Below are 50,525 nucleotides of genomic sequence, written 5' to 3' on the forward strand. Positions count from 1 at the left end.
CCTGTAAACAATTTCTGAAAAACAGGCTCACTTCTTCTAAGTTGAAAACTTACATAGAAAGACATTTATCAATCATTCGTCCAGGTCGGACGTTTGAAAGGCGACTGAAAAATCAATCAGTAGTAAGTTTCACCTATAGAGTATCATAATTTTTAAAAAAGGTCACAAAAACCTTTATTTGGCGTGCACAAAAAGACCACATTTGAAAGTCTGATGTAATTATGAGCTTTCAAATGTGGTCTTATTTTAAATTCTAGGTCTTAACTTAATGACATTGGGCCCGAAGGTCAACCTTTTTTCGCTGCTTGACGCATGGATTCAATTTTTTCAGGATCTGGAGTGACGCGAAGGGTGGTTTGTCCGGTATAGGTGACAAAACCTGGGCGGCCACCTTTGGGTTTGTGAAGTTTTTTAACCGGCAGCATGTCGACTTGGATTAGGTTGGAATGACGAGCTTTAGAATAATAAGCCGCTAGTTCGGCAGCATCTGTCTTAACTTCATCGGACGGGGCTGTGTTATTGGTGATGACCACGTGGCTGCCAGGGATGTCCTTGGCGTGGAACCAGAGTTGGTCTTTCTTAGCCAGTTTGAAGGTCAGTTCATCATTTTGCAGGTTGTTGCGACCAACCAAAATCAGGGTTTCCTGATCACTAGCCAAGTAAGCTTCCGGCTTTTGCCGGCGAGCACGTTTGTCTTGACGACTTCGTTTGAAGAGGCCAGCAGTTACTAGCTCTTCCCGCAGTTCGGGGATGTCTTCCAGTCGCGCTTCACCGAGTAAAAATTGGACGCCTTCCAGGTAGTTGGCCCATTCTTGGCTCTCTTCAATTTGTTGGTTGAGATGGCGAATGGCTTCCTTAAATTTCTGATAGCGCTTGAAGTAGCGTTGAGCATTTTGATTAGGCGTTAGGGCTTTGTCCAAGGAAATAGTGATTGGCTCGTCGGTATAGTAGTTGTGCAAGGTTACTTGGTCTTGGTCATTTGGAACTTGACTGAGATAGGTGGTCAAGAGCTCTCCTTTTTGGCGATAGGATTCCGCCTTATCGGTGTCTGCCAATTCCTTTTCCAATTTTTCCAATTTGTCCAGAGTCTTTTTCAATTCTGAATCCACCCGACGAATAAGTTCGCCAGCCTGTTGTTGAACCCGATCTTTTTCGGCTTTTTCGGCAAAAAAGAAATCCAAGGTTTCAGATAAGGAGGAGAAGGACTGGTCTAAAGAGTCTGGAAAGGGAATTGGGGAGAAGGATTTGGTTGTCAAGCGTCCCTGACTTGGAGTCTGAAAGAAATGGCGGAAAGCATCGAGACGGGTCGAAGGAGAATCCTCCAACAGACTTTCTAGAGCTTGTGCGGTGTCCCGCCCCAATCCTTGAAATTGACCTTGTAGGGTCTTAGACTTGAGGTCAGTAGTCTGTAAAAAGGCGAAGAGTTCTTGGTCCTCAATGGTAAATGGATTGGCCCGCTCATCTGCTGGGGGTTGAATTGCCTGAGCGCCAGGGAGGATGGTTCGATAGGAGTTTTGACCAAAGCCAACGTGTTTAATAGCTTCTAAAATTTTGTTCTGGGATTGGTCCATTAATAAGATATTGCTGTGTTTTCCCATGAGCTCAATTTGCAAGATGGCCGCTTGACTGTCTCCAATCTCATCTTTATTTTGAGTGGTGATTCGGAGAACTCGATCGTTTTCAACTTGTTGGATATCTTGGATAATGGCCCCTTGCAGATGCTTACGGAGCACCATGATAAAGGTAGAAGGGTTGCTTGGGTTTTCAAAGGTCTGCTGGGTGAGTTGAATTCGGTTCATTGTCGGATGGACCGAAATCAGTAGGCGATGGTTCTTACCCTGGGACCGGATTTGGAGTAGAAGCTCTTGGGCAAAGGGTTGATTAATTTTTTGAATACGTCCGCCAATTAATTGAGTTGCTAATTCTTGTCTCATATGGTGGAGAAAAAATCCGTCAAAAGACATAGGAACCTCCTTGATTCTAGTCTTTTGATTATAGCAAAAAAAGTACCAATAGAAAAAACTCTGACTTGACTTTTGCGTTATTCTTGCATAAACTGGGAGTAATTGATGCTGCTTGCACTTCGAATGAATGTTACTTATTTTTGAGATGTGTAAGTCTATGTTTAACGGAGATGAGAAGGAGAATCTATGAAAAATAAAGCCTTATTGACGACCTTGTTGGCCTTTTTTGTACTCCTCGGAGTAGGAGTAGGGCAAGAACTAGGATGGTTCTCCTCTACAGGTCAGAGCCAAGCTGCCAAGGCAAAATTGGGAGTTCTTCAATTTGTTAGCCACCCTTCCTTGGACGAAATTTACCAAGGAATTCAGGCTGGATTGGAGGAAGAAGACTATGGAGAGGAGAAGTTGGATATCCAATTTCTCAACGGCCAAGCTGACCAGAGTAAACTGACCTTGATGAGCCAACAATTGATTGAGGGAGGAAATCAGGTTCTCTTGGGAATTGCGACACCGGCGGTCCAATCCTTGGCCAATGCGAGTAAAGATTTGCCAATTATCATGGGAGCTGTTTCGGATCCAGTTGGTGCTAAATTAGTAGAAGATCCAGAACATCCAGGTGGCCTAGTGACAGGGGTTTCAGACCAAAACCCAGCAGTCCAACAGGTGGCTCTCATAAAGGAGCTAACACCAAATGTAAAAAAAGTTGGAGCCCTCTACTCTAGTGGCGAAGACAATTCTAAGTCGCAAGTTGCGGAGTTTAAAGAAGCTGCTGAAAAAGCAGGTTTAGAAGTCGTGGAACAGGCTGTTCCCTCGACCAATGAGCTCAATCAAGCTGTTGGAGTTTTAACCAGTAAAGTCGATGCCATTTGGGTTCCAATTGATAACACCATCGCCTCAGCCTTCTCCACGGTTGTAGCCGCAAACCAATCAGCTAAACTCCCTCTCTATCCAAGTGCAGGCGCAATGGTTGAAGCGGGTGGACTAGCTTCGGTTGTAGTGGATCAATTTGAACTTGGTCGAGCTACTGGAAAAATGACAGCTCGTGTTCTCAAGGGAGAAAAACCAGGGGACATTCCAGTTGAATTTTTCTCTCAAGGGAAACCAGTCCTTAATACCCAAGTCGCTCAAGAACTTGGGATTCGTATCCCAGAAGATATTAAAAAGGATGCTCAATTAGTGGAGATGAGTCAAACAGCAGAGTGATTCTTTTGTTGGGACTGGACAAATAATACTCGAAATAGTTCGAAATCTGAAAAGGCAATCCGATGAAGACAGAACTGAGGGTTCGGCGAAGAGGATTAACACATTCAGATTTTGAAATGTAATGAGTATAGTCTTTTAGTTTGCTTTTAGTACAAGGCAGCGAGTCGCAGGCAGTACTAAAGTACGGCAAGACGAGCTAACACAGTAATAAAAGATAAACTAAAAGAGTATATCATTTATTTGCAGAGGTTGGTACTATCTAGTCCAGCCTCTTTTTTCAACCAAAAAACCCAGCCTGTCATGGTACGACGGGCTGAGTTTTGAGGGATGCACATGTTATCCAAGGTTAATAGCATTGGGAAATTTAGATGATTTCTGCCTGTGTTTTTTATTAGGGAAGTAAGTTATAAGGAAACACAGGTAGAGAGGCGGGATAACATGTAACACCAGGTTAGCTATTATTGAAAGTAACGCTTGTTCATTGGAATCATTCCCTTCAATAAGCTATATTCAGTATACTATATTTTTCAAAAACCTACAATGATTTTAGGGGTGAATTTTTTAATCAAAGAATTGATAATAATCTTGAAGGCTTAGTTGAGCCTTTTCTTCTTGATTGAGGTCTTTGATGATGCATCCGTTTTCAAGGATGAGCAGTCGGTTACCGTAGTGGAAAGCATCTTCCATACTATGTGTAATCATAAGGCTAGTCAGATGCATTTCCTCCACAAATTGTTGGGTCAATTTCATCAAGTCCTTACTGGTCTTAGGATCCAGGGCAGCCGTATGCTCGTCCAGCAAAAGGAGGTCCGGTTTTTTCAAGGTAGCCATTAGCAGGCTGAGGGCCTGCCGTTGGCCGCCAGATAAGCTCTGGACTTCGGTGTCCAGGTGTTGGTCCAGACCGTTGGGAATTTTTTTCAGCAACTCCTTGAAATAATTCAATTTTTCCTTGAGTTTCCGAGGGCTGAGGTTACGGTTTTCCCCTCGGTAGTAAGCAATCAACATGTTTTCAGCCAGGGTCATCCGCGGCGCTGTCCCCATTTTGGGATCTTGAAAGACCCGAGAAATGTATTGGGCCCGTTTAGCCGGACTCCAGTTGGTGACATCTGTATCGTGGATGAGAATTTTTCCACTGGTCAGGGGCAGAGTTCCTGCGATAACATTGAAGAGGGTTGATTTTCCAGCACCATTTCCCCCTAAAACTGTTATGAAATCTCCTTCATAGATGCTTAAAGAGACCTGGTCGAGGATGACGCGCTCCTCTTCCAGTCCATTTTGAATGACCTTAGTGGCATCCTGTAGTTCAATAATTTTTTTCATGCGTTCAATCGAACTCCTTTCAAAATGGATTTTCGAAGTTGAGGGACAATAAGGCAGAAAGCCAAAATAAGGGCATTGTAAAGGCGAAGATAGTTGGTGTTAAAGCCAAGCGCTAGTACCACCCAAATGAGGATTTGGTAAATAACAGCCCCCAGACCAATCGAAAGGAGGCGTTCCGGGAGGGTCACATTCTTAAAGAGGACTTCTCCGATAATAATGCTCGCCAAACCAATTACGATGATCCCGATTCCACGAGAAATATCTGCATACCCTTCCTGTTGCGCAACCAAGGCTCCTGCAAGACCAATCATGGCATTGGAAAGAATCAAGCCCATGACCTCCATCCGAGGTGTCTCAATCCCAAAACTCTGGGCCATGTCGGGATTATCTCCCGTAGCAATAAAAGCCTGACCTAGGCGGGTATTGAGAAAATAAATGATGGCAACTAAGAGCAGACTGAAAACCACAAGTCCCAGTACCACATTATTGATTCGATCTGTAAAGGGGAGCCAGGACTGGAGTAGGGATTGATTGAGCAGGCCTAGATTAGAACGCCCCATGACCATAAGCATGATGGAATGACAGGAAGTCATGACTAAAATTCCTGCCAAAATAATGGGAATCCGCCCCTTGGTATAGAGCATACCTGTGATAAAGCCAGCCAAAGCTCCAGCTCCGGCAGCGGCTAGAGTGGCCAATAAAGGATTAACCCCCGCAGTGATCAGACTGACTGCGACCGCTCCTCCTAGTGGAAAGCTTCCCTCCGTTGTCATATCCGGGAATTTGAGAATCCGAAATGTGAGGTAGAGGCCCATTCCTAAAACGGCCCATAACAAGCCTTGTGAGATAACAGATAGAATCATAGACTCCAACCTTTCTTTTTTAATCTGCTTCCATTGTACCAAAAAGTATACAGCGAGAGTGGACGGTCTATCTAATACTCATTAAATTTCAAAATCTGACCTTGTCAAGCCTGACGATGAACTTATTGATTGCGTGCTTTGAATAATCTACACCGGTTTTCCTAGCCATCTCTTTGAAAGATTCGAGACTTCCGATTTTGAAGGAAGTTAAGTATAAATCATCTACTTTTACGGATTGGGCAAGGAATGGAATAGAAAAAAAGGGCAAAATATAGTATAATGGGGAGGTTCATCACAGGGTGAAATAACTACAATTTATGAAAAATCTATTTAAAGGAGGATTTATGTCAGACATTAAAATTACGGCTCTTGGCGGAGTTCGTGAGAACGGAAAAAACTTTTATTGGGCAGAAATTGATGAAGCCATTTTCATTTTAGATGCCGGCCTTAAATATCCAGAGAATGAGCAGCTTGGAGTGGATGTGGTCATTCCCAACCTAGATTATTTAATTGATAACAGCGATCGGATTGCTGGGGTCTTCCTAACCCACGGACACGCCGATGCCATTGGGGCTCTTCCCTACCTCTTAGCGGAAGTTCAGGTTCCTGTTTTTGGATCCGAGTTGACTATCGAATTGGCCAAGCTTTTTGTCAAGCGCAACGACCGAGTGAAGAAATTCAATGATTACCATGTCATTGATGAAGATACCGAGATTGATTTTGGGCAAGCAACAGTATCCTTCTTCCGGACCACCCACTCCATTCCAGAGAGCTTAGGAATTGTCTTGAAGACGGACCAGGGTCAGATTGTTTATACTGGTGACTTTAAATTTGATCAAGCCGCTAGCCCAGCCTATGCTACTGATTTTGGTCGTTTGGCGGAAATTGGCAAAGAAGGGGTTTTGGCTCTCTTAAGTGATTCTGCTAACGCGGATTCCAGTATCCAAGTGGCTAGTTACAGTGAGGTGGGCGAGGAAATTTCACAAACCATCGCGGATTGGGAAGGTCGGATTATTGTCGCAGCTGTTGCCAGCAACCTTTCCCGCATCCAGCAGGTGTTTGATGCCGCTGTTGAAACGGACCGCAAGGTGGTCTTGACTGGTTTTGACATTGAAAACATTGTCCGGACAGCTATCCGCTTGAAAAAATTGACCTTAGAAGACGACAAGGTTTTGGTTAAGCCTAAGGATATGGGTCAGTATGCTCCAGAAGAATTGATTATTCTGGAGACAGGACGGATGGGAGAGCCCATCAATGGACTTCAGAAAATGGCTCAGGGACGACACCGTTATGTTGAGATTACAGATGGCGATTTGGTCTATATTGTAACCACTCCTTCTGTGGCCAAGGAAGCAGTTGTAGCCCGTGTTGAGAATATGATTTACCAAGCGGGTGGTGTAGTTCGTTTGATTACCCAGAACTTGCGCGTGTCTGGTCATGGGAATTCTCGCGACCTACAACTCATGCTTAGCCTCTTGAAACCCCGCTACCTCTTCCCTGTTCAAGGAGAATACCGCGATTTGGTTGCCCACGCCAAAGCAGCCATGGAGTTGGGAATGTCCTCCAATCATATTTTCCTTATGAAAAAAGGGGATCAATTGGAATGGGACGGACAAGACTTTGTCTTTGCAGGATCTGTTCCAGCTGCGGATGTCTTGATTGATGGAAACGCCATTGGGGATGTTGGCAATGTGGTTCTTCGGGATCGCAAGGTCTTGTCAGAAGATGGCATCTTTATTGTTGCCATTACTGTAAACCGCAAGCAGAAGAAGATTGTGGCAAAGGCCAAGGTTCATACACGAGGCTTTGTCTATGTCAAGAAGAGTCGAGATATCTTGCGTGAGTCAGCAGAATTGGTCAATCAAACGGTTGAAGAATATTTGAACCAACCAAACTTTGATTGGGCTGAACTAAAAGGAGCGGTTCGGGATAATCTATCCAAGTACCTCTTTGAACAAAGCAAGCGTCGTCCAGCGGTCTTGCCTGTTGTGATGGAAGTGAAATAGGAGAACATACGTGGCACTATTGCATTTTCAATATAAATCTGAAGTCTTGTCTATGAGCGTGGCAGTCAATTTGCTTTATCCAGACACTGCTTTGTATAACACTGAGATAGAGGACATTCCAGCCCTCTATCTTTTACATGGAATGAGTGGTGACGAGAACACTTGGCTACGCCGAACTAGTATTGAGCGCTATGTCCGGAATACCAATTTAATTGTAGTCTTTCCGGATACCCATGATGGTTGGTACACCAACACCCCCTATGGCTATGACTATTTTGACGCCATCGCACTTGAATTGCCACAAGTCCTAGCCAACCTCATTCCGAAAATGACTCGCAAGCGGGAGAAAACTTTTGTTGCAGGTTTGTCTATGGGGGGCTATGGAGCTATGAAACTGGCTTTGCAGACCAATCGTTTTTCCTATGCGGCCAGTCTATCAGGAGCTTTAGATTTTCAAGATCTTGAGTCCCTAGTAGACGACTTCAGAGGGAGGACCTACTGGCAAGGAGTGTTTGGTCATCAAGTTTTTGACCAGGAGCACCCTGCCAATCTTCTGACCTGGTTAGAAGAAGCCGACCGAAAAACTAAACTCTTTATCTGGTGTGGTGAACAGGATTTTCTCTTCCCTGCTAACCAGCGAACCAAGCAAATTCTTGAGAAGGCAGGATTTGATTTAAGGTATAGCTCAAGCCCTGGGAAACACGAATGGTATTACTGGGATCAACAAATTCAAGAAGTCTTGAAATGGTTGCCAATCGATTATCAAGAAGAAGAGCGGTTGAGTTAAGTTATTTTTTAGCCTCCTGGTTTATACTATAGGGTCTAAGGAGGTGGAAATTTGTTTCTTATTCGTTTTATTTGGAGAATTATCTCCACAATCTTCCACTTGATTTTTAGCCTGGTTCGATTGGTGGTATGGACTATCTGTCTGGCTCTCATTCTTCTTTTTGTGGGACAATGGGTTACAGGTGGGCAATTACCTGTTTCGAGTTATGTGACAGAACTTCCCCAGCGATTTTTGAACAATCCAACTCAAATTCCTACGGATTTCACAACATCCAATTCGGATGAGCGTCATCGTTGGGATCAAAATCAGGCCTTGGTTTATATTTCCACTGAAGATAGCACCATGGTGTCTGCCTACCGCGATGCCATGCGCCAATGGAACCAAACGGGAGTCTTTCAATTTATTGAGACGGACGATGCTAGTCAGGCTCAAATCGAAGCCGGTGTCTATAACGATTCTCAGGTTTCAGCAGCAGGAGAAACGGAATCTCAAACCAATGTCTTGACCAATCGTTTGAACAAGGCCAAGGTGGGTCTCAATGCTCATTACCTATCCAATCCCTATTATGGTTATAGCTATGAACGGGTGGTTAATACAGCTGCCCATGAATTAGGTCACGCCATTGGCTTGGACCATACTGACGAAGAATCCGTCATGCAACCAGCCGGTTCCTTCTATTCCATTCAAGACAGGGATATTGAAGTGGTTCGTCAGCTTTATCAAGATTAAGATACATTGACCTGGGAAAAGCTCCCAGGTTTTTTGGCTTTTTTTGCTATAATGGTTTTATGATTATTATGCAAGCGAGTAAGGTGGAACGTTCCTTTGCGGGAGATGTTCTCTTTCAAAATATTACTTTTCAGATTGGTGATCGTGACCGGATTGCCCTTGTGGGCCGTAATGGTGCCGGTAAGTCCACCTTGTTAAAAATTTTAGTAGGGGTGGAGGAAGCGACCTCAGGAGAGATTAGTCGCAAAAAGGACTTGTCCCTATCCTACTTGTCTCAGGCATCTTCCTTGGATTCCAACTTATCTATTTACGAGGAAATGCTCAAGGTTTTTGAAGACCTACGACAGGATGAGCAAACGCTGCGAGAACTGGAAGCAGAGATGGGGCAGGTGACAGGAGCGGAGCTAACTTCGTTAATGAGCCGCTATGATCAGTTGTCTGAGAATTTTCGGCAGGCGGGTGGTTTTCAGTATGAGGCCAAGATTCGCTCCATCCTGAATGGTTTTCAATTTGATGAGAGCATGTGGTCCATGCCTATTTCGGATTTATCGGGTGGACAGAAGACACGTTTAGCTTTGGCGAAAATGCTTTTGGAAGAGCCGCAGCTCTTGGTCTTGGACGAACCAACCAACCACTTAGACATTGAGACCATTGCCTGGCTGGAAAATTACTTGACCAATTACCAAGGGGCTCTCTTGATTGTCAGTCATGACCGTTATTTCTTGGATAAGGTGGCGAATATCACTTGGGATTTGCGACCGAATTCCTTAGATCGTTATGTGGGAAATTACACTAAGTTTGTACAAGAAAAAGCCCAAAGGTTGGAATCTCAACGCAAGGAATACGAGAAGCAGCAGAAGGAAATTGCTGCTCTGGAAGATTTTGTAGCCAAAAATCTGGTGCGAGCTTCGACTACCAAACGGGCCCAGTCTCGTCGGAAAAAATTAGAAAAAATGGATCGGCTGGAAAAACCAGGAGGTCAGGAAAAAGCTGCTCATATCGCCTTTCCAATTGAACGTCCATCCGGGAATGTGGTCTTGACACTGGAAGAAGCGGCCATTGGTTATGAGGGTCAAGTGCTGTCTCAGCCAATTTCACTGGATTTACGGAAATACACAGCGGTCGCTGTTGTTGGTCCCAATGGAGTTGGGAAGACGACCCTCTTAAAATCCTTAAAAGGAGATTTGCCATTTATTCAGGGACAAGCACGCCTGGGGACGAATGTTGATTTTGGTTACTACGATCAGAATCAGGAGACCTTAAGTACACGCAATACTGTTTTAGAGGAACTTTGGAATGATTTTCCGCAGAGTCCGGAGTTGGAGATTCGCAACCGTCTTGGTTCCTTCCTCTTTTCCGGGGATGATGTTCAAAAAACGGTGGGCATGCTTTCAGGTGGAGAGCGCTCACGTCTGCTGTTGGCCAAACTCTCCATGGAAAAAAATAATTTCCTAGTCCTGGATGAACCGACCAACCATTTGGACATCGAGAGCAAAGAGGCTTTGGAACAGGCATTGATTGATTTTGAGGGAACCTTGCTCTTCGTGAGTCATGACCGTTACTTCATCAATCGCATTGCTGACCAAGTGCTGGAGTTAAGTCCGGAAGGTTCCCGACTTTTCCTTGGAGATTATGATTACTATCTTGAAAAGAAAAAGGAATTGGAGGAGCTAGCACAAGAAGCAGAGCCGGAATTTGTTGAGGCTAAGGAGGCCAACAATCTCTCCTATGAGGAGCAAAAAGAGAGTCAAAAGGAGATTCGCCGACGCCAGCGGCGTATTGAAGAATTGGAGCGGCGAATGGAAGAGCTGAGCCGTATCCAAGCGGAGATTCAAGCAAGCATGCTGGAGAGCAATGACCCGGACCAGCTCATTCAGTTGCAGGCCGAATTAGAACAAGCCCAGGTCGAGGAAGAAGCGGCATTGGAAGAGTGGGCAGAGTTGGGAGAATAAAAGTCAACATCAAAATAGAGCTGATGAATTTATACTCGAAACAGTTCGAAATCTGAAACGGATTGTACTCCAGGAATTGGATTACAATTTATAGGTAATGAAGAGAGTGAGACAGAACGATTTTTACAAATTGGGAAATAAAATCGTTCGTTACAAGTCTTTGTTTCAAGTTGTAAGCTGAAACGGTTTCTCCCCAAACCGACCTCGCTCTTTTATTGTTAGGCTCGGATTCAAACAGTCTCTTCCTAGACTGTTTGAATCCCACCTCCGGTCTACAGGCATGTTGAATGCCTTTAGAGTTTCTAAATGACATGAACGAAGTTCATGTTAATGTTGATTCGGTTACTTTCGGAGGTCAAAGAGTCAGGAATTGACTCTTTGAGTATCTGGATAAGAGAACATGAGATGTTCTAGCACTAAAAGCGAACAATTGGTATTTGCTTCGCTCTCCTATCTGCTACCTCAAACAGCCTTTTAGCTGTTTGACCAATCAACCACTGCGCCAAAGTGAATTCACTAAGTAAAATAGGAAGGTTGAGACTTTTGTCCCAACCTCCATCAATCCGATGAAGATCATTCAACAGGTCTGGGAGACCTGTTGAATATGATCAATAAGGTGTGCAAGGTCTGCGATCAATCAGTTCGGCGAAGAGGCTTGACAAAGTCGGATTTTAGTATAAAGATAAGAAATAAGCCAGTCGCATCGACTGGCTTATTTCTTATCTTCAAGTTTTGGAGTTTCTTCTCTGTTTTTCTTCATTTCTTTGGCCGTTTTTTTACTTGGGCGGCTATAAAGCAGGGTGACGAGAGCACCGAGGATGAAGGAGAAGAGGATCACTAAAATCAAGGGGAGTTGGACTTTGGTGATGAGGAAGGAAACTTCCACCTCTTGAATATTACTGATGGAGAGCAGGGCAATCAAGAGGACGGAAAGTAGGGATAGATAGTAACGAAATTTCTGATTCATAAAATCTCCTAGTTGCTAAATTCAGCTTTGGATTTGGTATCGCTGAATTCTTGCGAGACTTCAAGGCCGAGAATGTCTTCAAAGTCGGCCAGTTGAATGTCGGGGTATTTCTGTTTGAGGGCCGTTGTAATCATACGATAAGCTAGATTAGCATTCCGAGAGAGGATAGGGCCATGGAAATAAGAACCGTAGACATTTCGATAGTGGACGCCTTCGCCTTCCTTGGTTTCATTATTGCCATTTCCATAAATGACCTTGCCTAGTGGCTTTTCATCATCTGCCAAGAAGGTTCGTCCCTGATGGTTTTCAAATCCGTAATAGGTTTCATTAAATTCCTCGTTATGGATTTTGATATCTCCGATAAAGCGATTGTTTTCTTGGTTCAAAGTATAATGGCCCATAACTCCGATCCCTTCGATCCGCCGCCCAGAGGCTTCGATGTAATATTGGCCGAGGAGTTGGAAACCGCCACAGATAGCTAAGACCACTCCGTCTTTGTCGTGGATGAAACGGTCAATACCATCTCTCTTGAGGGGGAGATCCTTGGATACAATCGCTTGTTCATAGTCCTGACCGCCTCCAAAGAAAACGATATCGTAGTCTTCAGGATTAAAGGGATCATCCAATGAAACAATTTCTACGGTTGCGGCAGCACCTAATTTTTCTGCCACATACTTAAGCATGAGAACATTGCCGTTATCCCCATAGGTATTCATCAAGTCTCCATAGAGGTGAGCGATGCGAATTTGGTAGGGATAGTCTTGGGGATTGGCACTTTGCAAAGAAACATAGGTCATTAGTTCATCTCCTTGGAAACAAGATGTTGGCTAGCCAAAAGTTCACGCATTTCTAGCATAGCGGTATAGGTTGCAAGAATGTAGGCGCGTGGGGCTTCTTGTTGTTTGATAGCTTCTACTAAATCTTTGAGTTGGTCTAGCTCTGTCATCTGACTTTCAGGATAGCCAGCAACCCGAATACGGCGGCTAATCTCAGCGTGGCGGACACCACCCGTGAAGACATGTGGAACATCCATCTCTTGAATCCGTTCGAACTCGGCATCCCAGATCCAGCTAGTATCAATGCCATCAGCGTAGTTGGCATTGAGTAGGAAGGACATGGTGAAGGGCCCCGGTGCTAATTGAATCATTTCCAGAGCTTGTGTCGCACCAACAGGGTTTTTAATCAGCACAAGCGTACATTCCTTGTCCCCAATCTTAAAGGTTTCCTGCCGGCCAAAAACAGCTTTACTCTTGTCGAAACCTGCACGAATGGTGTCTGCAGGAATTTTGTAAAACTCCGCAACGGCTACGGCAGCTAAGGCATTATAAATATTGTAGAGACCACCAATGTTGATGCTGTACTCCTGGTCATCAATTTTAAAGCGGGAAGATTTCTCGGTTAGCTCCACCAACTCTGTTAAACGATAGTCTAAAGGTTTACGCGCAAAGGAACAGTTGGGACAGAAATAGTTCCCCAAGTTGGCGTAGGTAATCATCTTGTACTGTAAGATGTGCTGACACTTGGGACAGAGAATTCCTTCCGTATTGTAGTGAGCCAGATGAGCCTCTTCTTCCAAGTGGTCAAAACCAAAAGAGAGAATCGGGTTTGGTAAGTCCACAGATTGAAAAATAGGGCTATCTCCGTTGACCAAGACAGTAGCCTCAGGCGCTTTTTTGATACCATCTAAAATGAATTGGTAAGTGGTGTAGATTTCTCCAAACCGGTCCATCTGATCTCGAAAAATATTACTGAGGACAAACAGGGTCGGTTGGATATAATCACAGATTTTCGGAACACTGGCTTCATCAACTTCCAAAACAGCAATTTTCTGTCCATTTTTCTTAGGACTTTTGAGGAAAGTTGTGGTAATCCCGGTAATCATATTGGCTCCACTGGTGTTGGTCAGCACTTGGCCAAAGGCTTCTGATAGGATTCCAACAATCAGCGAAGTGGTTAGTGTTTTTCCGTTGGTTCCGGTTACCAAGACAATCTCATAGTCCTTGGCTAGTTGGTCCAAAATATGGGGATCAAATTTAAGGGCTAGTTTTCCTGGCAGGGTGGAACCCCGACCAAGCATTTTTAAGGCAGTCGCACTCGTTTTTCCTGCTGCCATTCCAAGTAGTGTATTTAGTTTCATGAGATTATTTTATCATAAAAATCAGGAGATGAAGCGGCTTGCGGTCTTGGTTCGCATGGCAAATCATGGTATAATTGTAAAGTTAATGTCGATCGATGAAAGGGAATGGAGGCTCAGGGCATGAATTTTAGGTATTTGGTAGATCCCCAATATTGGCAAAGCTTTTTCTCCAGCCCGTGGACCATTTTTGTACAACTTCTGGATATTGCTTTGGTGGCAGTGGCTCTCTATTTTGCCATTAAAGCTTTAGCAGGAACCAAAATCATGACCTTGGTTCGGGGGGTGCTTCTCTTTGTGGCCTTGCAGATCCTAGCCAATTTAGTTGGTTTGACAACAGTTGCTTGGTTGATGAATCAGGTCGTCACTTATGGAGTTATTGCTGCTGTCGTTATTTTTGTTCCTGAAATCCGGACAGGTTTGGAACGTCTAGGTCGCACCTTGGATTTATTCAACATGCGGACCCATACATCGGAGGAAAAAGCGATTGATGCCTTGATGAAGGCGGTAACCTATATGTGCCCTCGGAAGATTGGGGCTTTAATTGCCCTAGAAGGGGCTCAAACCCTACAGGCTTACACGGCAACCGGAATTCCATTGGGATCGGAAATCAGTGGGGAGCTCCTGATTAACATCTTTATCCCCAATACCCCTTTGCATGATGGAGCCGTTATTATCTCGGAAAATAAAATTGCAGCGGCTTCTGCCTATTTACCTTTGTCCGAATCAGGCAAAATTCCAAAGAACTTTGGAACCCGACATCGGGCAGCCGTGGGGCTTTCAGAGGTAAGCGACGCCTTAACAGTGATTGTATCGGAAGAAACGGGGGAAATTTCTTATACACGGAATGGAACCTTGGTTCATGATGTTAGTCCAGCAGAATTACGAGCGGTCCTGGAAGATTTTTACACTGTAGAGGAAGAAGGGAAGGATGGCCTGTCACAATGGTTAGGGAGGAAAAAAGATGAAGCTTAATCGATCTTTCTTATATGCCTTACTTGCGACGTTCTTGTCATTGATTCTCTTTTTTTACGCGTCGTCCAGTCAGTATCAGACCCAGGCTAAAACCAGCGGAGATATTGCGACAGAGACCTATACCAATACCATCAAAGGGGTGCCCTTGGTCCTTCGCTATGACTCGGACAAGTACTTTGTATCTGGCTTTGCATCTGAGGTTACAGTGGACTTATCGTCCTCTAACCGGGTGCTCTTGTCGACAGAAACACAAGAATCCTCGCGGACCTTCCGGGTGGTGGCTGATCTAACCAATGAGTCGCCTGGTTTGGTTGAAGTCCCTGTTACGATTGAGCACCTGACCAGTGGAGTAACTGCAAAGGTTGAACCAGAATCCATCAGCGGGACTATCGGTTTAAAAAAATCCAAGACTTTTAAGGTGGATTTAGCCAGCTTCTTAAGTCAAATTCCAGATGGTGCTAGCTTGATGGTTGCAGATGATGACAAAGAAGTATCTGTGACAAGTAATGAAGAGCTATTAGCTCAAATTTCCGCTGTTCAAATGGTATTACCAGAAGACTGGGATCAAACCAAGAACTATAATGGTGAAGTGAGTTTACAAGCAGTAGATGCCAATGGGGAAATTGTCCCAAGTGTGATTGAGCCAGAGACAATTTCCATTCGCATTCAATTAAAAACTGAGGAGAAAAAATAAATCATGGGAAAATACTTTGGAACAGATGGTGTTCGTGGAGAAGCCAATATTGAACTAACGCCAGAATTAGCCTTTCGCTTAGGCCGCTTTGGTGGTTATGTTTTGAGCCAGCATGAAGAAGCGATCCCTCGTGTCTTTGTGGGACGGGATACTCGCATCTCTGGTGAAATGTTAGAGAATGCTTTAATTGCAGGGCTTCTCTCAGTTGGCATCCAAGTTTATAAACTCGGTGTGATTGCTACACCTGGGATTGCCTACTTGGTTCGGACAGAGAAGGCAAGTGCCGGAGTTATGATTTCTGCTAGCCACAACCCTGCCCAAGACAACGGAATTAAATTCTTTGGGGGCGATGGCTTTAAGTTGGATGATGAACGAGAATTGGAAATCGAGGCTCTCTTGGATGCTCCAGAAGATAAACTTCCACGACCAAGTGCCCAAGGTTTGGGACATGTGATGGATTACCCAGAAGGTCTCCGGAAATACCAAGAGTTTCTCGTTTCCACAGGAACTCAATTGGAGGGTCTGCATGTAGCCTTGGATACAGCTAATGGAGCTGCTTCTACTAGTGCTCGTCAAGTCTTTGCAGATCTTGGAGCCCAACTAAGTGTGATCGGCGAAAAACCAGATGGTCTGAATATCAATGACCATATTGGTTCTACCCATCCTGAAAAACTGCAAGAACTGGTTGTGGAAAAAGGAGCCGATCTTGGCCTGGCCTTTGATGGTGACTCCGATCGTTTGATTGCCGTTGATGAAAAAGGTCAAATTGTGGATGGTGATAAAATCATGTTTATCCTTGGTCAAGCTCTAGCTCAAGAAGGCAAGTTGGCTAAGAATAACATTGTGACCACTGTTATGTCTAATCTTGGCTTCCATAAGGCTCTTGAAGCCCATGGAATTGACAAGGCTGTGACCGCTGTAGGGGACCGCTATGTCGTTGAAGAAATGCGCCGCTCCGGCTTAAACCTTGGTGGGGAGCAATCAGGGCATGTCATTTTGATGGACTATAACACGACAGGTGATGGCCAATTGACAGGGGTACAATTAACTAAGATTCTCAAAGAATCCGGTAAGACCTTGTCCGAATTAGCTGAACAAGTAACCATCTATCCACAAAAACTAGTGAACATTCGTGTGGATAACAAAATGAAAGATCAGGCAATGGAAGTTCCAGCTATTGCGGCCATTATTGCGAAGATGGAAGAGGAAATGGCTGGCAATGGCCGCATCTTGGTTCGCCCAAGTGGAACAGAGCCGCTTCTTCGGGTTATGGCAGAAGCGCCAACAGATGCAGAGGTTGACTATTACGTGGATACCATTGCAGCGGTTGTGCAAGAGGAAATTGGTATAGAAGCCTAGTTTCTCCTTGTTTTGCTAGGGGAAGCGTGATAGAATGAAACTAATAATACTCATTAAATTTTAAATTTTGACGTTGTCAAGCCTCCTTGATGAACTTATTGATTGCGTACTTTGCATGCTTTATCAATAATGTTCAACAGGTCTCCCAGACCTGTTGAACGACCTTCATCGGCTTTCCTAGTCATTTCTTTGAAGTTTTTCGAGTATTCTGATTTTGAAGATAGATAAGCAAGTATTTAAGTAGAAGAAGGAGTTATCATGGCGTTTGGTGACACAGGGAAACGGAAAAAATCTGCCTTTGAAAAATTAACCATGTTGGTTGTGATTATTATGGTTCTCGTAACAGTTGGAGCTATTTTCATGACGGCTATCTCTGCAATTATCTAGGAGTCAAAGACCGTGGAAGCCTAGGGGCAACCGTGGTCTTTTTTACCATGTAGGAGGAATTGGAAGATGAGTATGTTTTTAGATACTGCCAAAATTAAGGTGAAGGCAGGAAAAGGTGGCGATGGCATGGTAGCCTTCCGTCGCGAAAAATATGTCCCTAATGGAGGTCCTTGGGGCGGCGACGGAGGTCGCGGTGGCGATGTTGTCTTTAAAGTAGATGAGGGTCTGCGGACCTTGATGGACTTCCGCTACAATCGTCATTTCAAAGCCCAAGCGGGTGAGAAAGGGATGAACAAAGGGATGCATGGTCGTGGAGCCGAGGACTTGTATGTTGCAGTACCTCCAGGGACAACTGTGCGAGATTTGGAATCTGGAAAGGTTTTGGCGGATTTGATTGAACAAGACCAAGAGTTCATCGTGGCGAAAGGTGGTCGAGGTGGTCGAGGGAATATCCGTTTTGCGACCCCTCGGAATCCAGCTCCAGAAATTTCTGAGAACGGGGAGCCTGGCCAAGAGCGAGAGTTATTGCTGGAATTGAAAATTTTGGCAGATGTCGGTTTGGTCGGTTTTCCATCTGTAGGAAAATCCACCTTGCTCTCAGTCATTACTGCTGCCAAACCTAAGATTGGTGCCTATCACTTTACGACCATTGTTCCAAATCTAGGGATGGTTCAGACCCCAAGTGGGGATTCTTATGCAGTAGCGGATCTTCCTGGATTGATTGAAGGGGCTAGTCAAGGAGTTGGGCTCGGAACCCAGTTCCTGCGTCACATTGAACGGACGCGCGTGATTTGGCATGTCATTGACATGAGTGCGAGCGAAGGACGAGACCCTTACGAAGACTATTTGGCTATCAACAAGGAGTTGGAGTCTTACAATCTTCGTCTGATGGAACGGCCTCAGATTATTGTTGCTAATAAGATGGATATGCCAGACAGTGAGGACAACCTTAGAACCTTTAAGAAAAAATTGGCGGCCAACTATGATGAATTTGATGAATTACCAATGATTTTCCCCATTTCCGGAATTAGTAAAAAAGGATTAGGTCCACTATTGGATGCCAGTGCAGATCTCTTGGCTAAAACTCCAGAGTTTCTTCTATATGATAGTGATGACATGTATCAAGAAGAAGCTTATTATGGATTTGACCAAGAAGAAGCGGCCTTTGAAATTTCACGGGATGATGATGCCACATGGGTCTTGTCTGGAGCTAAGTTAGAAAAACTCTTTACCATGACTAACTTTGATCGAGACGAAGCGGTTATGAAGTTTGCTCGTCAATTGCGTGGTATGGGTGTTGATGAGGCCCTTCGCGAACGCGGGGCCCGCGATGGTGACTTGGTCCGCATCGGGAACTTTGAGTTTGAGTTTGTGGACTAGGAGGTTCTTGTGGGAGATAAGCCGATATCTTTTAAGGACGCTGATGGGAACTTTGTTTCAGCGGCAGATGTCTGGAACGAAGAGAAGTTGGAAGCCCTTTTTAATACGCTGAATCCCAATCGGAAACTCCGATTGGAGCGACAAGAGAAGAATGAATAATCATTTTGAGGCCCGAAAGGGTCTTTTTTTTTGAAAAAATATTTCAAAAAACACATAATTAGGTGACAAAATTGTAAAACTTTGTTACAATTAACATACAAGGTAACAAAAATGTAATATTTGTTACAAAAAAGATTCCTTGAGATCAAGCGGGAGGTTCATAATGAAAGTCAAAGATTTGTGGAACCCAGTTCAACGTTATTCTATTCGTAAATACAGTGTTGGTGTTGCTTCGATTGCGATTGGGACTATGCTTTTAGGAGCGGGTTCTACAGTCGCGGCTGACCAAGTTTCTGTGGAAGCACCTCTCGCTGTCACTCCGCAAGAGGTAGAGGGGGAACAAACTCAATCTCCAGTAGATGCGGTCTATGCTGCACCAGCTCAGCTTCAACCTCGTGCGATGCTTTTGACTGCGGACCAGGTGCAGGAATTTCCTGAACAGCCTGCTCAAGACTTGGCTCCAACTGGTTCCTATACCTTTGCGGAAACTGTTGGGGTAAAAAATGAATTGTCCGCTAAAGCTGAAACAGAATTTTACTTCCAAGCAGGAGACCAAGTTCACTATGACCAGTTGCATAACCAAGAAGGCTATCAATGGTTGTCCTATAAATCCTATAGTGGACAACGGCGCTATGCTCCGATTGGTGTTCTCAATGCAGCACCTGTTGCTCCTCAAGTAGAAGAAAAACCAGAAGTAGAGACAACTGCACCTTTAGCTGCTTCTGGTACTTATAAATTTGATGGCCGCTATGGTATCAAAAAAGAAGCACGAGTAGCCAGCCTGGATGTTGCCTACTACGACAAAGGTGGCTCAGTAAACTACGACAAGGTCTTAGAAGCAGATGGTCACCGTTGGCTTAGCTACCTCAGCTACAGCGGCAACCGCTATTACATCGCGATTGAAAAGCTAGCGGCAGCACCAAAGGCTGAAGTCAAACCAGAAGAACCAAGCACATCTGCAGTGGGTATCCCCTCTTCTGGAACTTTCCGTTTCGATGGTCGCTTCGGTATCAAAAAAGAAGCACGAGTAGCCAGCCCGGATGTTGCCTACTATGACAAAGGTGGTTCTGTAAACTACGACAAGGTCTTAGAAGCAGATGGTCACCGTTGGCTTAGCTATCTCAGCTACAGCGGTTACCGCCATTACATCGCGATTGAAAAGCTAGCGGCAGCACCAAAGGCTGAAGTCAAACCAGAATCCAAACCAGAAGAACCAAGCACATCTCCAGTGGGTATCCCTTCTACTGGAAATTTCCGATTCGATGGTCGCTTCGGCATTAAAAAAGAAGCACGAGTAGCAAGTCCTGATGTTGCCTACTACGACAAAGGTAGCTCTGTAAACTACGACAAGGTCTTAGAAGCAGATGGCCACCGTTGGCTTAGCTATCTCAGCTACAGCGGCAACCGCTATTACATCGCGATTGAAAAGCTAGCGGCAGCACCAAAGGCGGAAGTAAAACCAGAAACCAAGCTAGAAGTTCCAAGCACATCTGCAGTGGGTATCCCCTCTTCTGGAACTTTCCGTTTCGAAGGTCGCTTCGGTATCAAAAAAGAAGCACGAGTAGCCAGCCCGGATGTTGCCTACTATGACAAAGGTGGCTCAGTAAACTATGACAAGGTCTTAGAAGCAGATGGCCACCGTTGGCTTAGCTACCTCAGCTACAGTGGCAACCGCCATTACATCGCGATTGAAAAGCTAGCGGCAGCACCAAAGGCGGAAGTAAAACCAGAAACCAAGCTAGAAGTTCCAAGCACATCTCCAGTGGGTATCCCCTCTTCTGGAACTTTCCGTTTCGAAGGTCGCTTCGGTATCAAAAAAGAAGCACGAGTAGCTAGCCCGGATGTTGCCTACTACGACACAGGTAGCTCAGTAAACTACGATAAAGTCTTAGAAGCAGATGGCCACCGTTGGCTTAGCTACCTCAGTTACAGCGGCAACCGCCATTACATCGCGATTGAAAAGCTGGTGGCAGCACCAAAGGCTGAAGTCAAACCAGAAACCAAACCAGAAGTACCAAGCACATCTCCAGTGGGTATCCCCTCTTCTGGAACTTTCCGATTCGATGGTCGCTTCGGCATTAAAAAAGAAGCACGAGTAGCAAGTCCTGATGTTGCCTACTACGACACAGGTAGTTCTGTAAACTACGATAAGGTCTTAGAAGCGGATGGTCACCGTTGGCTTAGCTATCTCAGCTACAGCGGCAACCGCTATTACATTGCGATTGAAAAGCTAGCGGCAGTACCAAAAGCTGAAGTCAAACCAACCCTGCATCAAGGTCTTCCATCAGCCGGTACTTATACCTTTGGAGCAGAAGCATTGGTTAAAAATCAAGCTCAAATGTCTGCCCCAGCCGTAGCTCTTTATGAAAAAGGGATGTCTGTGAACTATGACAAGATTGTTCAAGCTGAAGGCCGCAACTGGATCAGCTACATCTCAGGCTCAGGCATTCGTCGCTATGTTGTCCTTCCTTAGTAAAAATTTGATATACCAAAATCCCCATGGAATTAGCGATTCCATGGGGGTTTTGGTATTAATATACTTTGAAAATCAATCTTAAACCCATTACATTTCAAAATCTGAATGTGTTAATCTTCTTCGCCGAACTATAGTTCAGCCTTCATCAGATTGATGGCAAGCGATGCTTGCTTCATTACCTATAAATTTTAATCCAATTCCTGGATTAAAATTCGTTTCAGATTTCGAACTGTTTCGAGTATTAAACGTTCAAGACTTTATCAAGGAAGTCTTTCAAACGTGGGTGTTGGGGGTTATCAAAGATTTCGTCTGGTCGTCCATCTTCGAGGAATTCACCGTCAGCGGTGAAGATAACCCGGTTGGCAACTTGGCGGGCAAATCCCATCTCGTGGGTAACAATAATCATGGTCATTCCTTGCTCTGCCAGGTCTTTCATAACATTCAATACGTCTCCGACCATCTCTGGGTCAAGAGCGGAGGTTGGTTCGTCAAAGAGCATGATTTCTGGTTTCATAGCCAAACCACGCGCAATGGCCACCCGTTGTTTCTGCCCTCCGGAAAGGCTATCTGGCATGGCATCGGCTTTTTCAGCCAACCCAACTTTTTCCAAGAGTTCCATTCCCAAGCTTTTTGCTTCTTCAAGAGACATGCGATTGTGCTCAACAGGTGCAAAGGTAATATTTTCAAGAACAGTCATATGTGGGAAGAGGTTGAAGTGCTGGAAGACCATACCGATGTCTTCCCGGACTTTATCCACATCTGTTGTCGGAAGCGTGAGGTCCTCACCGTTTACAGTGATGTGCCCGCTGGTTGCTTCCTCCAGCAGGTTGAGGCTGCGGAGGAAGGTTGACTTACCAGAACCAGAAGGGCCGATGATGCAGACTACATCTCCTTCATAGAATTGAGTGGTGATGCCTTTTAGAACCTCATTTTTGCCGTAGTACTTGTGAAGATCATTTACATCTATTTTCAATTGTTTACTCATTTACTGGTCCTCTTTTCTAGATGTTTCGCTAGGCGAGTGAGAGAAGTAATCAAGATGAGGTAAATCACAGCTAGGATTGCGTACATCCGGAAGCTTTGGTAGTTCCGCGCGATGATAATTTTACCTGTTTGGAAGAGCTCAACCAATCCAATTGCGGATACGATGGTTGTATCTTTTAGGGCAATAACAAACTGGTTGATGAAGTTTGGAAGCATAATCTTAGCAGCTTGGGGAAGAATGATCTTCCGCATAGTCTTGCTGTAAGAGATACCCAAACTGCGGCTGGCTTCCATCTGACCGGCAGGAACGGCTTGAATACCACCCCGTACAATCTCGGCGATATAAGCACCAGAGTTTAGTGACAAAGCAATCACACCGGCGACAAAGTCATTGATTGGAGATTGTTGACCCGTCATGCTTTCAATCAAGTTGGGGATACCCCAGAAGATGAAAGCAGCAAGGATCATCAATGGAATTCCACGAATGACATCCACGAAAATGGAAGCAGCAGTGCGCAAAGCAGGAACTGGGCTAACACTAAACATTCCGAAGATGATACCGATGACCATAGCAATGGCAAAGGAAATCAAAGTCAAGGAAATGGTAATCCATAGACCGTTTAGCAATTGCTTGTAGTTGTTTTGGAGCAAGCCCCAGATAGTTGTTTCGTCAACCGTAGAAGATTGATTGCTGCTTGCAGTTGACTCACCTAGGTATTTATCGAGGAGTTTTTCATATTCCCCATTTGCTTTCAAGTTGGCCAAACCATTGTTGAACATCTCGATCAATTCAGGGTTGGTTCCTTTTTTAACGGCGAAGCCGTATTGACCCACTGGGATTCCAGCGATTGGAGTAGCCAAGTCTTGGCCTTGGTTGATCGCATATTTGATGATGGGTTCATCATCCATGATGGCATCTACGGAGCCAGCATTTAAACTATCGTACATAGATGCAGCTTCTGAGAAGACTTTAATGTCGTAGCCGTATTTATCTTTGTTTTCGGTCAAGAAGTCGTGAGAAGCGGTACCGTTTTTCACCCCAACGGTTTTTCCTTTGAGGTCTTCATAGGAAGCGATGTCGCTGTTTTTCTTAACCCCGATAATGGCATTGGCAATGTAGTAAGGGTCGGAGAAGTCAAAAGTCTTCTTCCGTTCATCCGTAATGGACATTCCAGCTTCGATTCCGTCTGCTTGTCCTGCTTGAACTGCGTTTACCGCTGCATCAAATCCAGGGTTGGTGACAGAAATAGTGAAGCCTTGATCTTTAGCGATTGCTTGAATCAACTCCATATCGATTCCAGTGTACTCGTTGGAATCATTTTGGAAAACAAATGGCGCGAAGGAAGAGTCGCTGACAATCTTGTATTCGCTCTTGACCGGAGTTGTAGTTTGGCCGGCAGGTGTAGAGGTTTCAGGGATATTGGCAGCTACAGAGTTGTTTGAACCACCAGTCCATGTGTTGATGATTTGTTCTAGGCTACCATCTTCTTTCATTTCAGCTAGTGCTTCATTGAATTCCTCAACAAGGTATTCCTTATCGCTGCCTTTTTTAACACCGAAGGCAAAGCTTCCAACGGGTTCTCCGTCCATTAGAATTTCCAAGTTTTGACCTTGGTCGATGGCGTATTGGAGAACAGGTTTGTCATCCATGATGGCGTCAACAGCACCAGCCTGGAGGCTGTTGTTCATCAAATCTCCAGTGTCGAAGGTTTTGATTTCGTAGCCATACTTGTCCTTGTTGTCCTCAAGGAAGCGTTGAGCGGCGGTACCGTTTTTGACTCCAACGGTTTTGCCTTTGAGTTGGCTATAGTCTGAAATTCCTTTTCCCTTTAGGGTTGCGATAACCACCTTGGTATCGTAATAGGTGTCAGACATGGTGAACACTTTTTTACGTTCTTCGGTTGCGGTCATCCCTGCCATGATGGCATCGGCTTGGCCGGCTTGAACCGCATTAACAGCCGCATCGAAGCCAGGATAACTTTGTTCGTAGTTCCATCCTTTTTTCTCTGCGACTGCCTTGATGATATCGACGTCGATTCCTTTATAGACTTGATCTGAATCTTTAAATTCAAATGGTGCATAAGCGGTATCTGATACAATCTTAATGGTATCAGCTGCCTGCACGCCGCTTGTTACAAATAGTGGAAACAGAAGTAACAAGAGACTTAGAAGTTTTTTCTTCATTTCGGCATCTCCTTTTAGAATATTTTCAAATTATACCAAAAAGGACCAGAGGATGCAAATTGAGCGGGTTTTATGTCAGAACTTCTGACATATCAAAGTCAAGATTTCCCTGCCAAAAGATGGTAAAATAGAAGATGAGGTGTACTATGATTGAAAGAATAGAAGATAATCAATTTAAGCTGGTATCTAAGTACCAACCGTCTGGGGATCAACCCCAGGCAATCGAAGAACTTGTTGACAACATTGAAGGTGGAGAGAAGGCTCAAATCCTAATGGGAGCCACTGGTACGGGGAAAACCTACACCATGAGTCAGGTAATTGCCAAGGTCAATAAACCGACTCTGGTGATCGCCCACAATAAAACCTTGGCCGGTCAGCTTTATGGGGAGTTCAAGGAATTCTTCCCAGAGAATGCAGTCGAGTACTTTGTTTCTTACTATGATTACTACCAACCTGAAGCCTATGTGCCATCCAGCGATACCTATATCGAGAAAGATAGTTCCGTCAATGATGAGATTGACAAGCTTCGCCACTCAGCTACTTCGGCTCTATTGGAGCGGAACGATGTCATTGTCGTAGCCTCTGTTTCCTGTATCTATGGTTTGGGTTCACCCAAAGAATATGCGGACAAGGTTGTCAGTTTACGGCCAGGTCAACTCATTTCACGAGATCAACTTCTCAATGATTTGGTAGAGATTCAGTTTGAACGCAATGACATTGATTTTCAACGGGGCCGTTTCCGGGTACGGGGGGACGTGGTTGAAGTCTTCCCTGCCAGTCGAGACGAGCATGCCTTTCGGATTGAATTTTTTGGCGATGAAATCGACCGGATTCGTGAAATTGAAGCTCTTACCGGTCAGGTTTTGGGGGAGGTTGATCATCTAGCCATTTATCCCGCGACTCACTTCGTGACCAACGACCAGCATTTGGAGATGGCTATCGCCAAGATTCAGGCAGAGTTAGAAGAGCAGCTAGCCCTATTTGAGAAGGAAGGTAAGCTTCTTGAAGCGCAGCGTTTGAAACAAAGAACGGATTATGACATTGAAATGTTGCGTGAAATGGGCTACACCAATGGGGTGGAGAACTATTCGCGGCATATGGATGGTCGTTCGGAAGGGGAGCCGCCTTATACCCTCTTGGATTTCTTCCCGGAAGACTTCCTGATCATGATTGATGAGTCGCACATGACTATGGGGCAAATTAAGGGGATGTACAATGGGGACCGCTCACGCAAGGAGATGTTGGTGAACCATGGCTTCCGTCTGCCAAGTGCCCTTGATAACCGTCCGCTGCGGCGGGAAGAATTTGAGCAGCACGTTCATCAAATTGTCTATGTCTCTGCAACCCCGGGAGATTACGAGATGGAGGAGACTGAAACAATTGTCGAGCAAATCATTCGGCCAACGGGACTATTGGACCCAGAAGTTGAGGTGCGTCCAACTCATGGGCAAATGGAGGATCTCCTAGGAGAAATTCATGAACGCGTTGCTAAGAACGAACGGGTCTTCATTACCACACTTACCAAGAAAATGGCGGAAGATTTGACGGACTACCTCAAGGAAATGGGAGTCAAAGTCAAGTATATGCACTCGGATATCAAGACTTTGGAACGGACGGAGATTATCCGCGACCTGCGATTGGGAGTGTTTGATGTTCTGATAGGAATCAACTTGCTTCGGGAAGGGATTGACGTTCCGGAGGTTAGCTTGGTGGCTATTTTGGATGCCGACAAAGAAGGGTTTCTTCGCAATGAACGGGGGCTTATCCAGACTATCGGTCGGGCTGCTCGTAATAGCGAGGGACACGTGATTATGTATGCCGACACCGAAACGGAATCCATGAAAAAAGCCATGAAAGAAACCGCTCGCCGTCGGGCCATCCAGATGGAATACAATGAAAAACATGGCATTGTTCCACAAACCATCAAGAAAGAAATTCGCGATCTGATCAGTGTCACCAAGGCCGCTCTACCAGAGCAAGAGGAGACACCAGATTTCGAAAGCATGAACAAAAAAGAACGCAAAGAAGCGATCAAGAAATTGGAAGAACAGATGCAGGAAGCAGCTGGTATTCTTGATTTCGAGTTGGCGGCACAAATTCGTGATATGATTCTGGAAATCAAGGCTCTGGATTAAGCCGAGTGAAATCTAAGTGTGATAAAACTAGGGATTGTCAATTTTGGAAGATTAGCAGTATCTGAGCTTATTAAATAGGAAGAAAAAGAAAGGGAGGAAGCCGGTGTACCAAGCCCTCTATCGTAAATATCGTAGCCAGACTTTCTCAGAAATGGTGGGACAACCTGTTGTCTCTCAAAGCTTACGGCAGGCAGTGGCAACAGGGAAAATCAGCCATGCCTATCTGTTTTCAGGTCCCAGAGGAACGGGGAAAACCTCTGCTGCCAAGATTTTTGCCAAGGCCATGAATTGTCCCAATCAAACCGATGGGGAACCCTGTAACCATTGTGACATGTGTCAGGCAATTACCCAGGGCAGCTTAGAGGATGTCATTGAAATTGACGCGGCCAGTAATAACGGGGTAGATGAGATTCGGGATATTCGAGACAAGTCTACCTATGCGGCTAGTCTAGCTCAATATAAGGTTTACATTATTGATGAGGTCCACATGCTGTCGACCGGAGCTTTTAATGCTCTCCTCAAGACCTTGGAAGAGCCCAGTCCTGGCTTGGTCTTTATCCTTGCGACGACAGAATTGCATAAAATCCCAGCGACTATCCTCTCTCGGGTTCAGCGTTTTGAATTCAAGGCCATCAAAGAAGCTGATATCGTGGGACACCTTGATTGGATTCTCGATCAAGAAGGTATTGGCGCCGAACAAGGAGCCCTTAGCCTCATTGCGCGCCGAGCTGAGGGAGGCATGCGGGATGCCCTTTCATTATTGGATCAAGCCTTGAGTCTTCTGGATGGTTCGGTCTTGAGTTTAGACTTGGTTGAAGAAGTCACGGGCTCCGTCAGTCTCCGGGCTCTGGATTCTTATGTAGCAGCTCTCCGCTTCCAAAGCCTGGAAGAGGCTATGGATCATTTGAATACCATCCTTGATAGTGGGAAACAGCCAGCTCGCTTCCTCGATGACCTCTTAGCGTATCTGCGCGACCTTCTTTTAAGTCAATCAGGCCTTAGCTTTGCGGATCGCTCTCCCCTGTTTTTGGACAATCAAGAGTTGGAGCGCCCCCGCCTTTTGGATATGCTGGGGACCCTTCTCCAGGCAAACCAGACCTTGCGTCAGCTGAGCCAAGCTCGCTTAGCCCTGGAGATGATCACCGTTCAGTTGATTGACGGTCCAGCGGAAGAAAAGGAAGCCGGTCCCCAAGTGGCCCGGCTCCAAGCAGAGCTCGTGACCCTAAAAGAAGAAGTGATCCAGCTCAAAAGGATGGGAATCAGTCAATCTCAACCAGCAAAGGTTCCTCAAAGCGCGGCCCGCCCAGAAGCCAAGGTGAAAATTGATAAGACTCGCTTCACGAAAATTCTGGAAGAGGCTGTCGAAAATCCAGTTTTGGCTCGTGCCAATCTGACCAAATTGCAAGAGGCCTGGGGAGAAATCATCGAACGTCTATCAGGGGCTGACAAGGCCTTGTTAGAAGGTTCACAGCCTGTGGCAGCCAATGAACATCATGCCATCCTGGCCTTTGAATCAGCCTTCAATGCTGAACAGACCATGAAACGGGATAATCTCAATGTGACCTTCGGCAATATTCTCAGTCAGGCTGCTGGCTTCTCACCAGAAATTCTAGCGATTTCAATGGAAGATTGGCAGCAGCTCCGGCAGGATTTTGCAGCGAAGAACCGCCAACAAAAGCAAGAAGAGAAGGAAGAATCTCCAATTCCGGAACAATTTTCTTTTCTAGCGTCACAAGTTGTGATTAAAGATGATTAATACTCGAAATAGTTTGAAATCTGAAATGAATATTAGACTTCCTGCAAAACAGTGACGGAACTTGAGATTCATCGGAGTTATCATTTGAAAAAAGACTGAGTCGCAAGATATACTCTTTTAGTTTATCTTTTATTACTGTGTTAGCTCGTCTTGCCGTACTTCAGTACTGTCTGCGACTCGCTGTCTTGTACTAAAAGCAAACTAAAAGACTATATTTCAGTGTAGTTATGCGATATTTCCTGCTATGAAATTGGATCAAATACATTAGTTCCGCAAGAAGTCTATGAATCCAAGAGTTGGATTCATATTTATAGGGAATAAAGCAAACATCGCTTGCCTTCAATCCGATGAAGATCGTCCAACAGGTCTGGGAGAGCTGTTGAATCTTATCAATAAGGCAAGCAAGGTAGGCAATCAATTAGTTCTCAGTTAATAGAGTCTGAAAGAATAGGTATAAAAATCAAGATAGGCTGGGGCAAAGTCTCAACCTTTCTATTTTAGTTAGTGAAGTCACTTTGACGCAGTGGAGCATAAATGAGAAAGAAAGCTCCGATGAGCTTGGTCAGGTCTCGGTTTTTGAAGAGTATGCATGGAGGAGTCTATGATCCAGTTAGATACACGATCGGTATATAGTTTTTTAGAAAGTAATCTGACCTTGAGCTCCTATGTAGTCAGAGCTAGGGATTTGGGTTACCAGAGTCTTGGTTTAATGGATCAGGACAATCTGTATGGGGTGTATGGCTTTTTAGAAATCGCTGAGCAAGCTGGTCTTCAAGCCTTAATAGGGATGAGTCTGACGACACGTGTGGCCGAGCAAATGGTAGACTTGCGCCTACTGGCTCTTTCTACAAAGGGCTATCAGAATTTGCTCAAATTAGCGACTCAACGGAATCTAGGAAAAACAGCTTGGGAAGACTTGGTGGAGTATACCCAAGATCTTGCCATTATTCGTCCCTACCAGCCAGGTCAAGAGGACCTAGATCTTGGTCTTCCCTACTTTTTAGGTCTAGCTTTGGATAGTCCCCTCCCTGAAAGTGACCGCCCCTTGCTTCCACTTCCTAGCGTTCGGTATTTGGACTCTCAGGATTTGGAAGTTTTGCAGGTTATGGAGGCTATCAAGGCCAATCAAACATTGGTGGGAACCCCAGTTCCTTATCGCGGTCAAGGGTTGCTTCCAGCTCGCGAAGTTCAAGAAGCCTTCCAAACACGTTTTCCTGGTGCCTGGGAGAATCTAGAGCAGCTGGTTGATGGAATCCACTATGATTTGGATCGGAGTCTGAAATTGCCTCGCTTTAATCCCCAAAGACCTGCTGTGGAGGAATTGCGAGAGCGAGCGATGGCAGGTTTAGAAGCTAAGGGATTAGTGGAAACAGCCTATTTACAACGCTTGGATGAGGAATTAGCCGTTATCCATGAAATGGGCTTTGACGATTATTTCTTGATCGTCTGGGATCTGTTGGCTTTTGGCCGACGGCAAGGCTATTACATGGGGATGGGGCGTGGATCCGCAGTAGGAAGTTTAGTTGCCTATGCCTTGGACATCACGGGAATTGATCCGGTTGCCAAAAACTTGATCTTCGAGCGTTTTTTGAACCGAGAACGTTTCAGTATGCCGGATATTGATATTGATATCCCCGATATTCACCGGCCGGATTTTCTTCGCTATGTGCGGGATCGATACGGAAGCATGCACGCGGCACAGATTGTGACCTATTCTACCTTCGGAGCCAAGCAGGCTTTACGGGATGTTTTGAAACGGATTGGTGTGCCAGAATTTGAGATTTCGGGCCTGACCAAGCAAATTCGTTTTGGAGAAAGTTTGCGCCAGGTGTCAGAACGGAGTCTGTCTTTCCGTAGACAATTTCAGGAACGGCCAGAGTTGGGCCGAGCGCTGCAACTGGCTATGCGACTAGAAGGCTTACCTCGGCAGACTTCGGTTCACGCGGCTGGGGTGGTGATGAGTGACGCAGATTTAACGGACTTTATCCCCCTAAAATTTGCGGAGGATATCTACATTACCCAGTATGATGCGGGAGCCATTGAGGATAATGGCTTGCTCAAGATGGATTTCTTGGGTCTACGAAATCTTACTTATGTCGAACGCATGCGGGATTTACTACTCAAGCTAGAGGGAATTGCATTAGAGCCAGCTCAGATTCCACTGGAGGATCCGGAAACCCTCAACTTGTTTGCGGCTGGGCGTACCAAGGGGATTTTCCAGTTTGAACAACCAGGTGCGATAAATCTTTTACGCCGGGTGCAACCTCAATCCTTTGAAGAAGTGGTTGCGACCACCAGCCTGAACCGACCGGGTGCCAGTGATTATATTGATAATTTTGTGGCTCGGAAACATGGTCGGGAAGCGGTGGCCTCGGTGGATCCAGCAGTGGCGGATATTCTAGCCCCGACCTACGGTATTATGCTTTACCAGGAACAGGTGATGCAGGTGGCCCAACGCTTTGCGGGTTTTAGTCTCGGGAAAGCCGATTTGTTGCGGCGCGCCATGGGGAAAAAGAAACCGGAAGAAATGCACGCCATGGAGGCTGATTTTGTTGAAGGCGCCCTGCAGCAAGGCTATGACCGGGAGCGGGCCAAAGCTCTATTTGCGGTCATGGAGAAGTTTGCCGGTTATGGCTTTAACCGCAGTCACGCCTATGCTTACTCCGCCCTGGCCTTTCAGTTGGCCTATTTTAAAACCCATTATCCCCATATCTTTTTCCAGGTTCTTTTAAGTTCTGGCAACCAAACCTATCTGGAGGATGCTTTGGATGCTGGCTTCCAGATGCAGCCCTTAACCATCAATAGCATTTCACGCCGAGATCGGTTCCAGCATGGAGCTATTTACTTGGGGTTGGACCGCATCAAGGGTCTTCCAAGAGATTTCCAGAATTGGATTTTGGAGCAACAACCTTTTGCCGATTTGGAGGACTTTTTTCTCCGTCTACCCTACAATTACCAGAAAATCGATTTTCTAAAGCCTTTGATTCAGATTGGCCTTTTTGATCAGATGGCTCCCAACCGGGCCACCCTCTTGACCAACCTGGATCGCCTCCTTTTCTTCTACCAAGAGTTGGGTAGCCTTTTTGCAGATTCTAGCTATTCTTGGGAGGAAGTTGCTGATTTTTCTTCTTTAGAAAAATATCGAATGGAAGTGGAATTGTTAGGCGTGGGTCTGAGCCCTCATCCCTTAAAGGACTATCTTCAGGAAGCGGGGGCCGGGATAGATCGCATCGCCGACCTGCAAGTTGGGCGTACGGTAGAAATTCTGGCGGAGGTTTTGAATATCAGGGTTATTCGCACCAAAAAAGGCGAGCAGATGGCCTTTGTCCAAGTCACCGATACCCGCAATAAAATAGAAGTCATTGTCTTCCCAGAGGCTTTTCGAAAATTCAAGGACCTCTTACAAGAAGGAAACTTGCTAAGGATTCGCGGGAAAGTGCAGGATAAGGATGGACGGAAGCAGATTCTCCTAAATCAGGCTGAAATACTGACCAAGGAGCAATTCTGGATCCTACTCCAAGATCATGAGCTGGATAAAGAAGTTGCCCAAATTTTGAAGGGACACCCAGGTTCCATACCGGTTATTTTACGTTATCAGCAAGGGAAGGAAACCTTGCAATTGGAAGGAGGCGTTTCCAAATCAGATCAACTGGTAAATGCCCTCGCTCCCTATGCTCTGAAAACGGTTTTTCTAGAAAAACGCTAGAATTTTAAAGTTCCCTGTGCTATAATGCTTACGAATGTAAATATAAGAGAAGGAGCTCAAGCAGAATGAAACGTATTGCTGTTTTGACCAGTGGTGGTGACGCCCCTGGTATGAATGCTGCTATTCGTGCAGTGGTTCGTCAAGCAATCTCTGAAGGAATGGAAGTTTACGGTATCCAGGAAGGTTATGCTGGAATGGTTGCTGGAAAATTCATCGAATTGGATGCAGCTTCTGTAGGAAACATTGTTGGTCGTGGTGGTACCTTCCTAGGATCAGCTCGTTACCCAGAATTTGCTCAGGTTGAAGGGCAACTAAAAGGAATTGAGCAATTGAAAGCTCATGGAATTGAAGGAGTTGTTGTTATCGGTGGTGACGGTTCCTATCACGGTGCCATGCGTTTGACAGAACATGGCTTCCCAGCTGTTGGTGTACCTGGAACAATCGATAACGATATCGTTGGCACAGACTTCACCATTGGATTTGACACCGCTGTTACAACTGCCATGGATGCGATTGATAAAATCCGTGATACTTCAGCAAGTCACCGTCGTACCTTTGTTGTTGAGGTTATGGGACGTAATGCCGGAGATATCGCGCTTTGGGCTGGTATCGCTTCTGGTGCGGACAACATCGTTATTCCAGAAGAAGATTTTGATATGAAGACTGTCGCAGCAACAATCAAAGAAAGCTACGAAAGTGGTAAGAAGCACAACATCATCATCCTTGCTGAAGGTGTGATGTCAGCGGATGAGTTTGGTGCTAAATTGCGTGAAGCAGCTGATGAGAAAGACCTTCGTGACCTTCGTGTGACTGAATTGGGACACATCCAACGGGGTGGTGCTCCAACTGCGCGTGACCGTGTCCTAGCTTCTCGTATGGGAGCACACGCGGTGAAATTGTTGAAAGAAGGCCGTGGTGGACTTGCGGTTGGTATCCGCAATGAGCAAATGGTTGAAAGCCCAATCCTTGGAACTGCGGAAGAAGGAGCCCTCTTCAGTCTTGCTGCAGATGGCAAAATCATTGTTAATAATCCACACAAAGCTGACCTTGAGTTGGCAGAATTGAACCGTCATTTGGCGACTTTCTAAGATAATAGCTTTATAAAATAAAAAGGAGTTCACAGATAAAATGAACAAACGTGTTAAAATTGTTGCAACCTTAGGACCAGCGGTTGAAATCCGTGGTGGAAAACGTTTTGGTGAAGATGGCTACTGGGGTGAAAAACTTGATGTTGAAGCATCTGCACAAAACATTGCGAAATTGATCGAAGCTGGAGCAAACACTTTCCGTTTCAACTTCTCACATGGTGACCACCAAGAGCAAGGTGAGCGTATGGCAACTGTTAAACGTGCCGAAGAAATCGCTGGCCAACGTGTTGGTTTCCTTTTGGATACAAAAGGTCCTGAAATCCGTACTGAATTGTTCGAAGGCGATGCCAAAGAATATTCATACGTAACAGGTGAAAAAATCCGTGTTGCAACAAAACAAGGAATCCAATCTACTCGTGAAGTGATTGCCTTGAACGTTGCTGGTGGTTTGGACATTTACGATGACGTTGAAGTTGGTCGCCAAGTCTTGGTTGACGATGGTAAATTGGGACTTCGCGTTGTTGGTAAAGATGACGCTACTCGTGAATTCGAAGTTGAAGTTGAAAACGATGGTATCATCGCTAAACAAAAAGGTGTAAACATCCCTAACACCAAGATTCCTTTCCCTGCCCTAGCAGACCGTGATAACGCAGACATCCGTTTTGGTCTTGAACAAGGAATCAACTTCATCGCTATTTCTTTCGTTCGTACAGCTAAAGACGTGAACGAAGTTCGCGCAATCTGTGAAGAAACTGGAAACAGCCATGTGAAGTTGTTTGCTAAAATCGAAAACCAACAAGGTATCGATAACCTTGATGAAATCATCGAAGCAGCAGACGGTATCATGATTGCACGTGGTGACATGGGTATCGAAGTACCATTCGAAATGGTTCCAGTTTATCAAAAAATGATCATCACTAAAGTGAACGCTGCTGGTAAAGTGGTTATCACTGCTACAAACATGTTGGAAACCATGACTGAAAAACCACGTGCAACTCGTTCAGAAGTATCTGACGTCTTCAACGCGGTTATCGATGGTACTGACGCAACAATGCTTTCAGGTGAGTCTGCAAACGGTAAATACCCACTTGAGTCTGTAACAGCTATGGCAACAATTGATAAAAACGCTCAAACTCTCTTGAACGAGTATGGTCGTTTGTCAACTGTAAACTTCAGCCGTACTTCTAAGACTGAAGTTGTGGCTTCAGCCGTTAAAGATGCAACCAACTCAATGGACATCAAATTGGTTGTTGCTCTTACTGAATCAGGTAACACAGCTCGTTTGATTTCTAAATACCGTCCAGATGCTGACATCTTGGCTGTTACTTTTGATGAGTTGACACAACGTTCCTTGACTTTGAACTGGGGTGTTATCCCAGTGGTTACTGAAAAACCAGCTTCTACAGACGATATGTTTGAAATTGCTGAAAAAGTTGCCCTTTCAACAGGTCTTGTTGAATCAGGCGACAACATCATCATCGTTGCAGGTGTTCCAGTCGGAACAGGTGGAACTAACACCATGCGTATCCGCACTGTACGTTAATTTATAATTAAAAACCCTTTAGGAACAGGCTTTCGGGCTTATCCTAAAGGGTTTTGTTATACCCGAGGGGCAAATAGGGGGCAAAACTTTTATGAGTGAATCCTATCCAAAGCGATTTTATCCAGTACATCAGCTATGTCGTTTTTCATACCTTGGGTTACGTGAGTATATATTTCACTGGTTGTTTTTGAATCTCTGTGTCCTACTCTAGCCATTATTGCTTTTACGGGGATTCTTTTTTCGGCTAACATACTAATTAAGGTGTGTCGAAATATATGAGAACTTAGTTGTTTAGGAATGGGTGGATTTAATTTTTTATTTGCGTTTTTTAAGCTAGAATTAAACGAATTGCGTTGAATTGGGTAACCTCTATTGTTCAAAAAAATAAAATCAGTTTTTGGCCAGTTAGGGTTGGTGGATGCCTCTAAACGGTTTAACTTTATTATTTTATCTAGAATCTGAATTTCTCTTTCACTCAAAAACACAGTTCTGTAGCTTGAATTTGTTTTTGTCATTTCTTTTTCTGCATCTTTGATCATACTATCCAAAGTACCGTGTATGTGGATTTCTCGTTTTTCTTTGTCGTAATTACCCATCTGCAGTGCAACAGCTTCTCCGATTCGGCATCCGTTTAAAGACATGAATTCAGCAAGCAAGCCTGCTCTATATGTATTTTTGTTGCTATATAATTTTTGAAGAAGCAGTTCTAGTTCTACAGGTTCGAGAAATTTTTCTGTCACAGGTTTTATTTCGCCAATTTTCGTTGATTTTCTAGGTAGTTCAATCCCTTTCGAGGGATTGCTTGAAATCATTTTCAACTCCTCAGCATGGTCAAAAACTCCGTTTAATACTGCTTTGATGTGAACAAGTTGAGCTTTTGTATAACCACTATTAACTAGAAATTTTTTGACATATGCTTTGTCAATGTTCCGGATTGGGGTTTCAGGAGCAAAATTTTCTAAAAGTCGTCGATAAGCAGGAGTTCTAGCAGTTACACTAGCTCTCCTTACTTGAGTTCGATATATTTCCCACCATTCCTCTAAAACAGAATTAAATGTTCTATCTGTAGATTTCAATTTATCTAGTGCTTGAAAAATCTTATCATCTAATAATTTTTGAGCCTCCTTCTTAGCCCGATTTGATCCCGAATCCAAAGTTATAGATACTCTTTTCCATTTTTCTGTATAGGGATCTTTGTATCTTTCGAAGTATTTATATTTACCATTTGATAGCTTTTCAATCCACATTGTTTCTTACCTCACTTTTTGATAAAATGGGTATAGTAAAATGACCGGAAAAACCGGAGTTTTACTATACTAGGTCGTTCCCGTACACAATGCTTGGCTAGGCGCGTGTGCGGGAGTTTTTTTGTTATCTATTTTCTGATGACCATGTTGCGTCAGCAAAACTTATTTGATACGGCCCTTGTGCTTTCGCACCAAAAACAAGCTCTGTCGTGTAAGTTTGGCCAGCGTTTATGTAATCAGGGAAATCGTTGCTGTAGTTAGAAAGGTCAAAATTAGCTGATTGATTTGCACCATCTAGCACGGAAAAACGTAACGGACTCCAATCATACTGTTCGCTTCCATTGTTTTTGATAGTAATTTTGAAAACAACTGGGATTCCACCTTTTTCAGATTCATCTAAAACTCTATTAGAATCGAGAGTCATATCATCAATAGTTACATCTATATCTTTAGTGAAAGAAACGGTATCCCCAATCTTATAAAACGAAGAAGTCGAACTACTGGATGATGAAGAGTTGGAACTAGAAGGAGTAGACGGTAAGCTAGAATCGGAAACCTCACTTGAAGTCCCAGAATAAAAATATCCAGTTTCATAATCAAATCTCATCCCCTGAGATTCAACCGCCTTCTCAAACATATCAACTTTAATTGCCAAATCCGCAGTTGTCGCTGTCAGTAAAATTGTAGTTCCACCTAGAATCACTGTAGACCAGAACAATGGCATTTTTAAGTATTTTTTCATAATAACCTCCTTACAAAATTACTGTTCCCACAACGTCAACATCATCGTACTCAGTCAAGATAATGTCGTCATATTCTGAATTAAGAGAAATAAGTCGGACTTCCTGATTGTGTTTGTACAACTTTTTGATGTACGCTTCGTTGTTTACAATGATAATAATAATCTGCCCATGATTAACATTTTTGGTTTTACGAACAAAGACAATTTCACCATCTTGGAAAAGTGGCTCCATTGAATTTCCACGAACCCTTAAAGCTATATCGTGATCTGGTACAGGTTTAGGATACATGATGGATTCTATCGATTCATCGGATAACCAAGTTCCTCTACCAGCTGAAGGTTCCCCGTAGATAAGAACCTCTTCATATTCATCTTCTTCATATTGCTTGTAAAGAGGAATAACTTTATTACTGTCGTATTGCACGGGTTGTTCTTGGACTGTATTCTGCTCCTCCAACTGTTTTTCAGCGATATCTAAAACCACTAACTGACGTTCTGGTACGAGTTTACTAGAAGTATCTGTGATTTGTTGGAGGGTGGAAGACTCAATTTCATTTGTTTGATGCTTTTCGATTGAAGGTTCTTTATCTTCAATTAAGTCTGATTTTTGAATACCAAAGTAATTTGCAAGAAGTTCAACTTTCCCGATCCTCGGATACGTAATTCCTTTTGTCCAATCTCTCACAGTAGTGTACTTTAAATCTAAATCGGCACATAATTGGTTTCTATCCACACCTTTTTTCTCCATATAGTAAACAAGGTTGCGAGCAAATATTTCTTTATTCCCAGACATATAAAACACCTCTTTCTAAGTAATATTTTACGGTAAAAACGCAAAAAAATCAAGAAAAACGAAAAAAGTTCTTGACATTGCGGTTTAACCGCAGTATACTATAGTCAAGGTCAAGGAAGGCCTATTGAAAAGAAAGGAGGTGTCGGCGATGCAGTGGACTCTAAAAATGTTGCGAGTTAAAGAAAACTTGTCACAAAAACAAGCAGGAGATATTTTTAGTGTTAGTCCAGAAACTTGGTCTAATTGGGAACGAGGGAAAACAACTCCCGACGTAAAGACAGCATATAAAATCGCAGAGCATTTCAATGTATCACTTGATGATATTATTTTTTTAGATACTTTTGCGGTTTAACCGCACTAGCATCCCCGAGCGAACACATTCATTCTGCGGGTGATTGAAGATTTTGGTATTAAGTGAGGAGGGTGCACAATGAGACCTAAAAGATACCCCTATTCAAGACCAAGATATCAAAAAATTGTTATTAACGAGGAGTACCTTACGTTTTCAGATAGGACTTTTCAAGTAATTGAGTTAAAAAATGCTTGGACCGGAAAAATCGTAGACTATCGTCATGAAGTGAGAGGAGGGTAAGGGATCAGCTAAAGGTTCAAAATAAAAAAAAGCCTGCTCAATGGCAGGTGGAAAAGATGTTAGGTATCAATTGTGAATATTGATGGAGTAATTTGATGAGGAGGAAGTCATGGAGCTGCTATTTTATGGGATATTAATCGGATTACTTGTTGTCGTTCTGATCGGTCATTTCGTGATTATCGCTGTAGACCGAGAGTTTAAAGAACGAGAAGACAAGGACGATAAAGGCAATCCACCCAGTTAAGATTGATAATTGCAATTCGGATAGTACCAAAGTGGCGGTTAGAATAAGCCATGTAGATATCCCCATTGAAACTGTTATCTTGGAATAGTTTTTGTAATTTTCTTTTGTAAAAAGTTTTCTTTGTAGACCGATGTTCAGACAGTAACGAATGGGGCCGAAGAACAGCAAGCAAATAAAAGAAATGATAGATATATTCTGAATCTTTATGACGGTGAAATCTTTAATAAATTCACCTAAAACCGTATTATCGATTATTAGAATTTTGTTCTCAATAGTTTTTGTAAAAAGAAGTATGGAAGCTAAGGGAGGGATTACTCCGAACAGTACAATGTCGAAGAAATAATGGAATTTTGATTGTTTCATGATACTTGTTTCCTTATCTCGTAATGATTTTATTATATCAGATGGAGAGAGGAGTATGAATAACGATGTTAAAAAGCCCTAGCGACGGCAATCGCTAAGGGGCTGATGAAAAATATTCACGTTAATTATACCACAGAAAGGAGAGACTATGAGTCAGCAACATCAAAAGTGGCTTGAGCTAGTTAAACAAAAGATGGAGCAGAAATCTTGGTCAAAAAGTGACTTAGCTCAGGTTTGTGGAGTGACACTGGCAATGATTACTCGTTTGCTTAATGAAGGTCATGGTAGTGATAATTTTAAACTACTAGTATCTAAGAAGCTCAATATTCGAGAAAGTTGGACAACTTTGGAGGAAAATTAATGAATGAAGAACAAAAAAAAGTCCGCACTATTATTAACGGACGATAATGAAGTAAATGTGAAGTATAGGATTGGGACTGATGGGAAAGAGGGAAGTGAATGGAAAATCAATTTTTATTAGCTTTAATTTTAGGGTTAGTTTTATCTATTATTTTTTCGGTAGGTGCATTTCTTTTGTCAAGCTACCTATCTAAAAAAGAACTTTACAAAATGTATAAAGAGATTTGGGACTATAAAAAGAAGTAGGTGATACTACTTCTTCCTGGAAAGTTTTCTATTATGGATTGCGTTGTTTTTTCACCTCATCGCTAATTGCTTCTTGTAAAGCAGGTGCCGCAGCATTCATCACCATACCAAACATTTCTTTGGTCATGTCAAGTTCAGATTGTTTTTGGATATTTTCTAATTCTAACTTATGAGCTTCTTTCATTTTTTCAAGTTCATTTTTATGACTCTTTTCTAGAGTTTCCATATCATGTTTGAATTGTTCCCTAAGAGATTTGATATCGGACTGATTTTTTAACCAAGATGCACAAAAACTTAACAAACCGGTGATGGCAGCAGGAATTGTAGCAGTAGTGAGTGTTAGCCAAAATTGAAAATTTTCCATAAACGCCTCCAATCATTTTATTTTAATTATACCACTGAAAGGTGAAGTTATGTCAAAAGTTGAAATTACATATCGCGCCGTTGGCGAAAAAGAAGAAGCAACCTACGGAGACTATGCTCATCTAATGGAGCGTTGGGAAGGTTTGACAGAAGGTACTGCCAAGAATTGGGCTACTGAGATGCGGAACCATCCAGACTTTGCTCAGTTTGTTTATAACCCTACGCACAAGCTATTCTTTGTGGATTATGAAGGTTTCCGACTGTTTGTCAAATGGAAATCTAGAAACCGATTTAAGACTAAAAAAGAAACTCTTGCTGAAATGCTGGAGAATATCAAAATCGAAGAACAAATTCGAAAGGGATTATCATGCTAGAAACAATCAAAAACTTATCAATTATTTTCGCACTAAATGTCGCATCAGTATCCGCAGTTCATCTCATGATCAAAGCGGCACGCTTGAAGCGTAAGCAAAAACGAGATGCTGAACTTGCAGCAGTCAAAGCTCAGGCTTACGAACAGGCTAAGTTTGACCTGGAGCAGAAATACGACCAGGAACGTGAAGAGTATAAGCGAAACTATAAAATGCTTGATGTAGACTATGATCGTGCTGCTATGGCTAAGCCAGCTAATGTGATTGAGATGTATTAAGGAGATAAAGAATGACTGTTGGAAAAATTCTCCCAAAAGATAAACTTCTTATAACCTTTCATCAAGCTTCTACAAAACACCCTGAGAATGGTGAAGAGATTGATATTTCTATATCTGGAGCTTCTCCCGTGATCACTTATAAAGGAAAGAGAGTTTATTGGGATATTCAAGAAATGATTCGAGAAGCAGTGGATTTAATCGATATGGAGGAAAAAGAAAGTGGATCAAGTAGAGATTTTTGAACGTGATCTAGCGCTTCTAGGCGTTAATCAAATCCGAACAGTGGTACTGAACGACATGACTTGTGTTATCCGCCGAGTTGATACTCTTCATCTGCGCGGATATGTAGAAGTAGACGATGATGTAGATCCAGAGATTATTGATTGTCACGGGGGGATTACCTTTGATCGTAAAGAGGTTCACGGTTTCCCGACCGATAGTCGCTATATTGGATTTGACTGTGCCCATGCGGGAGATTGGGTTCCAGGTCTCTGGTCTTCTGGTGTTTATCGTGATGTTGGCTTTGTATTGGGAGAGCTATATAGAATGACAGCTCAACTGAAAGGAGAGATAGTATGACACAAGCTGAACGAGTTAGAGAATTTTATCGGGATAATCCAACGGTGAAAGCTAAGGAAGCTGCTGAGAAATTAGATATCCTCTACAGTTCTGTAAAGGCCTATATCGCTAAGGATATAAAAGCGGGGCGGTGTTTGAGATTATCGGATGGTTCTCTTGATTATAGTAATTATTTCAAGGTATCAGAAGAAGTCGGAAGTTTGAGAGAGTGGCAGAACGAGGTTAGACGTGAGCTAATCGAACAGCTACTTGAAGCGAATCGACATGAGACGGCTAGCGACCAAATCAGATTAAATGCCAAGGAAATCAATAAGCTACTGAATGAGGTGACTCGGCTATGAATGATTTATTAGAGTATGCTCTACTTTATTTGGAAGAAGAATTGTCTGTTTGTGACAACGAATATTTAGAGTTGGATATAGATCTTTCTGAACATCCACAAGCTGAGCTCATTCGAGACTGGGTAGTGGTAGATAACCCAAGGTTCAAAAAAGGATTACATGATTCCCCTCATTACCGGGCTCAGATTTCCTATGATTTGAACCGAGTTAGAGAGCTGTTAGGGAGGTGATGACTTATGGAGAATTAAAAAAGACGGCATAAGGAATGCCGTCACCAATAACACACACAAATTATACCACAAAGGAGAGAAATGATGATTGAACTAACATTTAAAGGCTCTAGCTTAGAAGAAGTTTTTGAGAATATGCGCCAAGCTTTGGGAGAATCAGCTACGAAAGCACCTAAAGCTGTAAAAGAAGAAGTCCAGGAAGATGAAACTCCGAATCAAGATGAGAAGATTATAACTTTGGATGAAATTAAGGCTCTGACCAAGGCTAAGATGGAGGAGAAGAAAACCAAGGCTATTAAGGTGCTGTTAGCTGACTTCGGCGCGGAAAGGATAGACGGGCTTGAGGAAGAGGATTATGCAGCCTTCTATGAAAAACTGGAGGAACTATAATGCCAGTAGAAACCCATGCCCTTTTGTCAGCTTCTAGCTCACATCGGTGGCTACACTGTCCAATGCTACCGAGACTAGAAGCAGAGATACCAAGTAAGAACACGGTCTATACTCAAGAAGGAACCTGTGCTCATGAACTATCAGAAATTAAGCTCATGTATAAATCAGGCAAGATTAAGAAACGTGAGTTCAATAAGAAGCTTAAGGATTTCAAAGCGAGTGCAGCTTTTTATGACGAAGAGATGGAGGAAATGACAGAGCTCTACACCGACATTGTCATGGAACATTTTAATGCTTATGAGAAGGCTAGCATGGAACTAGAGAAACGGGTTGATTTCTCTGACTGGGTGCCTAACGGATTTGGGACCTCTGACGTGGTAATCTTGGCTGACAACACTCTTGAGATTATCGATTTGAAATACGGTAAAGGGGTTCCGGTATCCGCTAAGTTGAATCCACAAATGAGTCTCTACGCTTTAGGAGCTTACGCTGCCTATGACCTACTCTATAGCTTTGACAAGATAAAGATGACAATCGTTCAGCCCCGTTTGGATTCAGTCAGTTCAGTTGAAATTTTCGTAGACGAGTTGCTCTATTGGGCGGATAACTATGTTTTGCCTAGAGCGTCTCAGGCTGAAATTGGAATTGGAGATTGGGACTTAAATGAGGAAGTCTTAAAATGGTCTCCCGTGGCAGCTAAGCTAGTACCTTGGGCTCAGAAGAACTGGGAGATTATTGACCGCTACGATTTTGAGGAGCCTGTCTATCTTTCTGATGAGGCCCTGAAAGAGATTCTGGATCGAGCCAGCGAGATAAAGAAGTGGGTCGAGTCTGTGGAAGCTTATGCTCTTAAACAAGCCCTGGACGGTAAGGAAGTCCCTGGCTATAAATTAGTAGAAGGTCGAAGTAATCGGGTTATCACAGACAAAACTAAGGCAATCGACATCCTACATGACAATGGTTTTGATGATGAAATCTATAAACCTAAAGAGCTTCTAGCTATGGGGGCTTTAGAGAAATTGATTGGCAAGTCTACTTTCGCTGAACTTTTAGCGGAAGTCATTGAAAAGCCACAAGGTAAACCAGTCCTTGTCCAGGAAAGTGACAAGCGACCAGCATTAAACAGTTTAGAACAAGCAATTAAAGATTTTGAAGGAGAATAATTATGGCAGTAACAACACAAGCAACAACTAAAATCATCACAGGTAAAGTACGTCTTAGCTATGTAGCACTACTTGAACCGAAAGCTTTCGAAGGTCAGGAAGCTAAATACTCTACCGTGATTCTCATTCCTAAAGAAGATAAAGAAACTATCAATCGCATTAAAAAGGCTCAAAAAGCCGCCTATGAAGCTGCTAAAAACGACAAGTTGAAGGGCATTAAGTGGGAACGAGTTAAAACCACTTTGCGTGATGGTGACGAGGAAATAGATACGGAAGAACATCCAGAATATGCAGGGCATATGTTTATGTCAGTATCTAGCAAGACCAAACCACAGATCATTGATAAGTACAAGAATCCAGTTGATTCTCCGGATGAGGTCTATTCTGGAGTCTACGCCCGAGTATCTCTTAATGCTTATGCCTATAACACAGCAGGGAATAAAGGGATCTCTTGCGGTCTGAATAATGTACAGATTTTGGCCAAAGGAGATTATCTCGGAGGACGTTCTTCAGCGGATGCGGACTTCGATGAGTGGACAGAGGATGAAGAAGACGATGACGATATCTTATAAGGAATAGGCTTATGCACTACCTCAACATAGATATTGAAACTTACTCCTCGAATAACATCAAGGATGGCGTCTACAAGTATGTGGACGCCCCTGATTTCGAGGTATTGTTGTTTGCCTATTCTTTGGATGGCTCTCCTGTCAAGTGTCTTGACTTGACCAAGGAGGCTTTGCCAAAGGAAATTCAAGAGGCTATTTTCTCAAATGATGTTCAGAAATCAGCCTTTAATGCTCAATTTGAACGGGTTTGTCTGAGTAAGCACCTAGGTGTTCCTTACTATTTAGACCCTAGCCAATGGCGGTGCACAATGGTGCATGCCCAGGAATTAGGCTTGCCTGCGAGCCTCGAGAGGTGTGCGAGCTATCTTAATTTAGCTCAAGAGAAAGATACGGCAGGTAAGAACCTGATTAAGTATTTCTCGGTTCCCTGTAAGCCTACTAAAGCCAATGGTGGCAGAACCCGAAACTTACCCAAGCATGATCCTGAAAAATGGCAGAAGTTCATTGAATATTGTATCCAGGACGTTGTTGTTGAAATGGCTATCGCTGAAAGATTATCTGTCTTGCCTGTTGCTGAAAGGGAGTGGGATTATTATTCTGCAGATCAACGAATCAATGACAGAGGTGTAGCCCTAGATAGTGAGTTGGTAGAGTCGGCTTTATATTGTAAGGATGTCAAGATGGAGATGCTCTTTGATGAGTTGAAATCCACAACAGGACTTGATAATCCCAACAGTAGAGCCCAGCTACTACCTTGGCTAAAGAACAACGGCTATTCGGCAGAAGGTCTGACTAAGGCAGATGTTCAAAAGGAGCTAAAGACAGCGACTGGAGATTTAAAACGTGTTCTGGAACTTAAGCTACAGACTGCCATGTCAAGCCTTAAAAAGTACGAAGCCATGGAACGGGCAATGTGCACAGATGGACGTGTTCATGGACTCCTCCAGTTCTACGGTGCAAGCAGAACAGGTCGTTGGGCTGGTCGTGTGGTGCAGGTTCAAAATCTTGCTAGGAACTATCTCAAGGATCTAGATGATGCTAGAAATTTTGTTAAAGCTAGGGACATCGATGCGGTTGAAATTTTATACGATAGCCTGAATGACACCTTGAAGCAGCTAGTGAGAACAGCTCTTGTGGCAGGAGGAGAAAAGGAATTTTATGTTTCGGACTTCTCTGCGATTGAGGCTCGTGTGATCGCCTGGTATGCAGGAGAGCAGTGGAGGTTAGATGTATTCCGAACGCACGGCAAAATCTATGAGGCATCAGCTAGTCAAATGTTTCATATCCCTATTGAAGATATAGATAAAGACTTACGTCAACGGGGAAAAATCGCCGAACTGGCTTTGGGTTATCAAGGAGGACCTGGAGCGCTTAAAGCTATGGGAGCCCTTGAGATGGGAGTTCCAGAGGAAGAGCTTCAAGGGCTAGTGGATGATTGGCGGAGAGCCAACTCTAAAATAGTCCGATTTTGGAAAGATGTTCAGACGGCAGCACAGAAAGCAGTTCGTAGACGTTCAACCGTTCGGATGGGGCGCTTAACCTTTAAGTATCGAAAGGGTTTCCTTTTGATCCAATTGCCCAGTGGACGCCACCTAGCCTACGCCAGGGTCAAGCTAGAGGTGGGAGACTATGGCGATAAATTGACCTATGAAGGTCAGGGGGATAGAGCTTACTTCACTAGGCTGGATACTTATGGAGGAAAACTGGTCGAGAATATCGTCCAAGCTACAGCAAGGGATATTCTAGCAGAAGCCATTTTGAGACTTGAAGAAGACGGCTTCCCTGTTGTTTTCCATGTACATGATGAGTGTATTGTGGAGAGTAGCGGGACAACAATTGAAATCATTAACGATCTTATGGCCCAGACTCCTGAGTGGGCGGACGGACTGCCTTTGAACAGTGAAGGCTATGTGACTAAATATTATATGAAGGATTGATTATGGTAGAACTACAAACGAAGATACGACATGATCCTCATAAGGAACTCCAGCTCTCAGTGGGGGCTTCTCGTGCAACTAAGACCTGGAAGAATATCTCCATGACCTGGGAGGAGTTAGTCGATAGGCTAGCTTCTCCAACGGTCACTCAGGAGACGTTCGCGGAATATCAAAAAATGACCCGATCCGAAAAGGGGCAAGTCAAGGATGTTGGGGGATTTGTCGGCGGCTGGCTGAAACAAGGGAAGCGTCGTAACGGGAATGTACAGAGTAGGTCTCTTGTTGCTCTTGATGCAGACTCCCCGTCAGAGGATTTCTTAGACAGGTTGGATCTGATGGCTGATTATGCTTATGTGCTTTATAGCACTCATAGTCATAGCCCTAAAGCTCCCAAATATCGCATACTGATTCCGACAGATCGTCTTATGCTTCCAGATGAATATGAACCTGTGGCCCGCTACTTGGCCAATCAGCTTGGGATGGCTAACTTTGATGATACGACCTATCAGGATGTCCGTTTGATGTATTGGCCAAGCCATGCTAGGGAGGCAGAGTTTGAGTTTCGCTTTAATGATGAAGTGTTTGCCAATGTGGATGACATTCTGGACACATTTCCCGATTGGAAGGATTCTAGCTTTTGGCCAGAAAGTCCGACGCATGTTATCCAGAAAAGTCGGGAGGCTAAAAAGCAAGGAGACCCTCTAGCCAAGAAAGGGTTGGTTGGTGCCTTCTGTAGGACCTATGACATCAAGCAGGCCATAGCTGAATTTTTACCAGAGATTTATGTAGAAGGTTCAACTCCTGATCGTTATACCTATGTGGATGGGTCAGCAGCCAACGGACTTGTACTCTATGATGATGTTTTTGCCTACAGCCACCACGGTACGGATCCAGTGGGAGATACCTTGGTGAACAGTTATGATTTGGTTCGGATTCATAAGTTTGGGGAACTGGATGCAGACGCTAAAGAGAACACCCCGACTAACAAACTTCCATCTAGTAAGGCCATGAACGCATGGGTTGCCAAACTACCAAGTGTCAAAGCTAGTTTACTGGAAGAAGCGATTGGGGATTTCAATGAGGATCTTCCTGTTGAAGACGATGGCTCTTGGCTAACGATTGACGAACGGGGAAATCCTGAAGTGAATAGTTATCTTTTAGCCCAGCAGATTCTAAGAGAGGTCCCTGTCTGGTATGACGGACTAGAGTTCTTACGCTATGAGGCTGAAAAAGGCATCTGGATTCCCAATGCCGAGGACTACCTTAGAAGCTACATCACTACTAAGAAGTTGGTAAAGATTACGAAAATCAGACACATTAATGAAACAATCGCAGCGATTAAGGCTTTAGCTTTTTCAAAAGAAAGTTTTGAGGAAAGTGATGTCAACAAGATTGTACTAGCTAATGGAGTCTATGACTTGAAGGAGGACAGTTTTGTTGGTCAGTTTGATCCAGACTTGCATGCAAGATCCAGCCACCCTGTTGTTTACGAAGAAGGTGCGGATTGTCCCACTTTTATTGGTTTTATCAAGGAAGTTGTAGGAGCTGAAAATGTAGATTTCATCTTCGAATGGTTTGGCTATAACTTTTACAGAGAGTATACGATTCAAAAAATGCTGTTTGTCCAAGGTGTCGGAGGGACAGGTAAATCTACAGTCATCAATATCCTTCGGGCTATGATTGGAGATGGTAATTATTCCGCTGTCACTCTTCAGTACCTCATGCAGGAGCGCTTTGCCAAAATTGGTCTCTATCGTAAGACGGCCAACTTTGATACAGACGCTAAGCCTCAATATTTAGCAGACGGGGCTACCTTGAAAATGTTGACGGGTGAAGATAGTATTCACGCAGATAGAAAAAACAAAGAACCAATTACCTTCTACAACTACGCTAAGTTAAGCTTTGCCATGAATGAATTGCCACCTATGCGGGATTTCAGCGGAGGTCTCAAGAGACGGATGTTGATTCTTGAGATGAATAAGGTTTTGACCAAGGAAGTTAAGGAACAATATCCACTTGATCAGATTATGGCTGAGATACCAGGTATCTTTAACAGGGCCATGGAGGGGCTTCGGCAGGCACTAAGCAGACGAGATTTTAGCATTAGTACTTCTATGCTGGAAAGCGTTGAGCGCTGGGAGAAAGGAAATGATGTCGTTGCCTTGTTCCTAGAGGACGAGTGCGATATTGGAGATGGTAAGAAGGCTCCGGTCTCGGAGGTTTATCCAGAATACAGGCAATACTGTATCGATTCAGGATACAAACCTCTAGCTAGAAATTCCTTTAACCAACGTTTGCAGGAGCTGCATTTTGAAAACAAGAACGTCAAGATAGGAGGTAAATCCGTCAGATCGTGGGTTGGATTTACCTTAAAAAGCGAGTTTTAGTGGTTACATCTCGGGTTACATTTTCCGAAAGAATTCGTCAGGGGTTACAAAGTTACAGGTTTTAAGAAAGCCGAAAAAAGTTTAAAGAGTTTTAAAGACTTGTAACTTTGTAACCTGAACGGCGAATATAGAACAAATCAATCTTGAAATGTCACCTTTGTCCCTTTTTTGTAACCGACAAAACCTTTGCCACGCTTGAGTTTTTAAGGTCAAGTTACAAAGTTACCACTTTTCTCTCTTTAACTTAAATATAAATAATATATATATAAAACACGTATATAGGGAGTACGTGTATACGTATATATAAAAAGAAAAAGTAAGTTGGAAAAAACTGTAACCCTAATTAGTAATAATTTTGGAGGAAGGATGAAGTCTGAAAAAGATATTGAAAACTATTTGAAAAGAAAATGCCCGGGGATGTGCCTGAAATTCACTAGCCCAGGGACGATAGGAGTTCCAGACAGGATTGTCATTTTGCCGCAAGGAGTTTTCTTTGTGGAGGTGAAAGCTCCTGGCAAAAAGCCAAGACCAAGTCAACTAGCCCTATTCAAAAAGCTGGAGGATCTAGGCCATAAGGTTTGGGTTGTGGATTCCTATGAGTCGGTCGATAGGGCTTTAGAGGAAATGGCATGAAATTACATGAGTATCAAGAGTATGCCAAGGACTGGATCTTGGAACACCCTTACTGTGGGCTGCTTCTCGATATGGGTCTTGGTAAGACTTTGACGACCTTAGCCGCCATTGATGAGTTGAAGAATGTCTTTTGTGAGGAACATAAAATCTTAATCATAGCACCTAAGAAGGTGGCAGAGGAAACTTGGTCTACTGAAATTGAAAAATGGGAATTTGACCTGACTTATTCCAAGGTTCTAGGAACAACAAAACAAAGGATAGCAGCTTTGGAGTCGAAAGCTGATCTCTACATCATCAATCGCGAGAATGTGGTTTGGTTAGTAGATTATTTTAAAACGAGGTGGCCTTTCACCTTTGTCGTTGTAGATGAGTTATCCAGTTTTAAGTCCAGTAAATCAAAGAGGTTTAGAGCCTTAAGAAAAGTTAGGCCTAAGCTAGAAAGGTTTGTGGGGTTGACAGGTACTCCTGCCCCAAATAGTTTAATTGATTTGTGGCCTCAGATATATCTGATGGACAGGGGTGAGAGGCTAGAGACAAGTCAGACTAGGTACAAGAGTCGATATTTCACCCCTGATAAATATAATGGACCTATCGTATATAGCTGGGCTTTGAGACAGGGAGCGGAGGAAGAAATCTATGGCAAGTTGGAAGATATTTGTATATCCATGAAGGCCAAGGATTATCTAAATCTACCTGGTCGAATAGATAATGTTGTAGAAATTGAACTGTCCGATTACAGGAAGTACAAGAAACTGGAGAGAGATTTGGTGCTTGAAGAGGAGGAAGTGACAGCTTCGAACGCAGCAGTTCTAGTTAATAAATTGCTTCAACTATCGAATGGGGCTATCTACAATGATGATAAATCGGTAGTGCATCTTCATGATGATAAGCTAGATGCCCTGGAGAGGATTGTGGAAGATAGCCAAGGTCAGCCGATTCTAGTTTTTTACCAATACCAACATGATCTTGAACGAATCAAAGCACGGTTTAAGGAGGCAGAAGAATTAGACTCCCTTGAACGTTGGAACAATGGTGAAATCCCAATACTCCTAGCTCACCCGCAATCGGCAGGTCATGGTTTGAATCTGCAAAGAGGAGGCCATATCATAGTTTGGTTCGGTTTGACTTGGAGCCTTGAGTACTACCAGCAAGCTAATGCAAGATTGGACAGGCAAGGTCAAACGGAGACAGTAGTTGTCCATCACCTAGTTTCAAAGGGAACTTTAGATGAACGGGTCTTGGAAGTCTTGAAAAATAAGGAAGTGTCTCAGGATTCACTGCTTGAGGCCGTAAGGGCGCAAACAAAGGAGGAAGAAAAATGACTGATAACGTAAATAAGCCGAAACACTATCAAGGTCGATTCGGCATCGAAGTGATTGAAGTTATTAAGAATTTCTTGACGAAAGAGGAATTCAGGGGCTACCTGAAGGGAAATATTATCAAGTACGTGTTACGGGCAGACCAGAAGAATGGCTTAGAAGATATCCAAAAAGGCCAAAAGTATTCCCATTGGCTTGCCAAGGAGACGGATCAGGACAATAGGATTGAGCCAGAGACATTCAGCACTGGAGATAAAGTGATCTTGAGAGGTGAGGTTGTGGATGTTAAAGAAGGTGACTATCTTTTCAAGGTTGCAGGGGGGAGTACATTTTTAGTGAAGAAAAGTCAGTTTGAGAAAGCTGCTGGGAGGTACTAAGTGACTGAACGAGAAAAAGGAATTTTGGAATCAGCGCTCGTCGGTGTCTGGATCATGACGATGTTTATTTTTGTCATCATGTTTCACTTTGGAATCCAGCTACACGAACTAGAGCAGAAAGTGGAGCGTTTGGAGATGGGGCAGGTACAGTTGAGACAGTCGTATGCTGGTCTCACGATTGGCAAGGTCATTGACAAACAGGAAAAAGACGGCAAGTACACGCTGACAATCGCAGGATACGGGAATTTCTTGG

The 50,525-nt window shown here is 43.7% G+C and carries 48 protein-coding genes and 2 pseudogenes; 38 read left to right on the top strand and 12 right to left on the bottom strand.

What is annotated here, in order from left to right:
- Positions 1–149 (top strand): annotated as a pseudogene (locus JEQ21_RS09885) (IS4 family transposase); the annotation flags it as partial.
- A gap of 138 nt (positions 150–287) precedes the next feature.
- Here the strand turns inward: JEQ21_RS09885 and JEQ21_RS03380 are convergent.
- A complete protein-coding gene (locus tag JEQ21_RS03380) occupies positions 288–1,964 on the bottom strand; it encodes an Rqc2 family fibronectin-binding protein (protein WP_199363958.1) in 1,677 nt (558 codons plus the stop codon).
- Positions 1,965–2,150: 186 nt separating this feature from the next.
- Between JEQ21_RS03380 and trpX the strand changes: the two genes are divergently transcribed.
- The gene (gene trpX, locus JEQ21_RS03385; protein ID WP_199363959.1) at positions 2,151–3,164 is read left to right on the top strand and encodes a tryptophan ABC transporter substrate-binding protein; all 1,014 of its coding nucleotides are present in this window, start codon (positions 2,151–2,153) and stop codon (positions 3,162–3,164) included.
- A gap of 561 nt (positions 3,165–3,725) precedes the next feature.
- Here trpX and JEQ21_RS03390 read toward each other — a convergent pair.
- Together JEQ21_RS03390 and JEQ21_RS03395 are read right to left on the bottom strand one after the other, a co-directional pair.
- On the bottom strand, positions 3,726–4,484 hold the full coding sequence (locus JEQ21_RS03390) for an ABC transporter ATP-binding protein (protein ID WP_196966777.1): 759 nt from the start codon (positions 4,482–4,484) through the stop codon (positions 3,726–3,728).
- Positions 4,481–5,347, bottom strand: a complete 867-nt coding sequence (locus JEQ21_RS03395; protein ID WP_199363960.1) for an ABC transporter permease — start codon at positions 5,345–5,347, stop codon at positions 4,481–4,483. Before JEQ21_RS03395 ends, JEQ21_RS03390 begins: the two co-directional genes overlap by 4 nt.
- A 344-nt stretch (positions 5,348–5,691) precedes the next feature.
- Here JEQ21_RS03395 and JEQ21_RS03400 point away from each other — a divergent pair, with 344 nt between their 5' ends.
- From JEQ21_RS03400 to JEQ21_RS03415, 4 genes are read left to right on the top strand one after another with little or no spacing between them, the layout of a single operon-like run.
- Positions 5,692–7,353, top strand: coding sequence for a ribonuclease J (locus JEQ21_RS03400; RefSeq protein WP_196091245.1), 1,662 nt, complete (start codon positions 5,692–5,694; stop codon positions 7,351–7,353).
- 10 nt (positions 7,354–7,363) lie between these two features.
- Entirely contained in the window at positions 7,364–8,140 is a 777-nt protein-coding gene (locus JEQ21_RS03405; protein ID WP_199363961.1) for an alpha/beta hydrolase, read from the top strand.
- 51 nt (positions 8,141–8,191) lie between these two features.
- Complete coding sequence (locus JEQ21_RS03410; protein ID WP_233340731.1) at positions 8,192–8,869, top strand: matrixin family metalloprotease; 678 nt, start codon at positions 8,192–8,194, stop codon at positions 8,867–8,869.
- 59 nt (positions 8,870–8,928) lie between these two features.
- Positions 8,929–10,821: an ABC-F family ATP-binding cassette domain-containing protein gene (locus JEQ21_RS03415; protein ID WP_199363962.1), complete on the top strand. Its 1,893-nt coding sequence runs from the start codon at positions 8,929–8,931 to the stop codon at positions 10,819–10,821.
- A 712-nt stretch (positions 10,822–11,533) separates the two neighbouring features.
- On the opposite strand, the gene JEQ21_RS03420 is transcribed toward JEQ21_RS03415, so the two are convergent.
- From JEQ21_RS03420 to JEQ21_RS03430, 3 genes are read right to left on the bottom strand one after another with little or no spacing between them, the layout of a single operon-like run.
- Positions 11,534–11,788, bottom strand: a complete 255-nt coding sequence (locus JEQ21_RS03420; protein ID WP_199363963.1) for a lipopolysaccharide assembly protein LapA domain-containing protein — start codon at positions 11,786–11,788, stop codon at positions 11,534–11,536.
- Between the two features lie 8 nt (positions 11,789–11,796).
- The gene (gene gatD / locus JEQ21_RS03425) at positions 11,797–12,585 is read right to left on the bottom strand and encodes a lipid II isoglutaminyl synthase subunit GatD (RefSeq protein ID WP_196966771.1); all 789 of its coding nucleotides are present in this window, start codon (positions 12,583–12,585) and stop codon (positions 11,797–11,799) included.
- Positions 12,585–13,925, bottom strand: coding sequence for a Mur ligase family protein (locus JEQ21_RS03430; RefSeq protein WP_199363964.1), 1,341 nt, complete (start codon positions 13,923–13,925; stop codon positions 12,585–12,587). The genes gatD and JEQ21_RS03430 overlap by 1 nt, the downstream gene beginning before the upstream one ends.
- A gap of 120 nt (positions 13,926–14,045) precedes the next feature.
- On the opposite strand from JEQ21_RS03430, the gene cdaA reads away from it, so the two are divergent.
- From cdaA to JEQ21_RS03465, 7 genes are all read left to right on the top strand, one after another.
- Positions 14,046–14,897 carry a diadenylate cyclase CdaA gene (cdaA, locus tag JEQ21_RS03435; RefSeq protein WP_199363965.1) on the top strand — a complete coding sequence of 284 codons (852 nt, stop codon included), beginning with the start codon at positions 14,046–14,048 and terminating at the stop codon, positions 14,895–14,897.
- Positions 14,887–15,591 carry a CdaR family protein gene (locus tag JEQ21_RS03440; RefSeq protein ID WP_199363966.1) on the top strand — a complete coding sequence of 235 codons (705 nt, stop codon included), beginning with the start codon at positions 14,887–14,889 and terminating at the stop codon, positions 15,589–15,591. Before cdaA ends, JEQ21_RS03440 begins: the two co-directional genes overlap by 11 nt.
- Before the next feature lie 3 nt (positions 15,592–15,594).
- Positions 15,595–16,950, top strand: coding sequence for a phosphoglucosamine mutase (gene glmM, locus JEQ21_RS03445; RefSeq protein WP_199363967.1), 1,356 nt, complete (start codon positions 15,595–15,597; stop codon positions 16,948–16,950).
- Between the two features lie 258 nt (positions 16,951–17,208).
- Complete coding sequence (locus JEQ21_RS03450) at positions 17,209–17,337, top strand: DUF4044 domain-containing protein (protein ID WP_196091233.1); 129 nt, start codon at positions 17,209–17,211, stop codon at positions 17,335–17,337.
- A gap of 66 nt (positions 17,338–17,403) precedes the next feature.
- Positions 17,404–18,717 (top strand): GTPase ObgE, encoded by a 1,314-nt coding sequence (obgE, locus tag JEQ21_RS03455; protein WP_199363968.1) that lies wholly within the window; start codon positions 17,404–17,406, stop codon positions 18,715–18,717.
- A 9-nt stretch (positions 18,718–18,726) separates the two neighbouring features.
- Positions 18,727–18,876, top strand: a complete 150-nt coding sequence (locus JEQ21_RS03460; protein ID WP_196966766.1) for a hypothetical protein — start codon at positions 18,727–18,729, stop codon at positions 18,874–18,876.
- Positions 18,877–19,039: 163 nt separating this feature from the next.
- On the top strand, positions 19,040–21,349 hold the full coding sequence (locus JEQ21_RS03465; protein ID WP_199363969.1) for an SH3 domain-containing protein: 2,310 nt from the start codon (positions 19,040–19,042) through the stop codon (positions 21,347–21,349).
- Positions 21,350–21,593: 244 nt separating this feature from the next.
- Here the strand turns inward: JEQ21_RS03465 and JEQ21_RS03470 are convergent, their stop codons facing one another.
- Both JEQ21_RS03470 and JEQ21_RS03475 read right to left on the bottom strand, forming a co-directional pair.
- A complete protein-coding gene (locus JEQ21_RS03470) occupies positions 21,594–22,337 on the bottom strand; it encodes an amino acid ABC transporter ATP-binding protein (RefSeq protein ID WP_135035604.1) in 744 nt (247 codons plus the stop codon).
- The gene (locus tag JEQ21_RS03475; protein ID WP_199363970.1) at positions 22,334–24,520 is read right to left on the bottom strand and encodes an ABC transporter substrate-binding protein/permease; all 2,187 of its coding nucleotides are present in this window, start codon (positions 24,518–24,520) and stop codon (positions 22,334–22,336) included. Before JEQ21_RS03475 ends, JEQ21_RS03470 begins: the two co-directional genes overlap by 4 nt.
- Before the next feature lie 146 nt (positions 24,521–24,666).
- On the opposite strand from JEQ21_RS03475, the gene uvrB reads away from it, so the two are divergent.
- The 6 genes from uvrB to pyk all read left to right on the top strand — a co-directional run bounded on the left by uvrB (position 24,667) and on the right by pyk (position 34,748).
- Positions 24,667–26,655, top strand: a complete 1,989-nt coding sequence (gene uvrB / locus JEQ21_RS03480) for an excinuclease ABC subunit UvrB (RefSeq protein WP_199363971.1) — start codon at positions 24,667–24,669, stop codon at positions 26,653–26,655.
- Between the two features lie 103 nt (positions 26,656–26,758).
- The gene (gene dnaX / locus JEQ21_RS03485) at positions 26,759–28,411 is read left to right on the top strand and encodes a DNA polymerase III subunit gamma/tau (RefSeq protein WP_199363972.1); all 1,653 of its coding nucleotides are present in this window, start codon (positions 26,759–26,761) and stop codon (positions 28,409–28,411) included.
- A 283-nt stretch (positions 28,412–28,694) separates the two neighbouring features.
- Positions 28,695–28,844, top strand: a complete 150-nt coding sequence (locus JEQ21_RS09890) for a hypothetical protein (RefSeq protein WP_233340732.1) — start codon at positions 28,695–28,697, stop codon at positions 28,842–28,844.
- Positions 28,845–29,012: 168 nt separating this feature from the next.
- Positions 29,013–32,117 (top strand): DNA polymerase III subunit alpha, encoded by a 3,105-nt coding sequence (locus tag JEQ21_RS03490; protein ID WP_199363973.1) that lies wholly within the window; start codon positions 29,013–29,015, stop codon positions 32,115–32,117.
- A gap of 65 nt (positions 32,118–32,182) precedes the next feature.
- On the top strand, positions 32,183–33,205 hold the full coding sequence (pfkA, locus tag JEQ21_RS03495) for a 6-phosphofructokinase (protein WP_196091224.1): 1,023 nt from the start codon (positions 32,183–32,185) through the stop codon (positions 33,203–33,205).
- A gap of 40 nt (positions 33,206–33,245) precedes the next feature.
- Positions 33,246–34,748, top strand: coding sequence for a pyruvate kinase (pyk, locus tag JEQ21_RS03500; RefSeq protein WP_196091223.1), 1,503 nt, complete (start codon positions 33,246–33,248; stop codon positions 34,746–34,748).
- A gap of 89 nt (positions 34,749–34,837) precedes the next feature.
- On the opposite strand, the gene JEQ21_RS03505 is transcribed toward pyk, so the two are convergent.
- The 3 genes from JEQ21_RS03505 to JEQ21_RS03515 all read right to left on the bottom strand — a co-directional run bounded on the left by JEQ21_RS03505 (position 34,838) and on the right by JEQ21_RS03515 (position 37,530).
- A complete protein-coding gene (locus JEQ21_RS03505) occupies positions 34,838–35,995 on the bottom strand; it encodes a tyrosine-type recombinase/integrase (protein WP_199363974.1) in 1,158 nt (385 codons plus the stop codon).
- A gap of 124 nt (positions 35,996–36,119) precedes the next feature.
- The gene (locus JEQ21_RS03510) at positions 36,120–36,737 is read right to left on the bottom strand and encodes a DUF4352 domain-containing protein (protein ID WP_199363975.1); all 618 of its coding nucleotides are present in this window, start codon (positions 36,735–36,737) and stop codon (positions 36,120–36,122) included.
- 10 nt (positions 36,738–36,747) lie between these two features.
- The gene (locus JEQ21_RS03515) at positions 36,748–37,530 is read right to left on the bottom strand and encodes a S24 family peptidase (RefSeq protein ID WP_199363976.1); all 783 of its coding nucleotides are present in this window, start codon (positions 37,528–37,530) and stop codon (positions 36,748–36,750) included.
- Positions 37,531–37,678: 148 nt separating this feature from the next.
- On the opposite strand from JEQ21_RS03515, the gene JEQ21_RS03520 reads away from it, so the two are divergent.
- The 4 genes from JEQ21_RS03520 (at position 37,679) to JEQ21_RS03530 (ending at position 39,335) form a co-directional block, all read left to right on the top strand.
- On the top strand, positions 37,679–37,882 hold the full coding sequence (locus JEQ21_RS03520; RefSeq protein ID WP_233340733.1) for a helix-turn-helix transcriptional regulator: 204 nt from the start codon (positions 37,679–37,681) through the stop codon (positions 37,880–37,882).
- A 349-nt stretch (positions 37,883–38,231) separates the two neighbouring features.
- Positions 38,232–38,366 carry a hypothetical protein gene (locus JEQ21_RS10100; protein WP_267904622.1) on the top strand — a complete coding sequence of 45 codons (135 nt, stop codon included), beginning with the start codon at positions 38,232–38,234 and terminating at the stop codon, positions 38,364–38,366.
- 511 nt (positions 38,367–38,877) lie between these two features.
- Complete coding sequence (locus JEQ21_RS03525) at positions 38,878–39,090, top strand: transcriptional regulator (RefSeq protein ID WP_199363977.1); 213 nt, start codon at positions 38,878–38,880, stop codon at positions 39,088–39,090.
- Positions 39,091–39,188: 98 nt separating this feature from the next.
- Positions 39,189–39,335 (top strand): hypothetical protein, encoded by a 147-nt coding sequence (locus JEQ21_RS03530; RefSeq protein WP_199363978.1) that lies wholly within the window; start codon positions 39,189–39,191, stop codon positions 39,333–39,335.
- 31 nt (positions 39,336–39,366) lie between these two features.
- Here JEQ21_RS03530 and JEQ21_RS03535 read toward each other — a convergent pair whose 3' ends face one another.
- Positions 39,367–39,699 carry a hypothetical protein gene (locus JEQ21_RS03535; protein ID WP_199363979.1) on the bottom strand — a complete coding sequence of 111 codons (333 nt, stop codon included), beginning with the start codon at positions 39,697–39,699 and terminating at the stop codon, positions 39,367–39,369.
- A gap of 49 nt (positions 39,700–39,748) precedes the next feature.
- Here JEQ21_RS03535 and JEQ21_RS03540 point away from each other — a divergent pair, with 49 nt between their 5' ends.
- From JEQ21_RS03540 to JEQ21_RS03610, 15 genes and pseudogenes are all read left to right on the top strand, one after another.
- Entirely contained in the window at positions 39,749–40,072 is a 324-nt protein-coding gene (locus tag JEQ21_RS03540) for an excisionase (protein WP_199363980.1), read from the top strand.
- On the top strand, positions 40,066–40,347 hold the full coding sequence (locus JEQ21_RS03545; RefSeq protein ID WP_199363981.1) for a hypothetical protein: 282 nt from the start codon (positions 40,066–40,068) through the stop codon (positions 40,345–40,347). Before JEQ21_RS03540 ends, JEQ21_RS03545 begins: the two co-directional genes overlap by 7 nt.
- Before the next feature lie 11 nt (positions 40,348–40,358).
- Complete coding sequence (locus tag JEQ21_RS03550; RefSeq protein WP_199363982.1) at positions 40,359–40,589, top strand: hypothetical protein; 231 nt, start codon at positions 40,359–40,361, stop codon at positions 40,587–40,589.
- On the top strand, positions 40,567–40,926 hold the full coding sequence (locus tag JEQ21_RS03555; RefSeq protein WP_199363983.1) for a hypothetical protein: 360 nt from the start codon (positions 40,567–40,569) through the stop codon (positions 40,924–40,926). Before JEQ21_RS03550 ends, JEQ21_RS03555 begins: the two co-directional genes overlap by 23 nt.
- On the top strand, positions 40,923–41,267 hold the full coding sequence (locus JEQ21_RS03560) for a hypothetical protein (RefSeq protein WP_199363984.1): 345 nt from the start codon (positions 40,923–40,925) through the stop codon (positions 41,265–41,267). Before JEQ21_RS03555 ends, JEQ21_RS03560 begins: the two co-directional genes overlap by 4 nt.
- Positions 41,264–41,497: a hypothetical protein gene (locus tag JEQ21_RS03565; RefSeq protein WP_199363985.1), complete on the top strand. Its 234-nt coding sequence runs from the start codon at positions 41,264–41,266 to the stop codon at positions 41,495–41,497. The genes JEQ21_RS03560 and JEQ21_RS03565 overlap by 4 nt, the downstream gene beginning before the upstream one ends.
- Positions 41,498–41,581: 84 nt before the next feature.
- The gene (locus JEQ21_RS03570; RefSeq protein WP_199363986.1) at positions 41,582–41,887 is read left to right on the top strand and encodes a hypothetical protein; all 306 of its coding nucleotides are present in this window, start codon (positions 41,582–41,584) and stop codon (positions 41,885–41,887) included.
- Complete coding sequence (locus JEQ21_RS03575; protein WP_199363987.1) at positions 41,887–43,050, top strand: DUF2800 domain-containing protein; 1,164 nt, start codon at positions 41,887–41,889, stop codon at positions 43,048–43,050. Before JEQ21_RS03570 ends, JEQ21_RS03575 begins: the two co-directional genes overlap by 1 nt.
- 2 nt (positions 43,051–43,052) lie before the next feature.
- Positions 43,053–43,622, top strand: a complete 570-nt coding sequence (locus JEQ21_RS03580; RefSeq protein ID WP_199363988.1) for a DUF2815 family protein — start codon at positions 43,053–43,055, stop codon at positions 43,620–43,622.
- 11 nt (positions 43,623–43,633) lie between these two features.
- Entirely contained in the window at positions 43,634–45,556 is a 1,923-nt protein-coding gene (locus JEQ21_RS03585; RefSeq protein ID WP_199363989.1) for a DNA polymerase, read from the top strand.
- 2 nt (positions 45,557–45,558) lie between these two features.
- Positions 45,559–47,943, top strand: coding sequence for a DNA primase family protein (locus JEQ21_RS03590; protein ID WP_199363990.1), 2,385 nt, complete (start codon positions 45,559–45,561; stop codon positions 47,941–47,943).
- 366 nt (positions 47,944–48,309) lie between these two features.
- Positions 48,310–48,576, top strand: a complete 267-nt coding sequence (locus tag JEQ21_RS03595; RefSeq protein WP_199363991.1) for a VRR-NUC domain-containing protein — start codon at positions 48,310–48,312, stop codon at positions 48,574–48,576.
- Positions 48,573–49,898 (top strand): SNF2-related protein, encoded by a 1,326-nt coding sequence (locus tag JEQ21_RS03600; RefSeq protein ID WP_199363992.1) that lies wholly within the window; start codon positions 48,573–48,575, stop codon positions 49,896–49,898. Before JEQ21_RS03595 ends, JEQ21_RS03600 begins: the two co-directional genes overlap by 4 nt.
- Positions 49,895–50,272 carry a DUF3310 domain-containing protein gene (locus JEQ21_RS03605; RefSeq protein ID WP_199363993.1) on the top strand — a complete coding sequence of 126 codons (378 nt, stop codon included), beginning with the start codon at positions 49,895–49,897 and terminating at the stop codon, positions 50,270–50,272. The genes JEQ21_RS03600 and JEQ21_RS03605 overlap by 4 nt, the downstream gene beginning before the upstream one ends.
- Positions 50,273–50,525 (top strand): annotated as a pseudogene (locus JEQ21_RS03610) (DUF1372 family protein); the annotation flags it as partial.

Source organism: Streptococcus sp. 121, assembly GCF_016458205.1.
In the GTDB taxonomy this organism is placed as follows: Bacteria; Bacillota; Bacilli; order Lactobacillales; family Streptococcaceae; genus Streptococcus.

Bases quoted from the DNA above. Each gene is read 5' to 3' on its own strand.
- uvrB (WP_199363971.1), top strand. From the start codon at position 24,667: ATGATTGAAAGAATAGAAGATAATCAATTTAAGCTGGTATCTAAGTAC.
- cdaA (WP_199363965.1), top strand. From the start codon at position 14,046: ATGAATTTTAGGTATTTGGTAGATCCCCAATATTGGCAAAGCTTTTTC.
- JEQ21_RS03535 (WP_199363979.1), bottom strand. From the start codon at position 39,699: ATGGAAAATTTTCAATTTTGGCTAACACTCACTACTGCTACAATTCCT.
- JEQ21_RS03490 (WP_199363973.1), top strand. From the start codon at position 29,013: ATGATCCAGTTAGATACACGATCGGTATATAGTTTTTTAGAAAGTAAT.
- pfkA (WP_196091224.1), top strand. From the start codon at position 32,183: ATGAAACGTATTGCTGTTTTGACCAGTGGTGGTGACGCCCCTGGTATG.
- JEQ21_RS03585 (WP_199363989.1), top strand. From the start codon at position 43,634: ATGCACTACCTCAACATAGATATTGAAACTTACTCCTCGAATAACATC.
- JEQ21_RS03580 (WP_199363988.1), top strand. From the start codon at position 43,053: ATGGCAGTAACAACACAAGCAACAACTAAAATCATCACAGGTAAAGTA.
- JEQ21_RS03465 (WP_199363969.1), top strand. From the start codon at position 19,040: ATGAAAGTCAAAGATTTGTGGAACCCAGTTCAACGTTATTCTATTCGT.
- glmM (WP_199363967.1), top strand. From the start codon at position 15,595: ATGGGAAAATACTTTGGAACAGATGGTGTTCGTGGAGAAGCCAATATT.
- JEQ21_RS03560 (WP_199363984.1), top strand. From the start codon at position 40,923: ATGACACAAGCTGAACGAGTTAGAGAATTTTATCGGGATAATCCAACG.
- JEQ21_RS03395 (WP_199363960.1), bottom strand. From the start codon at position 5,347: ATGATTCTATCTGTTATCTCACAAGGCTTGTTATGGGCCGTTTTAGGA.
- pyk (WP_196091223.1), top strand. From the start codon at position 33,246: ATGAACAAACGTGTTAAAATTGTTGCAACCTTAGGACCAGCGGTTGAA.
- JEQ21_RS03450 (WP_196091233.1), top strand. From the start codon at position 17,209: ATGGCGTTTGGTGACACAGGGAAACGGAAAAAATCTGCCTTTGAAAAA.
- JEQ21_RS03430 (WP_199363964.1), bottom strand. From the start codon at position 13,925: ATGAAACTAAATACACTACTTGGAATGGCAGCAGGAAAAACGAGTGCG.
- JEQ21_RS03380 (WP_199363958.1), bottom strand. From the start codon at position 1,964: ATGTCTTTTGACGGATTTTTTCTCCACCATATGAGACAAGAATTAGCA.
- JEQ21_RS03530 (WP_199363978.1), top strand. From the start codon at position 39,189: ATGGAAAATCAATTTTTATTAGCTTTAATTTTAGGGTTAGTTTTATCT.
- JEQ21_RS03515 (WP_199363976.1), bottom strand. From the start codon at position 37,530: ATGTCTGGGAATAAAGAAATATTTGCTCGCAACCTTGTTTACTATATG.
- JEQ21_RS03575 (WP_199363987.1), top strand. From the start codon at position 41,887: ATGCCAGTAGAAACCCATGCCCTTTTGTCAGCTTCTAGCTCACATCGG.
- JEQ21_RS03510 (WP_199363975.1), bottom strand. From the start codon at position 36,737: ATGAAAAAATACTTAAAAATGCCATTGTTCTGGTCTACAGTGATTCTA.
- JEQ21_RS03600 (WP_199363992.1), top strand. From the start codon at position 48,573: ATGAAATTACATGAGTATCAAGAGTATGCCAAGGACTGGATCTTGGAA.
- JEQ21_RS03390 (WP_196966777.1), bottom strand. From the start codon at position 4,484: ATGAAAAAAATTATTGAACTACAGGATGCCACTAAGGTCATTCAAAAT.
- JEQ21_RS03540 (WP_199363980.1), top strand. From the start codon at position 39,749: ATGTCAAAAGTTGAAATTACATATCGCGCCGTTGGCGAAAAAGAAGAA.
- JEQ21_RS03440 (WP_199363966.1), top strand. From the start codon at position 14,887: ATGAAGCTTAATCGATCTTTCTTATATGCCTTACTTGCGACGTTCTTG.
- JEQ21_RS10100 (WP_267904622.1), top strand. From the start codon at position 38,232: ATGGAGCTGCTATTTTATGGGATATTAATCGGATTACTTGTTGTCGTT.
- JEQ21_RS09890 (WP_233340732.1), top strand. From the start codon at position 28,695: ATGAATCCAAGAGTTGGATTCATATTTATAGGGAATAAAGCAAACATC.
- JEQ21_RS03400 (WP_196091245.1), top strand. From the start codon at position 5,692: ATGTCAGACATTAAAATTACGGCTCTTGGCGGAGTTCGTGAGAACGGA.
- JEQ21_RS03605 (WP_199363993.1), top strand. From the start codon at position 49,895: ATGACTGATAACGTAAATAAGCCGAAACACTATCAAGGTCGATTCGGC.
- JEQ21_RS03420 (WP_199363963.1), bottom strand. From the start codon at position 11,788: ATGAATCAGAAATTTCGTTACTATCTATCCCTACTTTCCGTCCTCTTG.
- gatD (WP_196966771.1), bottom strand. From the start codon at position 12,585: ATGACCTATGTTTCTTTGCAAAGTGCCAATCCCCAAGACTATCCCTAC.
- JEQ21_RS03565 (WP_199363985.1), top strand. From the start codon at position 41,264: ATGAATGATTTATTAGAGTATGCTCTACTTTATTTGGAAGAAGAATTG.
- JEQ21_RS03595 (WP_199363991.1), top strand. From the start codon at position 48,310: ATGAAGTCTGAAAAAGATATTGAAAACTATTTGAAAAGAAAATGCCCG.
- JEQ21_RS03570 (WP_199363986.1), top strand. From the start codon at position 41,582: ATGATTGAACTAACATTTAAAGGCTCTAGCTTAGAAGAAGTTTTTGAG.
- obgE (WP_199363968.1), top strand. From the start codon at position 17,404: ATGAGTATGTTTTTAGATACTGCCAAAATTAAGGTGAAGGCAGGAAAA.
- JEQ21_RS03415 (WP_199363962.1), top strand. From the start codon at position 8,929: ATGATTATTATGCAAGCGAGTAAGGTGGAACGTTCCTTTGCGGGAGAT.
- JEQ21_RS03470 (WP_135035604.1), bottom strand. From the start codon at position 22,337: ATGAGTAAACAATTGAAAATAGATGTAAATGATCTTCACAAGTACTAC.
- trpX (WP_199363959.1), top strand. From the start codon at position 2,151: ATGAAAAATAAAGCCTTATTGACGACCTTGTTGGCCTTTTTTGTACTC.
- JEQ21_RS03475 (WP_199363970.1), bottom strand. From the start codon at position 24,520: ATGAAGAAAAAACTTCTAAGTCTCTTGTTACTTCTGTTTCCACTATTT.
- JEQ21_RS03550 (WP_199363982.1), top strand. From the start codon at position 40,359: ATGACTGTTGGAAAAATTCTCCCAAAAGATAAACTTCTTATAACCTTT.
- JEQ21_RS03590 (WP_199363990.1), top strand. From the start codon at position 45,559: ATGGTAGAACTACAAACGAAGATACGACATGATCCTCATAAGGAACTC.
- JEQ21_RS03525 (WP_199363977.1), top strand. From the start codon at position 38,878: ATGAGTCAGCAACATCAAAAGTGGCTTGAGCTAGTTAAACAAAAGATG.
- JEQ21_RS03520 (WP_233340733.1), top strand. From the start codon at position 37,679: ATGCAGTGGACTCTAAAAATGTTGCGAGTTAAAGAAAACTTGTCACAA.
- JEQ21_RS03545 (WP_199363981.1), top strand. From the start codon at position 40,066: ATGCTAGAAACAATCAAAAACTTATCAATTATTTTCGCACTAAATGTC.
- JEQ21_RS03505 (WP_199363974.1), bottom strand. From the start codon at position 35,995: ATGTGGATTGAAAAGCTATCAAATGGTAAATATAAATACTTCGAAAGA.